We start from the raw sequence: 55,975 nt of genomic DNA, 5'->3' as shown, positions 1-55,975 counted from the left end.
TTGGCTGGTTTTGAAGTCAGAAGTGGCGATCGACGACGAGCCAGAAATTGCCGAGTTGGTGAGCCGCTGCTCGATCGAGTTTGTCAATCAGCCTGATTCCACACGGATTTTGATCAATGGTCAAGATGTCACCGAGGCGATTCGCACTTTGGAAGTGACGGCTCAGGTGTCGGCGATCGCGGCTCAAGCGGCCGTGCGAAAAGTTCTCGTCAGACAACAACAGCAGTTTGGTCAACGGGGCGGCATCGTCGTCGAAGGTCGTGATATTGGCACCAACGTTTTTCCTGACGCAGAACTCAAGATCTTTTTGACCGCCTCAGTGCAAGAACGAGCCAGACGCAGACAGCAAGACCTCAAAAATCAGGGTAAAGAAGCCATCGATCTCAAACAGCTAGAACAACTGATTGCCGAACGCGATCGCAAAGACAGCACCCGCACAATTTCACCTTTGAGAAAAGCAGAGGACGCGATCGAACTGCAAACCGATCATTTAAATATTGATGACGTAGTGAAAACGATCGTGTCTCTTTACCAAGAAAAATGCGATCGAGGCTAACCCAGGACTCGCTTTACATCTAGCACAAAGCCTGGAAGCACGTCTTCGCCAGAGAGTGTGGTGGGAGAAAGCAGGGTTTGTACAGGCTGCCCTGGGCGATAGATTTTTGCCTGGGGCGTTTGGGAGTCGAGTAGCCAACCGAGTCGCACGCCATTGTCGAGGTATTCCTGCATTTTGGCTTCTAGCGTTTCTAAGGAGTCTGTTTGGGAGCGCAATTCGACGACAAAATCGAGGGCGATCGGTGGAAACTTCCCTTTCTGTTCGGGAGTGAGGGCATTCCAGCGATCTTTGAGAATCCAGGCGGCATCGGGAGAGCGGTTTGCGCCATTCGGCAGTTTGAATCCGGTTGAAGAATCAAAGCCTACACCAGAGCCGTCTTGTTCTGTCCAAATTCCAAGCTGGGTGGTCAGGCTAAAGTTTCGTTTTCCGGTTTCTCCACCTGTAGGGGACATGATGATCAGTTCTCCTTTTGCGGTGCGCTCAAAGCGGAGGTCGGGATTGTTTTGACACAGGTGATAGAACTGTTCATCGGTGAGGTCGATCGTCGGACGCAAATTGACAACAAGTGCGGTCATAGTCTGCCTCGATGTGACGCAATGGGTAGCCAAACGTAGCCTAACAAAACGTGAATTCGATAAGAGGTTTTCCGCTTCGCTGTTCACGGCTTCTGCCCCCCAACCCCCCAATTTTGGGGGACTTTCAGGAGGAATTCTGGTTCAAAGTCCCTCACTCGTGGGGGATTTAGGGGGCGTTCCTGGATCTAAAAGCGAAGCGAAGCGTTCATCGAGCTGACGTTAACAAAGTTGTGGGTCGTAGAGCGGGACGATCGCAATCCATCGAATCGAATGCGATCGTCTGCAAAACTTTAGCTCGAAACTCTAACCAAAACAGTTGCGATTCAGGACGGTCACGACTTTACCGGGACGACCGATCACAGGCATGGGCTGGCTCCATTCGTCGGGTTGGGCAAAGCCGTAGGTGTATTGTTGCAGGATGTAGTCTTCTACGTAGTCGGGCAGTCCGATGACGGCGATCGTCAAAAATCGTGGGTTGGTGTTGCCTACAAGCGCAGGAAATTCAGAATGGTTAGACATGGCAGCGTTATCCTCCACTGAGGAGATGGGTGGGTAGTGAACGTCCTCGCGGCAGTCCCTACCCTCAGCGAAGCGGGGTAGGGAAGGATAGCGCGGCAATGACGAACTGTACCCTTCTTACTCAGTCCCCTACGGAGGGAAACCCTCCTCCAGGGCTGAGCGCTTAACCGATGCGAAACGCAGTGAGCAAGGGCTTGGGTACGGTGAGGAATTGCCCCTAATCTTTCGGGTTAGGAAGCCGCTTGATATAGTCCACCAGCATTTCAGAGACACTAACGTTTCGATGCTTGGCAATTTTCTCAGCTTTGATTTTAAGTTCTGGAGCGATTCTGATTTGGATTCGTTCTGTTCTTGCCATGTCAGCACATTTGTAAGTACAATATATTCATGCTAACAAGACGTGTGACATTTCGCCTGTATCCAAAACCTGCTCAAGAAGCCAAACTTTTTGAGTGGAGACGGCTTCATGCGTATTTGTACAACAGCGCCTTAGCAGACCGCAAAGACAGCTACCAGAAGCGCGGTGAGGCGGTTGATTATTTTGATCAACAGAACCGTCTACCTGCCTTTAAGGAAACTTGGCAAGAGTACAAAGAGTTAGGCTCTCATGCTCTGCAAGCAACCTTAAAACGGGTTGATTTTGCGTTTCAACGCTTCTTCAAAGGACTAGGCGGCTACCCTCGCTTTCAGTCTATTCGCAATTATTCGGGGTGGACTTATCCTTGTAAAGCTGGCTGGAAAGCACACACGACGGGTGATAACGGGTATTTGGATCTGTCTAATCTGGGACAGATTCAGATGCGCGGCAAGGCTCGTCAATGGGGCACCCCATCCACCTGCACTATTGTCTACAAACATGGCAAGTGGTTCGCGTCCATTACCGTCAAGTGTGAGCCAGTTCGAGAAACAGGTGAGGGTGCAGTCGGGCTTGATTTTGGGTGTTTAACTGCTGTCGCAATGAGTGATGGCACGTGCCTATCGAATCCTCGATTCCTGGCGAATACCCAGACGAAGATCAAAAAGGTATCGAAGCAGAAACGGAGGAAGCAATCCCCAAACTTCAAACAAAAGATCAAAGCGTCAAAACGCTGGAAGAAGGCGGCTAAAAGAGTTGCTGCACTCCAGCGCAAAGCCGCAAACCAGCGACAAGATTGGGTACACAAACAGGCAGCAGAGATCGTGAGCCGTAATCGCCTCGTTGCCACTGAAAAACTCAATCTTAAGGGAATGACCGCAAAAGCTAAGAAGGGTAAGCGCAAACGTCAAAAATCTGGGCTAAACCGCTCGATTTTAGATGTCGGAATGGGGATGTTTCGCAAGGCATTGGAATACAAGCTGGCTGAGGCAGGCGGTGTGTTTGTCGAAGTGCCGACTATCACCGTTAAACCGTCCCAAACTTGCCCTAGCTGTGGTCATCAAGAAAAGAAAGACTTATCGCAGCGCGTTCATCACTGCTCTCAATGTGGATGCACAGAGGACAGAGATGTGGCGGCGGCAAAAGTCATGCTCAATTGGGCAAAGGGGTTAGGAACTAGCCTCTCAAACGCAGAGTCGCCAAGCGCTACTTTAGAAACTCGTTCCACGGGATCTCTAAAGCAACTTGGGGCGAAGAAGCGTCAGAAGCTTTTGGCTGTAGGCGAAGCGGAAACTCCCCGCTCAGCTTGCGGCGGGGAGTAGTTCATTGACCCAAAACCAAAGCCACCCCGATTGCTTTTTTGCATTGCAAGTCAGGGTGGCTAGTGGAGTGATAAACTGCCTTCTAGCCTCCGGACTGCCTGTTACAGTTGGGGGTTAGTCACTTGTTGCTGTTTCCCGCAGCTTCAGGTGACGCTTTGATCGAGGAATTATTCGGTTATGAGATACGAGACTACTGTATGTCGCGGTTTTTAGCAATAGGCGACCCAGATTGTTTTTGGGGGTTTGTCACAAGCTTTCTATGGTCAGAGGTTAGAATTCAGTTCAGTAGTCTCACGTACGCCAGCTATGACAGATCAGATTGAACTGACGATCGATTTCCAAGATTCTACCAAGGCTGAAAAACAAGAAAAACTGACGCAAACGCTCTGGGAGCAGATGAAAAAAATGCCGGGGGTTAAGGTCGATCGCGTGTCTGATCCCAATCCACCAGAGGGAAGTCGGGCGATCGGGGCGTTTTTGTGGGGCTTGCTTCAGGCTGAGGTGAGTGTCGAGAGTGTCAAGACGCTGTTTGGTTTTTTGGGCGATCGTTTGGGAGACAAGCCGATCAAGGGCAAGGCTAAGTTTCCGGATGGGCGAGAGTTTGAGTTTGAAGCCAGCAGCCGAGCCGAGCTTTTGGCCGCCGAGGAAACGATCCAACGATTGGCGCAGATCAAGTAGGCAGTGGATCGATGGCAAAAGTTGCTTTGTTGATTGGCGTTAGTGAATATGAACCGGGATTGAATCCTTTGCCTGCGGCGGTTAGAGATGTTGAGGCGATGCAGGAGGTTTTGCGGCATCCAGAGTTTGGGATGTTCGACGAGATTATCCTGCTCAAAAATCCCCGATTGCTGGAGATGCGGCAGGCGATCGCAGCGTTGTTTAGCGATCGAGACACGGATGATCTGGTCTTGCTCTACTTTTCGGGTCATGGGGTGACGGATGAATACGGCAAGTTCTTTTTCACTAATCGTGACACTCAAAAAAGAGGCAGACTCGACAAGGCGACGATCGTCGAGGCCAGCTTTGTGCATGGTCTGATGGAAGCTTGCGATTCGGAGCGGCAGGTGATCATTTTAGATTGTTGTCACAGTGGGGCGTTTCCTGAAGACTTGAAGGCGCGGGATGTGGGAGGCACGATCGACCTCAAACAACAGTTGGGCGGTCGTGGGCGGATTGTCTTAACTTCTTCGGCTGCGACGGAATATTCCTTTGAGCGAGACGGGGAAGATCTGGCGATTTACACTCGTTATCTGGTGGAGGGCATTCGCACGGGGGCGGCGGATTTGGATGGCGATGGGGCGGTTTCGGTGAATGAACTGCACGATTATGTCAAGGCAAAGGTCAAGAAAGCGGCTCCCGCGATGCAGCCTGAGCGTTATGTGTTTCAAGATGGCGAAAAGATCTTGTTAGCCAAAGCGCCCATCAGCGACCCAAAACGCAGCTATCGCAAAGAAGTTCAGAAACGCATTAGAAACGGCAAACTCTCTGGTTTAACGCTCAGAACTTTGAGGGAAATTGCTCGTAAAACAGGGGTGTCCATTGCCGATGCAGAAGAAATCGAAGCCTCTGAACTCAAGCCCTATCAAGAACTTCAACAAAAGCTCGACAACTATCGAGAGGCATTTTTTTTAGAAGCAGTTCAACTTGAACATCCCATTAGTGAAGAAACGAGAGCGGAGCTTCAAGACTATCAACAGGTTTTAGGGTTACGGGATGAGGATGTACAGTCGATCGAGTCTGAGGTTTTGACGGAGTTATCGCTCGATGTTGCACTGGAACAGATCGAAGCAGCGATCGAACCATCCGAAGCTTTGTTTCAAACGCCATCCGTCACAGATTCACCGACATTTCTCTTTGAAGTTGTCACGGTTGATGCTGAAGGTCGAGAAGAAAATCGTTCTCTCAGCCAAGCCTTCTTCTTTACAGAAGATCTTGGAAACGACATCCTGTTAGAAATGGTCTTAATTCCAGGTGGTGCGTTTGAGATGGGGTCGGATGAACACGACAGTGAAAAGCCAATTCATTCAGTGACGACCGCTCCTTTTTATATGGGCAAATTTGCTGTCACTCAAGCGCAATGGAAAGCGATCGCCGCTCTGCCCAAAATTAGGCGTGTCCTCAATTCTGATCCTTCACATTTCAAAGGAGCCAATCGACCGGTTGAGCAGATTCCCTGGTTGGAGGCGGTGGAGTTTTGCGCTCGCCTGAATTGCCTTGTAGAAGGTCGCCTTTCCCAAAAAATTGCAGGGCTGTATCGGTTACCTAGCGAAGCCGAATGGGAATATGCCTGTCGCGCAGGAACTACGACTCCTTTTCACTTTGGCGAAACAATCTCGACCGATCTGGCGAATTATGATGGAACCTACAGCTATGGCTCTGGGCAAAAAGGGCAGTATCGGCAACAGACAACTGAGGTAGGCAGCTTTTCACCGAATGAATTTGGTCTGTACGACATGCATGGAAACGTTTGGGAACGGTGCGAGGATCACTGGCATCCCAACTATGAAGGAGCGCCACAAGATGGCAGTGCCTGGATCTCTGAGAGTGAAGACAAAAAGCGCGTGCTGCGTGGCGGTTCGTGGAACTTTTATCCGCGCTATTGTCGCTCGGCTAACCGCTTCATCTTTGCGCCCGACTTCCGCGTCGGCAATTTCGGTTTTCGGGTTGTTTGTTCGGCGTGAGGACTCTTGTATTCCTTTGCCCTCCTACTCTTTTTCTCTTTACCCTTCTTCTCTTTTGCACGCAGCGCATCAAAATTTTTTGCTTTTCTGACCTGACCCAACAACCTTGTTGAAATCAGAATCTCCAACCAGAACGCCCAACGGTATCCCAAAGCACGAATTTCACCCAAAAAAACGTGATAGAAGCTGACAGCAAACCTGAAAGCTGAGGCAAAATCATGAGCGGATTGGGTGGATTAAACAAATCTCCAAACGGCATCGTTGTGGGACTTGTACAGTTACAGCTTCCCACTGTGGTGACTCCTGACGACCTGGCAAAGCAGACCGATCGCATCTGTCATCTCGTCGCCAAAGCTCGTCGTAACCTGCCCACAATGGATCTGGTCATATTTCCAGAATACGCGCTGCACGGGCTGTCGATGGATACCAATCCTGAGATCATGTGTCGGCTAGACGGCCCAGAAGTGCAAGCCTTTCAGCAAGCCTGCCGCGATCACCAAATCTGGGGCTGCTTCTCGATCATGGAATACAATCCCCACGGCAATCCCTACAATAGCGGACTGATCATCGACGACACCGGCGAATTGAAGCTCTATTACCGCAAGCTCCATCCCTGGGTGCCTGTCGAACCGTGGGAACCTGGCAATTTAGGAATTCCCGTCTGTGAAGGGCCGAACGGCAGCACGATCGCCCTGATCATCTGTCATGACGGTATGTTTCCAGAGATGGCCAGAGAATGCGCTTACAAAGGGGCAGAAATCATGATTCGCACCGCAGGCTATACGGCTCCGATTCGGCATAGCTGGCAGGTGACCAACCAAACGAATGCGTTTTGTAATTTGATGTACACCGCTTCGGTCTGCATGTGTGGCACCGACGGCACGTTTGATTCGATGGGCGAAGGCATGTTTGTCAACTTTGACGGAACGCCGATCGTCCTGGGCAGTCACCGTCCCGATGAGATCATTACCGCTGAGGTACGTCCCGATTTGGTGCGCGAAGCTCGTCAACACTGGAGCGTTGAGAATAATATCTATCAGTTTGGTCATCGCGGTTATGTAGCAGTCCAGGGCGGCGCACAGGATTGTCCCTACACTTACATGAAGGATTTGGTCAACGGAACCTATCGCCTGCCCTGGGAAGACAACGTAATTCACAAAGATGGTACGTCCTGCGGGTTTGCGGCACCCACGCGATCGTACCGGGGCGAAGAGTTACCTGATCCATCCCTTGCTAGTCGCTGATTTAACGCGAACCCATGAAACGATGCAAAACGAGACGCTAACCTTTCGATCGACTGTATTGGAGAATACAATCTTGGGCAGAAAAACCGTCTTCAATCACTGAAGCATCCGTAGTGAGGAGAGTATTTTGAGTCACGATTATTTACGTAGCCGTCCGTCTCGTCGTCAGGTGATGAGAGGGCTGTTGGCGATCGGAGCCTTTGGCACCACGTCAAAACTGTGGGGTTGTGCGCCTGCTGCTAACAATACTGCAACCAGTCCATCTCCAGAGGCAAGCCCCGCCGCTAAAGAACTGGTCATGGGCTTCATTTATGTCGGCCCCAAGGATGACTTTGGCTATAACCAGGCCCATTCTCTTGGCAAAGAAGGCTTAAAAAGTCTAAATGTCAAAACCGTCGATCAAGCCAGCGTTCCCGAAACGACCGAAGTCCAGGAAGCGATGCGAAACATGATCGAGCAAGACAAAGCAACGGTTTTGTTTCCCACGTCGTTTGGCTATTTTGACCCTCACATTCTCAAGCTGGCCGCAGACTATCCCGAAGTGCAGTTTTTTCACTGTGGCGGTCTCTACGATGCCAGCAAGCACCCTAAAAATGTCGGCAGTTACTTTGGCTACATTGACGAAGCGCAATATGTCGCGGGTGTCGTTGCAGGTCACATGAGCAAAACGGGCAAATTGGGGTTTGTAGCCGCCAAACCGATTCCCCAGGTGCTTCGCAATATCAATAGTTTTACGTTGGGCGCACGCAGCATCAAGCCGACGATGACGACTCAGGTTGTTTTTACCGGAGATTGGTCACTGCCCGTCAAGGAAGCCGAAGCCACGAATAGTCTCGTCGATCAAGGAGCCGATGTGATCACCTGTCACGTAGACAGCCCCAGAGTCGTGATCGAGACAGCCGAAAGGCGCGGTGTATATACGTCAGGCTATCACGCCAACCAATCTTCTCTGGCTCCCAAGGGCTATCTCACGGGCGCAGAATGGGATTGGACAAAGGTCTACACCAACTATGTGACGATGATTCGAGAAGGCAAAACCTTGATGAGTGGGGGCATTCCTCATCTGCTCAGAGGTGGCTACAAAGATGGCTTTGTAAAAATTTCGCCCTATGGCCCCAGTGTGACTGAGGTGGCCAAAAAAGACGCAGAAGCCGCCAGAGCCAAAATGGAAGCCGGAACGCTGGTGATCTATAAAGGTGGACTCAAGGACAACACAGGTAAACCGATCGTTCCAGAAGGCAAAGATTACGAGACGACGGCGATCGAGCTTGAGTCGATGAATTGGCTCGTCGAAGGCGTAGTCGGCAAAACGTCCTGATCAAACCTTCTCCTGCATTTTGAGTCTCCAACACTTCGAGAATGGGCGATCGTCGATCGGTCAGCGTCGAAACTGAGGGTGAGATGAATTAACCTTGCCCATTCTCCAAAATTTGGTCAAAAAAACCCCCGGATAGACCGAGGATGTGAATGCACTAGCAAAATTTCAAACCGAGGCGAAAATCTAGCCGCCCAGACTTCTCCAATCGACGTTGACATCATTGAGAAGCAGCGACGAGTTATAAACTTGCAGGATGATGAGCAGGAAGACCAAGAATAGCGCCATGAAAATTCCCATTACAGGAGTTGTGCCCCATCCCGGAACAACCTTACCGTATTCAGAGTTTAAGGGCTTTAGAATATCTCCCAACCGAGTCCGCTGTGCCATAGCTCCCCTTACTTAATTGATTGTTTCGATAGAATGTGTAAATTCTTTGTAATAGTATAGAGGAATCCTTCTCATAATTTGAATCTGACTATGGAACCCGCAATAGCTCTTAACATTTCGATCTGTGCTGCGATCGTCAGTCTCACCGGATACGCCATCTACACTGCCTTTGGCCCCCCCGCTAAAGAGTTAGATGACCCGTTTGAGGATCATGAAGACTAATTAAGTTTGATGTCGATCGATCAACGGCTTCTCATTCCCTGTCTCCCTTTTAAGATGTCTTGACTGAGAAGCTTTTGATTTTCCAGGGTTCGATCGCGTTTGAATCGGGTGAAACAAACTCCTCTAAAAGCGTTACTTCGTTAAAGATTGTCAGACCCAAATCACTGTGTAAATTCAGTTCTGCGGGTTGTCCGTGACATTCATAGCACCGGAGGATGTATTCTTCTGGGTTCGCTTCAGACTGCTTGAATGCGCTGAGAATTAGATTTTTGGATTGGAGATTTAGAAGGGACGCGATCGCCGCCAAGGTGCCGTCTGGATTAGAACGATCAAGCTTCAAAACGGTCAACGGTTGGTTGAGTTCTCGGCTTTGGCGATCGGTTTGGGCGATTTGCCAGTTGCCAGCGTGGGGATAGAGGGCGTAGGTGAAGGTGTGCAGTCCCAAGTCGGCTTCTGGATCAGGAAATTCTGAACCGCGCAGCAGCGTCAGGCGAATTTGACCCGGTTGGCAATCGTATCCCTGTTTGCAGTCGCTCAAAACGCTTACGCCGTACTCTGTCTGACTCAAATCAGCCCAGCCGATCGCAGACACTTCCCATTTGGCTTGGTCACGATCGTTCTCTGGTTTCGTCGTCCTTTGAATGGCTCCGCAGGCGATTTCGTAAGTTGCAACGTCAGCGTCCAGATTCAACGGAAAGGCGGCTTTGACTAAGACGTGGCGTTCTTGCCAATCGACCAGCGTAAACATCTTGAGAACAGCAGAATTTGGCTCCAGGCTGTAGCGTTCGTAAAAAACCGATCGCCCGATTTTTCGCTGTAGAGAAATACTGGATTGAAAGCGCTGTTGAGAACCGTTTGTGATCGAAACTAGTTCGGCTGGTAGAAGGGGATGGCTGGCGTAGTTGGGGTCAATATTCCACGCATCCCAGTATTGTCCCTCGTCTCGAAAAGCCTGAAGCTGGTTGCCCTGTCCGTTAAGAACTTCGCGCTGCGCCACTTTGTCAAACACACTCGATAAGTTGCCTGTTTTGGAGTCGATCGCAACTCGCAAAAACGCATTTTCTAAAACGTAGGGTTCTTTAAGCTGATTTGAAGACGCATTTGTTTCGGAGGGACACAGCCAATAACAGCGATAGCCGATCGCAGGCACCTCTGCCAAAAATGAAGTCAGAGAAAACGTCTTTTGAGGCTGAATATAGCAAATCGATTCAGTTGCAATCTCCTGTCCTTCAAGGGTGTAGATTTGCCAATTTTGGTCGCCTTCCTCAAACAGTGTGACGACTTGAGAATGCTGCCAGTTGAGTGAATTGAACACGACGATCGCTTTCGCTTGCGAGTGAGGCGGTGAGGGTAAAGAAATTTGATTAGCGATCGCTTTCAAGGATTGAAGTTTAATCTCTGAAAGAATACGATCGGCTTCTTTCCAGCTTCGGTTAGCATCGACAAAAACTTGGGAAATCGAAGACCCTGGCAAAATGTCGTGAAATTGATTAAATAGAATCTTTTTACAGGCAATTTCTAGTTCAGGTTTTGGATAGAGTTTTTGGGTAGAAATAGTTGCTAAAGATGCCCATAATTCTGTTTGATAAAGTAGCGTTTCACAGTCACGATTTTGTTTCTTTTGGTCAGCATGAGTTGTGTAGCAGCCGCGATGAAACTCTAGATAAAGTTCGTCAGTCCAGGTATTTTGGGGAGACTCTAAACTTTTTAAATACTTGATTGCGGTCGTGAATTCTAATTTGGGAAAGAAGGGCGATCGCTGCCATCGTTGAGCCACTTCCAACATATCGCGAGTCGGGCCACCGCCATGATCGCCCACGCCAAACAGCCAAAGTGAATTCGGTTGTCCCGTTTTCTTGACCCAATTCCAGGTGAAGTTTGCCATTTTGATCGGGTCGATCGCTTCTCCGATCGGTGACGACATCAGACTCTTAACTTGACTTCCATCGGGTGCTTGCCAATTGAACCAATCGTCGGGAAACTGAGTCGTGTCATTCCAGCGAAGTTTTTGTGTGACGAAGTAATCAATTCCGGCTTGTTTTAGAAATTGAGGTGTTTGACTGTTAAATCCAAACGTATCAGGAAGCCAAGCAACTCGACAAATTTCGCCAAACTTTTCTTGACAGTAACGCTGCCCATAAAGCAGATGACGAGCGATCGATTCTCCAGTAATCAAATTCATCTCTGGCTCGACCCACATGCCGCCAACAACTTCCCATTTTCCGGCTTTGACCTGAGTTTGAATTTGAGCAAAGATTTCGGGTCGATGGTGTTCGATCCAGTCGTATAAAGCAGGCGTTGTATGACAAAACGTTAGCTCAGGAAAGTCTCTTTGTAGGTCGAGAACTGAAGTAAAGGTACGTTCTGCGGCTTTCCAGGTTTCTTCTACATCCCAAAGCCATGCCATATCTAAATGAGCGTGACCTAACAAAAAGATTGTGTGCTTTTTAATCTGAAAACTGAATGGTAAAAGAGAGTTGCGAAGTGCTTTCAAAGATTCATTAAACTGAACACGATCTTGAATTTTCCAGTCTAAATTAATCTCAATTTGTTCTAGCTCAAACGCATCGATATAGCTTTGAATGACTTCTAACTCATCGGCGACAAATCCTGGATCAATTTCATCGTAATTAGATTCGTAAATTAGGCGCGATCGCATCAATGCCCCATCATCATGACCCGGACTCACTAACCGAATCGCCACTTCTACCGCCGTTCTTGGCACCACCTGACCCAAAACAACCCGCGCCGAATGGTCAAACAAATCGCCTTCCTGGACAAGCTGACTATTGACATACACCTCCGCAACTTCTGCCCACCAGGTCAACGCCAACCGCCCCGTCAACCCTGCTAGCGGGTAATGCTTCAAATGCTCCGGCCAAACGAACTTCTGATAAAGCCAGACAACTTGGCGACCTTTTGACCACGCAACGTGACCTTTGGCGTTCAGGTCGGCGATCGCTCCACTCATTTCACTTGTCGGCAAACGATCGTCAAAGCAGCAGCGCCACTGAGACTGCACATCTACCTGAGTCAACTGGCGAAGTCGAGAAATCGTATCCAAAATCAGCGCAGAATCAGCCATGACACACTCGAAAGAAACGATCGCTCACAGTAGACTAACAGAGACGGACTTTAGACGATAAACTTGGGACGATCGCCTTTCTCAAAAGGATTGGGTCTAGAGCCACAGAATCGCTACACCGACGTTCATCCGTCCTTCTGAGTCTATGTCTTCCTCCTCTGGTCGCTTTCAAAGTCATCTGTTTAATTTTGTCGCCCGACAGACCCAAAAGCTGGTAGACAAAACCACAACCGCCTTGCGACACACCAAAGTGGCGTTGATTTGGACAACCCAAATCTTGCTCTACCCCGTCTATGCGGTGTTTCAATCGACTCGCCTGCTCGGACAGCAAATCGGGCAAACCGTCCAGCGATCTCTTCGAGTTGCCCGCAAGGGGTCGTTTCTCCAACTCACCCAGACGACAGAAACCGAATCAGAACTGGCCTCAGACACCCCCATTCAGCGAGTTCTCAGCGCAATTCAACTCACCGAAGCTGACAAAGAGCCAGAAACCGAAGCTATCCAACTTAGTTTTTTTCAACGTTTTTTTCAACGTGCGATCTCTTTGAGTTACCCGCAAGGGGTCGCCCGCTTCAAACCCCACCCCGCTTCACGCCTCACGCCTCACGCCTCACGCCTCACGCCTTCTCCTCCCTGTCCCCTCCAAGGCATCGCCTCGCTAATCCCCACTGGCAAGCTAGTTTTGGTGACGACAGACAATCAGATCATGGACATTCTGACGATCGAGCAGCAAGAAAGCCTGCGTCAGCGCATCATCTGGGAAATGGCCAACTATTGGCGTTACTGTCGGCAAAGCGTTTTGAATTCAACCGCTTCGCTGGCGATCGTCGATCGACCCAATTCTCTCCCTCCAGTGCGGATTTTTCATCAGCTAATGAGTTGGGTGCAGCGTAGTCCAGTGGCGATCGCGACCAATCTGTTTCAAGAATCTGCTCTGGTTGAGCAACCTTCGGAGTTAGCCTGGTTTAGTCCAGACGTGAGCCTGACGTTTCACGTTGCCCCGATGCCGCTCATAGTGCCAACGACACAAGATTTCAAAACGCTAATTCGACAACTTCCTACCTTGGGCAATGTAGAAGCATTGATTTGGGCAGCCGTTCACTATTTCTTTGGCAGTCGAGATAATTCTTTGCTCTCTTCGAGATACCCGCAGAGGGTTGCTCCTACCGACGCTGACCCGTGGCTTACCTCGTCTGAAATATTTGGAAACACCACGTCAGCTTTGCAGGGTGAGACGAATTTCCAGAAGCAATCTAGAGAGCAGATGGCTCGCTCTTTCCGTCCGACTGCCCATCTGGGTGCCCAGGTGAGTGCTCAAGAAATTCAGCCGGGTGATTCTGCAACGTTAGCCTTACCCTTTCAGCAAAAAGCTCAGTTTGGGAACGCGCTGCAAAGTTGGATCGATCGCTTTGCCCACAAACCTCCCCGCCACCCCTCAAACCTCGCCAAAACCAAATCCACCCGCCTCACCTCCACCGCGAAGCCTGGAAAAATCACCCGACGGCCCAACGCCAGCCCCCAACCTACAACGCCTGACTCAGATCCCACCCTCAAACACACCTCCGACTGGATCGAAACCAAAGCCACCCCCGTCGGCTACGTCAAATCGCCGTTACAGCGGATTCTCGGCTGGCTCGATCGAGGCATGGTGGCGATCGAGTCCGCCCTGATCGCTTTTTGGAGATGGCTCACCCGTCGCTAAGATTTGCGGCCCAGCATCCAGTAAGATAGAAAAACCATCCCGTCCCAACGGAACTTTTTTAGCCCTTCATAATTCTGGAGATATCAGCATGTTGACGCTGAAAGTGGTTGTTTACATTGTGGTTGCATTTTTCGTAGGCTTGTTTTTCTTTGGATTCCTCTCTAACGACCCGTCTCGGAACCCCAAGCGGAGAGATATGGAATAAATCCAGAGAACTGGCCCGTCAGACAAGGAGGCGGTATGATGCTGTCCTCCTTCTCTGTATACTGACGCGGTGTATCTGTCGGGCGTTTCGATCGAGTAGCTTACTGTATGCCTTATCCGGTTCCCCCACCCGAACCGCCATCTCATGTCGCCCCTTTCAGGCTTGAGCCAGCAGTTCCATCAACCCTTGAGACGGTGCGATCGTTCAAATATCTGCAAAGCAGATCGGGCAACGCGCTCCTCGCTTCGGCCACCGCTCTAGCCAAGCCCTCTCCTCCCGAAACGTCACCTCCAGAGCTTGCAGACCTCCGGGAACCTTCCGATTTGCAGGGTGCCGCTGCGTTGGGTGGAACGGTGACGACTGAAGACCCGCCAATAGATCCGCCAATTCTTGCTCAACCGCCCGCGCTCCCTGACACTCCCGCTCCTCCTACCAGCGCTCCCTCGGCTCCGATCGCGCCTGCTGCCCCTCCACCCGTAGCGCCTCCAACAGTTACTCCTACGCCCGCTCCCATTCCCGTTCAGAAGTTGGGTAGCGAAGGAATTTTAGAACTGAAAGCCGATCGCCAGGACTACGACGTACAGCGACAAATCTTTACCGCAGAAGGCAGGGTGTCTCTCAGGTTTCGAGGCGCGTTGATTACGGGCGATCGCTTTCAGGTGAATTTAGTCAATCGGCTGACCATCGCTGAAGGAAACGTCGTCTTGACCAGAGGCGATCAAACCCTTCGAGGACAACGGTTTCGCTACAACCTGATTCAAGAAGAAGGCACGATCGAGCAGGCGGGTGGAGAGATTTTTCTGCCGACCACTGCGACTGACTTTAATCCCAACTTGCCTACCGACGTGACTTCGGGAACTGTCCCCGGCGGAACGGTGGGCGATCGCGTCCTTGCCAATCAGCCCCAGCAAGTCACCAGTCCCGGAAGTGCCAACCTGGTTCTCGGTTCGAGTAGAAACCCCAGTGGGGCGCAAGTTGTCCCCCGTGTCGGTGGGCAGGTGAGGCGATTGCGCTTTGAGGCGGATCAGATCGAGTTTTATCCCGAAGGATGGCGGGCTAAGAAAGTCAGAATTACCAATGACCCCTTTTCGCCACCAGAGTTAGAGCTAAGAGCAGAAGAAGCCCAACTGAGACGGCTTTCTCCTTTGCGCGATGAAGTGGTGGCTTCTCGTCCTCGTGTGGTCTTCGATCGCGGTTTTTCGCTCCCTCTGTTGCGAAATCGAGTCATTTTAGATCGCAATGAGCGTCAGCCTGCTTTATTTAACTTTGGGTTTGATGCGACCGATCGCGGCGGGTTGTTTATTGAGCGCCAAATCGATGTGCTGCCTCCGGGGGCGGCCCGGTTTACGATTACGCCACAGATTTTGGTGCAGAAGGCGATTACGAATGGGGGCAATCCATTTCGTCCAGAAAACTTTGGCGTAAAGAGCCGATTGACCGTTCCTTTGAGTCCTCGCACGCTGGTTAGAGGCACGGCAGTTCTCACCAGTCTCGATTTGGGCGACGTAGAAGACAATTTGCGGGCAAGTTTGCGGGCCCAACAGCTCGTCGGAACCCACACCCTGAGTTTAGAAGCCAGCTATCGCGATCGCCTGTTTAACAATTCTTTAGGCTTTCAGGATATTCAAAGCAGCATTGGGGCGTTGTTTTTCTCACCCAATATTGTCCTGGGCAACACGGGCATCAATCTCAGCTATCAGGCCGGCTATCAGTTTGTGAATGCAGACACCGATCGCGCCGATCTGTTAGAGCCAGTTCGCAAAAATAATCGCATCAGTCTCGGTCGCTTTCAAGGAAGTGCGGCGATCAATCGAGGATTTATTCTCTGGCAGGGCAAAGCGGCCCCCGCAACTCCAGAAGCAGGCTTGCGCTATTCTCCTACCCCCGTCACGCCTTATCTTTCGTTGGGTCTGGGTCTGACGGGGGTTGGCAACGCCTACAGCAATGGCGATTATCAGCGAAACCTCAATGCCACTGTGGGAATTTCGGGTCAGATTGGCAACTTTACCAAGCCATTTTTGGACTATACCGCGTTCAACATCACCTACACTCAAGTTTTGCGGGATGGGTTGTCGCCCTTTTTGTTCGATCGCGTGGCGGATGATCGGATTCTCTATGCAGGGATTACTCAGCAGATTTACGGCCCGATTCGCTTTGGCTTTCAGACGGCTTACAATATTCAAACAGGTCGCGAAATTAGTACCGACTACGTGTTGGAATATAGCCGTCGCAGCTACAGTGTATCGGTACGCTACAATCCAATTTTGGAACTGGGGTCGATCGGGCTGCGAATCAGCGACTTTAATTGGTCAGGGGGCAGCGAACCCTTTGAGGGCAGTGGTGTGAGTCCGGTTCAAGGTGGCGTTCAGCGTCTGCCCGAATAGACTTGTGCAGTGGATTTAATCTAAACTCGGTACAGCTTCCCCAGAGATTCCTGATTCTAGGGATACCTCCCTGGCTTTCCTGTCCTTGCGAGGAAGCCTTTCTGTGATGAGGGTTGATGACACAATTGGTAAAAGGTCTTCCAGATGATAAAACCGCGATCGCCCATGCAGCAGATCTGTTAACACACTACAGTTTTGATCTGGGTTATCAAACCGTCAGCCAGCTTACGCAGCAGTGGCTGAAGGAGTTTCCTGCGGGTTGGGTGCGCTGGGCTGTGATTGAGGCGCTCTATCAAGGACGCTACAAGGCGATTTCGGTCGATCAAATTCTCCAGCTTTGGAAGCGACGCAACAATCCCTGCTATCACTTTAACTATGAGTTTGAGCGGCTAGTTTGCAATAAATTTCCCAAAAATTTGAATGCCACTGCTTCAGAGCGGCGACAGGTTAAGTCGTCTAGCTTTGTGGTCGAAGTGCCGTCGATCGCTGAAAGTTCCACAGGAGTTGAGGAGCCAGAACCTGCCTGGATTGCGCTAGCCGAACAAATCCAATCTGCTCCCGTCGAGGTCAGTCCAGTTACTTTACAAGTCCCGGAGAAGGCAGTTGAGCCGCTTCCAGACATCGCGACCAGTTCTTTAGCCAAGATGGAGGCCCTGATCGATCGCGCCTGCTTTGAGCCAACTGCCGATGAGTTGACTAATGGTAATGTTCAAGCCGATGAGCCGCTAGAAGATCATCAACCTCCAATCCATCAATTTACGCCAACCAATGCGGGGTCTGATTTTTACGCCAAACTAAAAGCCGTGGCTGACCAAAATGGCGACAAAGCGTGAGGGAAAGGGGTTCGTTTGACTTGAACTGGATGAAGTTTTTTCGCTTCGTTGTTCACGGCTTCTGCCCCCCAACCCCCGATTTTAGGGGACTTTCAGAGAGGAATTCTGGTTCAAAGTCCCTCACTTGTGGGGGATTTAGGGGGCGTTCCTGGATCTAAAAGCGAAGCGAAGCGCTCCTCGAACTGACGTTAATTTTGGGAGATTTAGAGGCTGTCCGAATTGATATTTACAGTCAAGATTTCGCCGAATTCTCCTCTTTTTGAGAGAGGGGTTGGGGGATCTCTAAGATCTTGAACTTTGAGCGAGGAGAATTCAAACAATCAAGACTCAACGATCCCCAGCACGACATCACTTTACGATCGACTGATCCCCCCAATTCTCAAGAAGAACTGGCCGCGGTGTCGGTCTCACTTTCTTGAGGTTTTGCGCCACCCATGCGGACTTCGGAGCAGAAAGAAGCCATGCTAAAGCCGCCAAATCGTTTGAGAATGCTGTGACGCAACCGCACATTGGGACTCTCAAACCAGAGCCGCTCTTTGGAGTACATGGTTTCGTACTCTGTGATCAAAACGAGTTCGTCATTGCTGCCCATCTCATAGCGTCCCGCAACAGGTGCTTTTTCGGCGTAGCCCATTTCTCGAAGTAGACTGCCTTCATTGGGCTTTTCGGGGTCTGCGATCGGCACCAACACCGTCGAACCCTCATGCTTTTCTTCGTCCCACTCCATCGTGCCGTCCCAGGTGACGCGGGCCCCACACAGCGCTGTTTCAGGATCGACCTCGTAGAGCGCACAGAGTTGAATCACTGCCGGATCGGTCTTATCGAGCAGTTCGATTTGAAGTTCTGACTTACCGCCTTCTTGTTGCTTAAAAGCCAGATGGTGGCTGGTTCTCAACGAAGACCATTTACCTGCACTCTGGGCAAAAAACTCCACAATATTCATGAATAAGATCCTGTTTTAGCCGTGATTCTAATCACTTTTATTTTAAAGGCAAATGGGTGAGGAGTGAGGTGGAAGAAGTGAGGAGTGAGGAGTGAGGAGAAGAATTGTTTGGGTCGGTTACAGTTGCTCGATCGTTGCTTTGAGACCCTGATTTAACAAGGATTGTAGAAGCTCGTCGGCTTTGGAGCGATCGCCAAAAGCTCCCGCCTGCATTAACGTCCGACCTCTCAGAGAAACGGGGAAGGCATCGGGAACGATCGCTTTGACCTGAGACTGCTGGCTGTCGCTATCAGCTTCTACAACGACTCGAAAGCGTAAATTTGCGGCTGCACTCAAAGAACTGCCCTGCGATCGCTGTCCAGAGTTGCGCCAAATCGGAACAGACGACATGTTGCCCACATTGCCCAGGGGCGCATCTGCACTCGGCACCGGGAGAATGCTTTGACCCGGAGCGACCGCCAGGGTAGACGGCGGATTCACAGCAGGGTTCACATTTGCAGGCGCGGCACTTGATTCGGGGGCAGGAACGGGGATCTCGATCGCGCCGCTCGTCGCTGTTGGACGGCTAAACAACGCAGGTCGCCGTAAAAGGGGCGCTGGAGCCGTCACAGGCGGCGCAATTTGAATCTGAGGAACCGCTTGGGGAGTCGGAGGCGCAACTTGAATCTGGGGAGTCGTCGCCTTGGGAACAGGAAGCCGCCTTAAACTTGTGGCCGCAGGACGCGAAAAAATGGGCGCTTTGGGAGCCTCTGGCGGACTGACTAAACGCGGTACATTCACCGGAGCGGGCACCGGAATCGCAGCGATCGGAGCAACAGGCGGAGGCGCGCTGACTTTGGATGACGGACGCGCCACTTCTTGCCCAAACGGAACCGTAGACGCAACATTTGTCGGCGCAACGGGGATATCTGCCACATTGACCGTTCCTGAAAAATCGAGTTTGCCGTTGGCTTTGGAGGAGAGTTGATTGCCAAAGGCAGCGATCGTTTCACTACTGGTTTTGGCGTTGATATCAAACTGACCGTTGCTGATAAAAGTGTTGTTGCCGGGGTCAGCCGAGGTGCCGAGATTGGGACGAGACTGAGCGATCGCAACGATGCCGTCTCGACTGTTGCTGTCTACCACATTGCCCCGCAAAATCGGTCTGGCCTTGCCCTGGATCACAATGCCGTCTTTGTTTTGTGTGACGCGATTTCCGGTGAGTCGGGGAGCCGCATTTTGGGCGATATTGATGCCAAAGCCTGTTTTCTCAAAAATATTTTCCTGAAGCTCTGGACGCGACGATCCGTAGATCGTGATGCCGTTTGCCCCATTTTGATAGAAATAATTGTTGCGTAAAATAGGAGCGCTGCTGCCGACGACAGAAGCCCCATCATGACCGCTGCCCGTAAACGTGTTGTCAGAAATCACAGGACTCGTCGATTCGACCCATAGCCCATAGCCTTGAGGGTTGGCGTTGGTTACCGTCACTCCGGTCAGCCCGGCTTGATTTGCGCCAACGATCGCCACATTCTGTCGAGCAAAGGTGCGACTGAGAAAAAATCCGCCTCCCTGAATGATGATGCTTTGACCGCGATCGCGTGGCTCTCCTTTAATCGTGGTGCCCGGTTTGAGATAAAGCGGAAAGGTTTCCCCGGTTTTGGCGCTATAGGTTCCCGGAGCCAGCATAATAATGGTGCCCGGTTGCACAACTCGCAGCGCTTGAGTAATTGTTTTAAGGGGTGCCTGTTCGCTACCGCTACCCCTATCATTGCCAGAGGCAGGATTGACAAACAAAACGCTGGTTTGCTGAGAATTTGAGGGGCTTTGAGCAACCGTGACAACGTTAGGAACTTGAGCGACCCCTTGCGGGTAACTCGAAGCGACCCCTTGCGGGTAACTCGAAGAGATCGCTCCCTGCGCCCCAGCAAGCACCAGTCCCGAAACGCACAATGCAGACAGGGTCAACATTCCCCACTCAGGGACAAAATCTTGGGTCAGGCAAACAGTGCTGCAACGGCCAGCGCGACGAGTGGGAATCGGACTCACAATTTTTCTCCTAGACACGGCTTCAGGATGACAGTTGAAAAGTAAAGGTGACGACGATTGTGAGATAGGTTAGATTTCAGTCAGCAAAGCCTCAAACTCAACTCCACGCCGACTACTCCCTCATTCTTCACAAGCTTGAAAAACAATCCTTCAATTTTGTCTATAGATTTGTTGAACGTGACAAACGTTACAAAATTTCACAAATAGAATTGGAAGTTGAGTCAAGCATGAGGTCACAACTGGACAAGGCCACTCAAAAAAAATCTCCCCGCTCTCCTCTGACTGATACGATTGAAAATTAATGGGTTTGTTCCAATGGGCAATACAGACAGCCGCAGCCAGTTTGCACAACCTGCACTTTATCGGATTCTTGATGCTAACCTCGATCGCGCCCGTGAAGGCCTGCGAGTCATCGAAGAATGGTGTCGATTTGGGTTAAATCATTCGCGCCTGACCGAGCAGTGTAAGCATTTGCGGCAAACGTTAGCTCAGTGGCACACCTCCGAACTTCGCGCCGCCCGCAACACCCCCGACGACCCCGGTACTGACCTCACCCACCCCCAAGAAGCGTCCCGAAACAGCATCGAAGATGTCCTACAGGTAAACTTCTGTCGCGTCGAAGAAGCCCTGCGGGTCTTAGAAGAGTATGGCAAGGTCTACAGCAGCGAGATGGCGACGGCGGTTAAACAAGTGCGCTATCACGTCTATACAATCGAAAGCAGCCTGATGTCTTACCAAAAGCATCAACGCCTACGGCAATCCCTGTTGTATCTGGTGACGGCTCCTTCTGACAATTTGTTTGCGATCGTGGAGGCGGCCCTACAAGGTGGGCTGACCCTCGTTCAATATCGCGATAAGCAAGCGGATGATGAGATACGACTGACCACTGCTCAGAAGCTGTGTCAAATCTGTCATGACTATGGGGCGCTGTTTATCGTCAACGATCGTCCTGATATTGCCCTGGCTGTCAATGCTGATGGCGTTCACCTCGGACAGCAAGACATTCCTACTGAGTTAGCGCGTCAACTGTTGGGGCCGCAGAAAATTATCGGACGATCGACGACCAATCCTGATGAATTGCACCGCGCCATTGCAGAAGGAGCCGACTACATTGGGGTCGGGCCAGTATACGAAACGCCGACCAAAGCAGGAAAGGCCGCCGCTGGCTTAGAGTATGTGCGCTACGCTGCTAATCATTCTCCGGTGCCGTGGTTTGCGATCGGCGGTATCGACAGTACCAATATTCACGACGTTCTCTCAGCCGGGGCACAACGAGCTTCTGTCGTTCGGGCCGTGATGCAAGCCGAGCAGCCAACGCTCGCCACCCAATACTTCTTGGCACAGCTAAATCAGAAAAATCGCAAACCGATCGCCCGCAACGGACAAACCAGCGAAGATCCTTGGGACAATGGACAGTAGAAACTACAGAAACATTGTTAGCCGTCCATGTCTATCACGCTTCAAGTCAACGGGGAGCTTCACACCTGTCCTCCTCACACTCCGCTTCCCAGCCTACTCGAACAACTCGGACTCAACCCCCGTCTGATCGCCATTGAATACAACGGTGAAATTCTCCATCGCCAATTTTGGACAGAAACTGAGATAGCAGAGGGCGATCGGCTAGAAGTCGTGACGATCGTTGGGGGAGGGTAGAAGGAGGGATGAGGGATGGTGTCGGTAGAAGCTTTTCTTAATTGAGATTTTCTGCTTTGTCGAGTTTACAACCTTTCAAACTCCTTGCTTCCCCGACATTCAACGCCCAAACCTAAAAACTTTTTCATCCCTCCTCGCGCAGCAGATTACCCTTAAAGGGGGAACAGATCATCGAAGTTCTCGCTCATCCCTCCTTATCTATACGGTTAACTCCCCCTTCCAGGCATTTCCAACCCCAGAGGAAGGCGATAAAGTAGAAAAGTAAGCAGGCTTTAGAACTCTTAACAGAACGCTCAGAAATCTGCGAACCGCTCAACCAGCCTGTCTGCGTTGAAACAAGCTTGATAGGTACAGAGCTATGAACCAAAAAGTCTCTCCGTTGATTAAAAAACTATTGAAACCCCTGATTGCGATCGCCCTCATTCTTACGATCGCGCTAGGTCATGCCGATGGCGCTCTGGCTGCTAGAAGCGGTGGACGAATCGGGGGTGGCTCATTCCGGGCACCCAGCCGAACTTATGCGCCTCCTAGCCGGACTTATGCCCCTCCAGTCGGAGGTGGTTATGGTGGCGGGTATTATCCCGGTGGCGGTGGATTTGGGCTGCCCTTCGTCTATTTGCCCTTCTTGGGTGGTGGCGGTGGCGGGCTGTTTTCGCTGCTGATCTTCTTTGCGATCGCCAGCTTCCTCGTCCGTAGCTTCCGACAAAATCGTGAAGATGCTGATGAGTTGAACTACACCAATCCTGCGGTGTCGATCGCTCGTGTCCAGGTCGGTCTGCTGTCAGAAGCTCGAAATTTACAAACAGATCTCGATCGCATTGCCCAAAAAGCAAACACCGATTCTTCTGAAGGGTTGGCTCAAGTTTTACAAGAAACCACACTTTCGCTGTTGCGTCACCCTGAATACTGGGCCTACGGCGGCGAAGAGTCTCAACAACTTCGGTTAGAAGCGGCCGAAAATCAGTTCAATCGGCTGGCACTGTCTGAACGCAGCAAATTTACAGCCGAAACCCTGTCTAACGTCAACAATCAGCTTAAGCAAAGTAGCGCGTTGACGGTGGCAGAGAAAGGCGCACTGGCAGAACAAGACCCCGGTGAATACATTGTGGTAACGCTGCTGGTTGCGACTCAGGGCAAATTAGAACTTCCCAAAATCAACAGTTCTGAAGATCTGCGAAAGGCATTGAGTCAGTTAGGGAGTGTGTCGAGCGATCGACTAATGGCTCTCGAAGTGCTATGGGCCCCCCAAGCCGAAGGCGATGTCCTGACTCGCGACGATCTGCTCACCGAATATCCTGATCTCAAAATGGTTTAACCTAATGGTCTAACACATAGACCAGAAAACCGATGACGGGCTGAATGTAGACTAACGAAAGGTCTGCGTTTGGCCCGATTCTTTTTTGGCACGTTATGGAAACCGTAAACTTATTGGCTGTGTTGGGCGTTGTGGCGATCGTGGCTGGTTTTGGCATTGGCTCGATGGTCTGGGCGTATGTCGGGTCAGGCAGTCGTCAAGTGCTGTTTTCGGAACCGATCGCGATCGACTTGTCACCTGAGACAGAAGCCTCAAAAGCATTTCAGCAAGGCTGTTTGAACTATCAGTCGGGACGATATCAGGCAGCGATCGACTCCTTCAGTCAAGCCATCCAACTTAACCCAAGGTTTGCCGAAGCCTTTCACAATCGAGGTCTGACCTGGGCAAATTTGCGACGAGATGATGATGCCACGATCAACTTAGTCAAGGCGAGCGAATTGTATTTGGAGCGCGGCGATCGAGCTTCTGTCATCGTCATCAAACAAAACCTGGAAGCCCTAAAAGCCAGAAAACTAGCGAGAGAGAAAGCCAAGCAGAAGGGTTAATCTCACTTTAATTCGATAAAGTTTCTCGCTGCATTGTTCAGCACTTCTGCCCTCCAAGCTGCCAATTCTGAGAGATCAGACTAGGTTTCTGGTGCAAAAGCTTTCTTCTTGTGGAAAATTTTGGATAGATTACCTCAATGAGATTCAGTTCGATGAACGCTTCGCTTCGCTTTTAGATCCAGGAACGCCCCCTAAATCCCCCACGAGTGAGGGACTTTGAACCAGAATTCCTCTCTTAAAGTCCCCCAAAATTGGCAGCTTGGGGAGCAGGAGCCGTGAACAACGAAGCGGAAAAACTCTCATCGAATTCACGTTAATGAGATCCAGTAAATTCACGTCACATTAATCCTGTTTGACAGACTTCGGCTGCCTACGTGGCAGAGACTTTAAGCTTTAGACCTTAGACTTAAAATGCTTCCCTGTCTGAAGTTTAGAGTCCAAAGTCCCATTCAGATCGGCAGCGATCGTAAAGGAGTCTCAATGGCTGGAGAGTTAACGCTCGTTACTGACCTGGTGACAGTACTTGGAGCCGCCACAACTGGAGGATATATTGCTAGTCGCTTGGGACAGCCTGTGTTGTTGGGCTATCTACTCAGCGGCATGTTGGTTGGCCCGACAGGGTTGAAATTGATCACAACAGAAAGTGATATTCAGGTACTTTCGACGGTTGGAGTCGCCCTGCTGCTCTTTGCGTTAGGAGTGGAGTTTTCCTTAAAGGAACTTCTGCGAGTTCGAGCAATCGCTCTCGGTGGAGGAACCCTACAAATCTTGCTGACGATGGCGATCGGGGGAGGCGTTGCCTATCTCACGGGTTGGGTTGATACGATGCCCAAAGCGGTGTTTCTGGGTGCGGTGCTGTCACTCTCTTCGACTGCCGTTGTTCTTAAAAGTTTGATTGAGCGCAATGAGGTGCAGACGGCTCACGGGCAGATCATGCTGGCCATCCTGGTCGTACAAGACCTTGGGCTGGGACTCATGCTCGCCGTTTTGCCTGCCTTAACTCAACCAGGAAACGCGATCGGACTTGCTGTTCTCAGTGCGATCGTCAAAGCCTTGCTATTTATGGGCGGCGCAGTTCTGGCTGGGATTTGGGTGATTCCATTTTTGATCAAACTGCTGGTTCAGACGCGATCGCAGGAGTTATTTCTGTTAGGAATCTTAGTGATCTGCCTGGGAATTGCCCTCCTCACTTCCAGGATTGGGTTGAGTATCGAGATGGGTGCATTTGTCGCAGGATTAATGATTTCTAACGTCGATTATGCTGACCATGCCCTCGATCGCGTTTTGCCAATGCGGGATGTGTTTGCGACTGTTTTCTTTGCGTCGATCGGGCTGCTGATTGATCCAGGCTTTCTCATCGCTAATGTTTGGATTGTGATTGGACTGGTGGCGATCGCAATGGTCGGCAAAGCGGTGGTTGTGACAGCGATCGTGGCGCTATTTCGCTATCCGCTCAAGACTGCCTTGACAGTGGGGCTTGGGATTAATCAAATTGGAGAATTCTCTTTTGTGTTGGCGGGCGTGGCTCAAAGTCAAGGGCTTTTTTCATCAAGGCTCTACGGACTCACCGTTGGCACAACCGCAGTCACGCTACTCATCACGCCCTTTTTGCTCAAGACAACACCCGCCTTGCTGCTTGCATTAGAACGAATTCCAGGCATTGGGGCGAAGATCCGATCGGGTAAGCCCGCGCACATCGTCGGACTTGAGGAAGACCTCAGCGATCACGTTGTCGTAGCGGGATACGGCAGAGTCGGCCAAACGCTCGTGCGGATGCTCTACTTTCAAGGACACAAAATTCTAGTCTTAGACAACAACGAAGCTTCTCTACAAACCCTGCGGGAGCAGGGCATTCCTTATTTATTTGGAGATGCATCCAGTCCGTTAGTGTTAGAAAAAGCCAATTTATCTCGTGCAAAATCGATGGCGATCGCGCTTCCTGACCCAATGGCGACTCGCTTAACCTTGCAGCGGGCCCTCAGCCTTGCACCAGACCTCGATATTACGGTTCGTGCCCATGTCAACGATGAATTTGATGTTCTCTATCAACTCGGCGCTCAAGAAGTCGTGCAACCCGAATTTGAAGCCGCCCTCGAATTAGGTGCACACATGCTGTTGAAGTTAGGAAATTCTGCCTATGCTGTCCAGCAAGTTGTCAACCGCTATCGCTCCGGCCGCTATCGTGACATTTTGCCAGAACGAGCCGAGTATTGGGGCGGCGGTGATTTTGACGCAGCGATCGAAGGTTTAGAAAAGCACTGGTACACGCTACCAACAGACTCGCCCTTAGTCGGACTTAGTTTAGCCAAAGCCAACATCCGCCGCCTCACCGGAGTCACGATCATGGCGATCGAGCGTCACAATCAACTCAACCGCTACCCATTAGGCGAAACGATTTTAGAAGCCAGCGATCGATTTTTAGTCGTAGGAGCCACCGAGGAGCATCGAGCCTTCAAAGCGCTTTTGAAGAAGTGAGATGTGAGGTGTAAGGAGTGAGGTGTGAAAAAAAGTAAAGGGAATTTGATACACATCTCATCCCTCCTCGCGAAGCGGATTACCCCCAAATGGGAACAGATCATCGAAGTTCTCCCTCATCCTCATGTGAGTTCGATGAAATCTTTCACTGCGGTTGTTAATCTAACGTGAATTCGATGAAATCCCTCGCTGTGGCGATCACTCCAGGCCGCCCCCTAAATCCCCCAAGTTTGGGGGACTTTGAGCAAGAAATCTTGTCCGAAAGTCCCCCAGATTTGGGGGGTTGGGGGGCAGAAGCGTTAAATACCGAAGCGAAAAAACTCTATCGAATTCACGTTAATCCAGGCATCCCCTAAATCCCCTACGAGCCGGGGACTTTGAACCAGAATTCTTTTCTTAAAGTCCCCTAGAATTGGCAGTTTGAGAGGCAGAAGCCGTGAACAACGAAGCAAAAAACTCTCATCGAATTCACGTTAAACCTCAGACTTGACCATCGTCTGACGAGTCACTTCTGGCAAACTGATCTGCTCAACGATCGGCGTACAGCCCAACCACTGACGAGAAATTTCCACAAAAGGCTTGGGCGAACCGCTGACGCAAAACTGAGTGGGCATCGCAGGGCGAGTGTGTTTCAGTCCTAATAAATCTAATTCTTGGGCTGCCGCAGCGATGACGTGAACCGCCGGATCAATTAACTGAATCGATCGCGGCAAAATAGCCTTCAACACGGGAGCCAAATGCGGATAGTGGGTGCAGCCATAAATCAGCGTATCGATTTGCTGTTCGAGTAATGGCGCTAGATAGGTTTGAGCAATGTGATAGGTGTAGGGTTCGTCAATCCGATTTTGTTCGATCAAGGGCACAAATTCGGGACAGCCCACTTGCCAAACTTCTGCGGTCGGATCGACTTCTAAAATTGCTTGACGATAAGCATTACTGGCTGCCGTCGCAGGCGTTGCAATCACCCCAATTCGCTTCCCAACTTGAACCGCCGCTCTTGCCCCCGGCAAAATCAAACAAACGATCGGTAAATCTGGAAACTCAGAGCGCACTTGCTCGATCGCCAACGCAGAACTGGTATTGCAAGCCACGATCACTATTTTTACGCCTTTGTGCGTCATCCAGGTGAGAATCTCCCGCACATACTGCACGATTTGACTGGGAGATTTTGTCCCGTAGGGCAACCGCGCCGTATCGCCAAAATAAAGCACCGACTCAAGAGGCAACTGACGGTAAAGCTCTCTCAATACAGTTAAGCCCCCGACACCGCTATCAAAGATGCCAATGGGGGCGTTACTAGAAGGTTTTGGGTCTAAATTAAAATTAGCTGGTCTGCTTGAATTTGAATCTTTGTTTGAATGACCGGACTGTCCCATTGTTGAATTTTGACTCCTCACACACACACTCCTTAATCTATCGCCAAGCAAATTAACGCATGTACTGTAGGATACCGCGAGCGATCGCTTCTGCCATCTGTCTGCGATAACTTGCTGTCGATAATTTAGCAGCATCGTCGCGTCCTGTCACAAATCCGACTTCAACCAGCACCGACGGCATCGAGGTTTTTCTCAACACATAAAATCGAGCCTTGCGAACGCCGCGATCTCGGACACCTGTACCCTGCAACACGCTACTGTGAATCGATTGGGCCAGCCCCAACCCGCTATCAAAGTAGTAGGTTTCGAGTCCGTTGATGTCAGGGCGGCTCATGCTGATCGCGTTGGCGTGAATGCTGACAAATAGAGTGGCGTTAACTCTTTCGGCTAGGGCGACGCGAGGTTCTAGATCAAGATCAATGTCGTTCGATCGCGTCAAAACTGCCTGCACGCCCTGCTGTTCTAAAATCGCGGCGACTTGTCTGCTGATGTCCGTAACGATTTCTTTTTCCTGCAAGCCTCCAATTCCGACGGCTCCCGGATCAGGGCCGCCATGGCCTGGATCGATCACCACAACCCGCCGTCCGTTGGGCACTCGTGGCACCGTTGGAATCGGATTGGTCGCAGGCGGCACAGGAATCGTAGAACCCGGTGAACTGCTCGGAGGTGAAACCGCAAATAGCCCCGATCGCCGTAGTTGTAGGGCAAGCAGTTGCCGACTCGGTTGATTGATATCGCCAATTTGTACCCCGGCCGCTGGAGACAGCAAAATCGCCACCGTACGAGCATCTTCTTGTCTCAGCCGCACCTGTAATAACGGACTGTTGGCAGAAAGGCTCGGCCCGCGCACCGATCGATCCAACTGAGCCGACGGAACGGTGATGCGATAAGAACTAGAAGCCCGATCCCATCCAGCGGTATAGGTGATGGGACGATCAGCCCGAATCAAAAGTTGGCGACTGCCCTCATCCAATTCGACCGCTTGAATGGTAGCCACGCCGCCCTGATTTTGAGCGATGGGTGGCGGATTGTTTGGCGGATTGCTCGGTTGAGGCGTGGAGGCCGTCCCCAACTGGGGCAACAACACTAAGCCATTTGTCCCGCTGGGAGTCGCCTGCCAATCAGCGCTATTGGGCGAAACGGTCAGCGTCAAACGCACCACAGAAGCCTGAAGCTGAGACACCTGAAGCCGACTTGCCCCATTGCGATCGCTGATAAAGTTGCGAGAAGTCAGATTCGGCGAAAGGGCTGACCCGTATAGATCAATAAACATCTGTCGCCGATCGCTGCTTCTGATCGATCGCACTTGTGGAGTGCCCCCCGTCATGCGGATAAAAAACCCATCCGGGGTCGGCTGCACGTTTTGAATAAACGATCGGGTGCTAACACCGGGACTAGAAGAAATAGGCGACTGAGTAGGAACCGTCACAGAATTGTCAGGCGCGCTGGCAGTCCTGTCTACTTGCGGCGTGGGTAACTGGACGCTCCACTGTTGAGGTGTGGCCCCGCGAAATTTGACCTGGCTGGGGTCGATCGTATAGCCCGATGCCATCTCAACGACAATCCGCGTCGTGCCGCGATCAAACTGACCCACCCGCACCGACTTGATCGCCCCACTGTAAGATTCTGTGACGGCGGGGCGACCCAGTATAACCCCTGGTAAATCAATCACCAATCGAGTCGGATTTGCAATCAGTTGGGCCCTGGGCTGCACCCCATTATCAGTTGTAAACTCTAAGCGATTTTGACTCGAATCAAACCGCCAAAACTGTAACCTTGCGGCCTCAGCAGCCGAAGGAAATAGAAATAGAACAAAAGGCAAAAGGTAGAAAAAAAAGTAGAAATTTAGCCTTCCTTTTTTTAGGTTCCTATTTTCTATTTCCTGTTCAAATACGTTGCGTTTCAAAGTCATCGCTCCTTGTTTGCCGCGCATCGCGATCGGGTTAGAAAATCACCACAGTTCCTATGATTAAGCACATTTTCAAGCAGACAAGAAAGGGCCGGGTCAGAAAAAACCTTAACCCCGCCGTTAAATTGAATCACCATCAGACGCAGACTATTAAACATTAGACACTGGACTTTAGACCAACCGCTTGAGGTTTTGGATCATTTCGCAAAGAAGTTCGATAGTAAACATCCAATCAGATCTAAAGCCCAATCTTTTTGACTTCTATTTTGCCGTCGTTGCCTATTTAGTCTTCTCCGATCGTCCCCTCTTTTCTGGAAAATTCTGCTTTATTCAGTAGAATCTTTTGCACCCTTGAATTTGGCAGACGCAGATCTCCGTTCTCAAGTTTCGGAAAGTATTTATAGAATTTTGAGCAGAGTAACCCTTCAGCATGAAATTTTTAAACGCCTGCCAGTTAGTATGACCGCCTATCTATCTCGTTTGTAAACTTAGATTTAGGCTACAGCATTCTAATATAGTTGCCTTCTTTGGAATATATTTTTTCGGCGATCGCCTGTCCGTATCTTTACGCAAGCGATCGCCGACTAGTTTCACATATCAGGACTGTGGACGATCACCCACCGCGTCTTCGATCAGCCCTTCAACCGCCGAAACTTCGCCCGTCAAGCCTTCTGAAGACGCTTCTTTAGAAAACACGACGCGCAGCAGGGGAGGTGCAATAAATGTGGTGAAAATCACCATGACCACGATCGCCGCCTGCAATGACTCCGACAACACGCCGCTAGTCGCCCCAATCGCCGCAAACACTAGCCCCACTTCGCCTCGCGGAATCATCCCCACGCCGATCGCCAGTTTGTTTAAGTCTGGCTGACCCCACAGCGTAAAGCCCGTCACGACCTTGCCTGCGATCGCCACGATGATGAGAAAGGTCGCCATGATCAAGCCTTCCCGATTGCTGGCGACAAACGGATTCAAGACGCTCACATCCGTGCGGGCACCGACGACAACAAAGAAGATTGGCACCAACATATCGGCGATCGGCTCGATCTGTTCTCTCAGTTCTTTACGCTTCTCGGTATCGGCTAAGATTAGCCCCGCCGCAAATGCGCCCAAAATCGCCTCAAGCTGAATCACGACTGCAATGTAAGACAGCAAAAACGCAAAAACCAGGGAGACAATCAGCAACTGTCCACGAGTCCTCAATCCGTTGACCAGCGAGATCAAAAACGGATTGAGCAACAGTCCCAGCCAGAGACTCCCGACCAAAAAGACTGCTGCACTGATAATCAGATAGACAATGTTGCCTACCTGCACTTCGCCTGTTTTAGCTAATCCTGCAACCACCGCCAGCACAATGATCCCTAGCACATCGTCTAAGACAGCCGCCCCAACAATGATTTGACCTTCTTTAGAACTGAGCCGCTGAAGCTCGGACAAGACTCTCGCTGTAATGCCAATGCTGGTCGCCGTCAGAGCCGCCCCCGCAAAAATCGCTGGAACTGCTGGAACCGCAAAAATCGTCATCAATCCCGCTGTCCCCATCGCAAACGGCAGCGCCACCCCAACGCAGGCCACGATCGCCGCCTGTGGGCCCACTCTCAGCAATTCTTTGAGATCTGACTCTAGCCCAATCTCAAACAGCAAAATCACAACGCCAATCTCTGCCAACACCGAAATTACTTCACTCTGGGCAGCAAAGGTAGCATTTAACTCAGCAGGACTGACGTGAGCCGACATCTGAAGCATTTGCATGATCAGAGATCCACTCGCGTCGCTTCCTCCGGTTGAAAACACTAAAAGATGGAGGGCAGAAACCCCGATCGCGACTCCTCCGACCAACTCTCCCAACACCGGAGGCAGATCAATGCGGGCGCAAATTTCTCCCCCAAGTTTGCTGGCTAGATAGACAGCGACCAAACTCAACAGCACGCCTGCCAGCACGAGAGAAGGATTTTCAGTCTCGGCGGCAGTCGCCAAAATCGGAGGGATGACAAAAACAGAATCGTAAATAGAAGCCGTTATCCAGGCGAAGGGATCGATCATGGTTCACTCAAAATCGTCCCTTCCAATGGTACAAGCTTCTTTACATTGTGGAGTGAGGAGTGAGGACTGAGGACTGAGGACTGAGGACTGAGGACTGAGGACTGAGGACTGAGTGAGACAAGTCAAAACCCATTCAGAACTCATTCAAAAGTCCGGCGTTGCATAATGGAGGGATGAATGAGGGTATTGTACTATGCAGTGTCGATACTGTGGGTCTACTGAGGTTCGCCAGAACGGGAAACGACGAGGCAAGCAAAATCATATCTGTCGCGCCTGCGGTCGCCAATTTATTGAAGGCTATGACCCACCCAAAGGCTACAGCGAGGAAACCAAGCAGGACTGCTTGATGCGTTACGTCAACGGCATGGGATTTCGCGCGATTGAGCGCTGTACTGGCGTGCATCACACAACGGTGATTTATTGGGTCAAGCAACTCGGACAGCAACTGCCGGATGCCCCACAGGAGTCGGAGATTCCAGAGGTGGGAGAACTCGACGAACTAGAAACCTTTGTCGGGTCAAAAAAAACAAAATTTGGATCTGGACAGCCGTGAACCATTTCCGGGCGGGCATTCTCGCTTGGGTGGTGGGAGATCACAGCGCAGAGACGTTCAAACCCTTGTGGCAGATTGTCTGTTGCTGGCATTGCTACTTCTATGTCACCGATGGCTGGAAGGTTTATCCCGGTTTTATTGAGGAAGGCGACCACCTTGTGAGCAAGACGTATATGACGAGAGTCGAAGGCGAGAATACCCGATTACGTCACTACTTAGCTCGATTGCATCGCAAGACCTTGTGTTACTCCAAGTCGGTCGAAATGCTAAAGCATTCGCTGCGATTGCTCCTCCATTACCTAAAGTATTGGTCAATACCCGTACTCACTTGATTCATCCCTTTGTTCAGCAACGCCCAAAAGTCCTTACTGCTTTAGACAAAGACTCGGTGTTGGAGAGAGGGCATTTGGCGGCGGACTTGTTCGAGACGGGCGGGTTCGATCGCCGCGATCGCTACTCCTGGTGTGTCGCCTGCATCTGCCAAAATCACGCCCCAGGGGTCAACAATCATGGCGTGACCGTGGGATTGACGCAGCGTATTGTGTCGTCCGGTTTGAGCGGGGGCAATCACATAACAGGTATTCTCGATCGCTCTCGCCTGTAGCAAAACCTGCCAATGATCTTTGCCCGTGTGTGCCGTAAACGCTGCGGGGACAAACAACACCTCTGCTCCCATCTGTGATAGTTGACGATATATTTCTGGAAACCGCACGTCATAGCAGACTGACAGCCCCAGGTTGCCTAGTTCTTTGGTCGGGTAGACGGGCGGCATTCTCAAGCCAGCAACGACCATCGACGATTCGCGGTACGTGTTGCCGTCGGGCAAATTGACATCAAAAAGATGTACTTTTTCATAGCGAGCAATTTCCTGACCATTGGGGGCGACCAGCAAGGCGGTGTTGTAGACTTTACCGTTGCCAACCGGGACAGGGTAACCGCCGCCCAAAATCGTGACTTGAAAACGCTGCGCCATTGTTTTGAGAAACTTTTCGCTCTCTTGAGCAATTTCCTCAGACTGGGCTAGTTTTGCCTGCTCGTCTCCCAAAAAAGAAAAGTTTTCTGGCAACCCAACCAGTTCCGCTCCTCGACGCACCGCGAGATCGATTAGTTCTTCTGCCTGCGCCAGATTCTTGTGTAAATCGGGCAGACTATTCATTTGAATTGCAGCAGCCAGGTAAGACTTCATGGGTTTAGCTCAAAATAGCGGGTAGGTAGAAAAAGCATTTTAAATCTTGAGCCGTCCCCTAATTGCAAGAAAATTTTGCAGATGTTATCTAACAAAAGCATCAGGCGATCGAGACTCTCGACCTATTCATACTTTAAAGCCACAGAAAACCCATTGATCCCTGCTTTTTGTTTTGAGTTAAGCGTCTCCTTTGACCAACGTCCGGATTAGCTGCCAACCTGTCCAGCCGATCGCTGAAACCAACACTACCAGCATCACCAGAGACAGCGCTGAAAAAGGAGCAATCAGCATCATCAGCAGCAGCCCCAAGAGTAAAATCATCACGATCGAATTGTTCACAACGAGCGTCTCCCAAATTAGAATCAGGCTCAGTCTAATCAAGAGAGCTAACTCAATGCCTCTAGCGATAGCAGCATTTCTGTCGCATAATTGTTGTGAATATATGAAGAAACTTTTTGATTTATAGTCTTTTGCAAATCTTCTGAAATCACTGAATCTTCTCAATGCGTTTGGGCTAGTGAGAATCGCAAAATCAGAAAGCGATCGCCTTCTTTTTGACCAGATTGAACCATAAAAGTTTGCGCTATGATAGCGAAGCTATTCCCTTGGATAGAACCCTTTGATGGTAGGAATCTTTAGCCATCTAGCGCAGCCTCACACAAGGGAATCAACGCTCAATCATCCATCCCTTTTGGAACGCAACCCCGGTGAGAACCCTATGGAAGAGTGGCAAAAAGATTTTTCTGAACTGTTAGAAACGATCGCGGATCACATCGAAGGCTTCTTTGTTGAAGTGTCGAGAGAAGTGACAGAAGTGGTCAACGTGTTTGTAGAGCTTTCTGACGAGCTTTCGGCACAGGCACAAAATACCTTTACAGATGAGATTGACCAATACATTAATGAGCTAGTCAACCCCGTCTTAGAAGCCTATTTTGGGTTTGAAGGCATGGTCGGAGAAGCTGCCCAACCGATGATGCAAACTGTAGAACCGCTGCTCAACCAACACCCCATCTGTGTCGGCTGTCGTCACTATCATGGGCAAGCCTACAACGGCAACGTGCTAGTCTGCGGAATGCACCCCTACGGCGTGGGAGAAGGACTAGACATCTGCCCTGATAAAGAATTGACCCGCTGGAAGTCACCCTACCTCAATTCAGAAGGTCAGTTTCTATTTAGAGAAGACGATTGGTAATAGGCGAGGTGTGAAGCCTGAAATTTGTACGCCTTCAGGCTTCGCCGACTGGCTAGCGATCAGGTAAACTGCTGACTCAAGGTGACTGGATTGTGGACAGTGATCTTCTTTTTGTGAATAGAGATCATTTTGTCCTGTCGCAAGTCTCCCAGCAGACGAGTCACGGTCACCCGCGTTGAGCCGATCGCTTCTGCAATGGCTTGATGAGACAGCTTGAGGTCGATCGTGATCCCTTCTTGACTGGGCAGGCCAAAATCGCGACAGAGAATCAGCAAGAAACTCACCAGACGCGACCCCATATCTCGATGCGCCAGCGTTTCGATCATCATTTCGGTTTGTAGAATTCGAGACGATAGCCCTCGCAGCATCAGCAGACAGAGTTCGGGGTTGTCTTTGAGTGCTTTTTCAACCTGCTCAATTTGAACAGACAGCAACTCAACCGATGTGAACGCAACCGCATGATAAAAGCGATCGGCGCGTTGCCCGGTGATCAGTGACAGCACCCCAAACACGCTGTTTTCTCGCAGTAAGGCAACCGTAATCTCCTCACCCGCCTCATAGACTCTCGAAAGCTTGACGGCACCTTTGACTAAAAAATAAACTCGCTCTGCGGGGTCGCCTGGAAAGAAGATCGTTTTGCCTCGCTCAAACGTCTCAACGACAGGTGGAAAGGCACCGCCCCCAATCTGGCGAAATAATGCTGCAAGTGGTCGCTCTTTGGTCACTACCATGTTCCTTGTCGAACTCGTGCTCTTGAACTCTCTTGATTGACCTGGCAACAGTTTTTACTTAGCTGTCAGCTGATCTGTAAGAGATTGATGACTTTAGAACACTTAAACTTACTCTTCAAGCAGTTTTTGTGCTCGATACTACACTATTCTGCCAGGTAGTTGAATTTTTGCAGGAATTGAGCTAAGTCTCTAACAATTGCTTAAGGTTTGAGCTTAAATTCGTCGTTCATCCGAAGATTTTTAAGATCTGTCACCTATTTTAATCAGGCTGGAAGTCAATAGATTAATCAATAGATCGATTCAAAGATCAATTCAGTAATAAGTTTGTCAAAAAGTACGTTGTGAGTTGAAGATTTCAGAACGATGACCGTGTTGAAGAGCGGTATTACCCAGCGTCAAGGAGCTTAATTTACCGAAAGCTCTAAAGACTTTTAGGGTGCTGCCCTTTAGTCGAAGACATTCAACTCTTACATTGAGAATTCGTCAGTCTGAGATTAAAAAACTTTAGTTAAAAAGCGGGTAACGCGATTCGAACGCGCGACATTCACCTTGGCAAGGTGACGCTCTACCACTGAGCTATACCCGCAAAATTCGGATAAGTTCTACTATTGCAGATACTCATAGAGATGTCAAGCCTGAAAAACCAAAAAGCCGGAAATCAGGAAATCGCATCGCTTCTCAGCATATAGGATGTAGAAGGATGAAAAAAGAACATCCATACTCCTTACTTCCTACTTTTTATGGTTCAATACACGCTTGCTCAAAGTCCCGAAGTCATTCTCACGGTCTCTGGTAAGGATTCTGCCAAAGCTCGCGAGAAGGCAATGGATCAACTGATGGAACTAATGGATGACGGCAAACTGCCCACCGAGCTAACGGATGGCTTTGGGCCGCAGCACTTTATCGAAATTAAAGATCAAGGCGCGATCGCTTCCAGTGATGAAGATGCCCTCAATCAAGCCGTTCAGGTTCTTAGCAGTCTGGCAACCCTCAAACTCAAGGCTCAAGAATCACGCTCTGAAGCGCTGCAAGTTCGCGAACAAATCGACATTCTCTTTACGGATGAGCTAGTCAGCGAAGAAGAAATCAACAGCCTCAAAGAAGGCTTCAAGGTTCTCAAAACCTATGCTCAGACCAACATGCGCTACCGAGAAGCCCGTTCTCAAGCCGAGACCGCTCGCGTTGTTCTTGACCAGGCGCTCCAGTCGCCATCAGAGCCAAAGAAATCAGGAAAGTAGGTGGCTTTAACTCAGAACGCGCTGGACGCTGAAAATTTAGACGTGAAATATTATGATGGAGAAGTCTTAAGAAAACTTCACAAAACGAACCGTGACAGTAGAGCAACTTCCGACTCCAGCAACTTTTGAGCGACAAACTTGGGAATGGCAAGGGCATCAGATTCGCTATGTATCTATGGGGACAGGCCAGCCTTTGGTATTAATTCATGGATTTGGGGCCTCAATCGGACACTGGCGCAAAAATATTCCCGTTCTCGCTGAGGCTGGCTACCAGGTGTTTGCTCTCGATCTGCTGGGGTTTGGCGGTTCCTCAAAGCCTGAATTGGACTATAACCTGGAGATCTGGGTCGAGTTGATCCGCGACTTTTGGGCCGCCAAGATTCAGCAGCCTACCGTGTTTGTCGGTAACTCGATCGGCGGTTTGCTCTGTCTGATGCTGTTAGCCGAACATCCCGAAATCTCGGCTGGGGGCGTGTTGCTCAATCCTGCTGGAGGACTCAATCATCGACCTGAAGAGTTAAATCTGCCATTGCGGATGATCATGGGTACTTTCTCAAAAGTTGTGAGTTCTCAAGCGTTTGGGCCGTGGCTCTTCGATCGCGTCCGTCAAAAAGCTCGAATTCGCAACAGTCTCAAGCAGGTTTATCGCGATCCTGATGCAATCACAGATGAGTTAGTCGATCTGCTGCACGAGCCGTCTTGTGATCCGGGTGCCCAAAAAGTGTTTGCGTCGATTCTCTCGGCTCCGGCTGGCCCTCGACCAACGGAATTGTTTCCTAAAATTAAGGTGCCGCTGTTGGTGCTGTGGGGCGAAGCTGATCCCTGGACACCGATCGCAGGCGCTGAGATTTATCGATCGCTCACTGACACCCATGATGTGCAATTTGTCGGCATCCCAGATACGGGGCACTGTCCCCATGACGAACGCCCCGAAGTCGTGAATGCCCAAGTGTTGGAATGGTTGGCCCAGAAAAAACTCTGAGGACGACACTGAGAACTTTATAAAGACGGATGCGGGAGGTGAGCGTATTTACGGATTAGCCTTGTCAGAAAAAAAGTTAGCCTCGGAACCAATAGGCTGATCAGATTTGAGATTGCAGGCTGGGGCAGACAAAACGCATCTCTAACCCTGCAACATTCGATCTGCTGAACCCTCAGTCTTGTTGGAAGAATTCAGCAAAGCGAGTTTAGAGGCGTGTATTATGAGTGACCGGAATCAAGCACACGGTCAAATGGAGAATGTGGGAGACGATCGCGAAACCATTTCTCCAGACATTCAGCCTTGCGATGCGACCCTGATTCAATCAGCAGACTTTCGTAAATCAGAGGCCGATCGCTTGCTCAGAGAGGGCATCGAGCAGCATCAAGCGGGACAGTTTCAACTCGCGCTTCAGCGACTCCAGCAGGCCCAAGCGATTTATTTGGAGATTGATGATCAGCAGGGCGTTGAGAAGGCTTTGGGCAGTTTGGGAATGGCTTGCTATAGCGTGGGAGACTATGCTGAGGCGATCGATTATTCTCAACGCAGTCTGGGCTTGGCTCAAAAAATCAAAAGCTACCTCAGTAGCGTCAAAGTGTTGGGTACGCTGGGCAATGCCTATCGTCACCTGGCAGACCACCCCAAGGCGGTTGAATATCAGCAGCAAAGTCTGACCCTGGCGCGAGAAATTCACGATCGACGCGGAGAGATGGCTGCGCTCAACAATTTGGGGCTGGCTTACAAAGCATCTGGTGATCATCAAGGTGCGATCGACTGTGAGCAGCAAGCATTACTGATCGCTCAAGAACTTGCAGATCGGCACGTCGAAGGGCAAATTCTCAAAAATCTGGGAAATGCCCACTATGCGCTGGGAAATTATGACCAGGCGATCGACTACTACAAACAGCGATTGAGACTGGCCCAAGAGATTGACGATCGTCGTCTAGAAGGTCAGGTTCTCAGAAATTTGGGCAACGCCTTTTATGCAGCAGGCGATCACAAAAACGCAATTTTTTACAATCAACAGCGGCTCTGTCTGGCACAAGAAGTGGGCGATCTCCGAGCAGAAGAGCAAGCTTTGGGAAGTTTGGGCGTTTCTTGGGATGCGCTGGGTGAAAGCACTCAAGCCGTCACCTATCACGAACAGCGGCTGACGATCGCTCGCAAGCTTCAAGACCCTCGCCTCCAAGAACAGATCTTAGGAACGCTGAAGGTGGCTTACTATGCTCAGGGCGACTATGCAAAAGCGAATCAGTACACCGAAGAGCGATCGGCGCTGCTAGTTCTTCGTCAGAGTGAAGAGAGATGAAAGAATTTCAGGAGTGACCATCCTCAGCACAGTTTTCTTGACGGTGTTCTTGACGTTTAAAAGACGAATTTATTGACCGACGAGCAATTGGACTTCTGATGGCGCAACTTTTGTGTAGGCCTCCGCTGTCGGAATCAACGCCCAACCTGCCTGTCTTAGCTTTTGGTAAGTTGTCCAACCTTTTGACGCACCAGGGACTTGTAGATCTGGGACGCGGTATTGCGGAAAAGCGGTGTAAGGCATCCAGGGCTTGAGGGGCTGTTCTCTCAGATGTAAGATTTTGTTTCCTGACCCAAAGCCTGCCAGCCAGCACATTTGTCCAGTCATATTAGTTTCTCCTTACAGGTATATTTGTCATCTCACGCTGTCGGTTCGTCAGAGCGTCTGGGCTTTAGTAGCAGCCAGCTTGTGAGAAAGAACGCCGCCGTCAAAATCTGGAGCAGATCCAGAGGGGTCACCCAGGGATGAGAGAAAGCGGTTGCGCCTCGCTCGATCGCGCCAAACAACCAAGCAGGAATACACAAAATCCAGATCCACCGCTTTAAGCTGGTCAGCAATTCACTCACTTCAGGTGTGGGTTGATTGTTCATGGGGGTCACCAATTTCGTCAGACTAGAGGAAACTGTCTGCTGTCCATAGCCGTCTATAGAAGGTTGAGTTTCGTCCAAGTTGGGTCTAACGGGAGCGCTGAGAAGAACTTCACAGGTTTGCTATCCCGTTACGCCTAGAGTATGTAACTCTTTATTAAAGCTCATTGATAGATAGGCAGACTTATGCAGATATCTTCATTCTTCTGAAGAGAGAGGCGCTCTTTTCGAGTTACCCGCAAGCGTCTTGGATCGGACGGTGTGAGCAATCCGTCAACCAGGCAAGCGGCTTTATCTCAACGGGTAACGGTTGACTTTCTGAAATTTTCTTCATCATGAGCCGATCCCCGAAAAAGCGCTGAGGGAATTTACCAAAAATGTTAATTTTGCGTTGGTCATCAGGGTAACCTCTAGACATAGGAATCCCTCCCTACTTAAATCGAGACTGCCTCGATCGCTGACCTCATTTCTTCTATTACGTAGTTTTACCCTTGTCTCAGGGATGTTACGGAAAAACGTTCAGAAACTAGCAATTTTGGCAGATTGCAGCTAGATATAAGGGGTCAGATCGCCATCAATGGCTGCCGAATCACAGTAGTCAATTTTACCGATTCAATACCGATTCTTCTCCCAAATGTCCCTATGACCTCCTTCGTGACTCCAGAGATTTCCCTTTACGAATTGGCAGCCAGTTCTGAGCAAACGCCGTTTGTGCTACAGACCAGCCCGGTCACCTTTAAGTCATTGGTGAGCAGCCTGATTGATTTGCTAGTCGAGCAGCAGATTTCGGCTTCAATTTGGGCAAAGATGCCTCGTGGGGAAGCCTGGCAAGCTGAAATCGATCGCTATCGTGAATCTGCAACGCCACCCGAAGCTGTTTACTTATTTAGAAATCAAAAAGAAGACGCTGCTGAAGAAATTGCGGATAGCCCTATGGCAGACGATGCGGGCCATGTGACTCACGAGCATCCGGCGCTGTGGCGATCGCTTTCTGAGAGTCAGCTTAAGCGAGATTATTTTTTACTGATCTGGTCAAAACAGTTTTGTGGTCTGCTGGTGGCTTATCGCTCAAGACCTCAATTCATTCGAGTGGAGGGCGTTGAGGCAGGTTTGTTTGACACGGCGCAAGAAGAACCGACGGAGAAAAAGCAGTCGTTGTCTGTGTTGCTGTCGATGGAGCCACAGACGATTCGCGAGTTTCTCGATCGCCTGACTCAGTTTGTAGACAGTTCGGATGCGGCAGTCTGGGAAACGCTAATCGCAACGTCTCAGCCTTCTAGCTTGAATCCGGGTCTGGTCGGGCAATTATTCACGAAGCAAATTCAGCGTCAAGAAGACCTCTGGCAGCGGGCGACCACTTATCGCAAACAGGCCGAAATGGCGCACCTGCTGCAATTGCAAAATGAGGAGCTTTTGAATGCAATTCGACTGAAGGATGAGTTTCTCAACAATGTGGGGCAAGAGTTGAGAACGCCGCTCACCAACATGAAAACTGCTCTGACGCTCCTCAATTCGCCCAGTCTCAAACCGCCCCAAAAGCAGCGATATATGGATCTGCTGGTGAAGGAGTGCGATCGCCAAAGTTCTCTGATTACCAGCCTGCTCGATCTGGTGAGTCTGGATCAAATGGCAGAACAAACCACCATTCAAGCGCTTCGACTCAGCGATGTGGTGCCAGGAGTGGTCAGCACTTATCAACCATTGGCAGAAGAAAAGGGCGTTCGGCTGGCTTACACCGTGCCCGAAGAGTTGCCGCCTGTCTCTTGTCTGAATACGTGGCTCAAGCAGATTGTGATCAATTTGTTGCACAACGGCATCAAATTTACGCCGAGAGGCGGCCAGGTTTGGGTACGGGCCAAGCAGCAGGGTGACTATGTGCAGCTTGAGTTTCGCGATACGGGCATTGGGATTGCGCCGAGTGAGATTCCCAAGATCTTCGATCGCTTTTATCGAGCCAGACAAGCGGTAGAAGAAGATTCGGGGGGAGCGGGGTTGGGGCTGACGATCGTTCAACAACTCTTGCTGCACTGTGGCGGTTCGATTTCGGTTAAGAGCAGACTGAGTGAGGGTTCGACGTTTAATGTGTTGTTGCCAATTTTTCGCCCACAGTCCGAGGTTGAGGAGTTTTGAGTCGTCTAGAACGGATGTCCCGTAGGATAATGGGTTAAGTTGTCTGGCTGCAAAACGTTTTTATGCCTGTTATTCATCTCAATGCTGATCAGATTAATACGATCGATCTTTCTCCTGCAATTCACGCGATCGAGCCGATGTTGTCTGAGGTGAGCGCTCATGAGCAGACGGTGCAGTTTGCGATCGACTACCCGCTAGAAGCGGGAGATCCTAGAGAGCTACCCGAAGTGCCCGAAATTCGTCTCTGGTTTATTGGGTTGGATGCGCTTTATCCGTGGTTGCCGTTTTTGTTGGACTGGAAGGCGGGTGAGTTTGTTCGCTACACTGCCATGCTGGTGCCACATCAGTTTCATCCCAAAGATGGCATTCAATACAATCCGGAAGCACTGGAAATCTATGTGATGCACAAGACATTCGTGCTGATCAATTGGCTCAAACAGCAGGGCATTGAGGGCAATTCTCGACTCAAGGCGATGACTCAAATGTTGGGCTATGACATTGACGACGGCTTTTTTGATCTTCTATCTGGTCAGTAGAAACATTTGTGGGGGTCAGCATTAGCTGGGTTTGATAGCTTGATACCTGGATAGATTGTGGCTTGCTGACCCCAACCGCATAGGTTATTTTCTTCGACGCGACTCTTGTGGTGTCTGCTTGGCAGCACGCTGAGTTTTAGCGATCGTGACTCGAAGTGCTGCGATCGCACGAATCAGACTCGCGGTAGCGTTGATGGGCTTCTCGGTGGTGCCGAGAAACAGAGTCAGGACAAGCACCCAAGAGAGCGGATTGGTTGGATCAATAGGAATTTGAGGTAAAGACGTGGGGAGTTGAGGCTCGATCGATTGGATGGGCTGGGTGGCTTGAAGATTCATCATGGCTGAGTTGCCTCGTATTGGGTTGATGAATCCAGTAAAAGATTTGGGGGATCTCCCAAGGCAAGAGCAAAAAATAATCCTCGAAAGCGACTGAAATGATTAGGGTTGGTTACATTGGGGGAGTGAAATTTGCTTGCTATCTCCCAAACTTCCCCCAAACTTTTTGATGTTTGAAGACTGCCCTAACTATGCCTAGCTCTCAGAAAAAATCCTATGGTTCAATTGTGCAAACTCGCGCCTGCCGAGTGTTGAAAGGGATTTTGGAAGCAACAAAAGCAGGGGAAAGTAGTGATCCAAAAAAGTTGCAGTTTCGCTGGCAGGAAGAAGCAGGAAGCCAGAAAGTGACGATCGAGACGACGTTGCAAACTTTGATGCACGCTACCAATCAAGATGGGCAAACAAAAGTGACGACTCCACATGTGCGAGAAGCATTGGAGGCGATGCGGGATTTTCTAGAGATTATGCAAGACCATCGCGTGAAAACGAAGGGTGAGGCGCAGTGGAATTTTACGCTCTCGCTTTGGAGTCAAGATATTCAGCGCAATCTGAACGAGTTTGACGAGCTTTGGGAAAGTAAGCGATCGCTCAAGTCGAAATTGCAGGCTGTACCAGAGCAAACTCTGAAATCTGGGTTGAAGGCGGGTGCGCCATTTCCGGGGGTGCGGTTGCCAGAGAACTTTGTGCCACGTCCTGAAGCGTTTGATCCGGTGAAACAGAGGCTATTGGCAGCAGACGATCGAGCGTTGGTTGTCAGTGCGATCGCGGGCTTGGGCGGATTGGGCAAATCGGTCTTGGCGGCAGCGCTGGTGCTAGATGCTGAGGTGCAAATGAGATTTGCGGATGGGGTTTTGTGGGTAACGTTGGGGCAGAATCCTGATCTTCAGAATTTGCTGGGAGATTGGATTTGCACGTTGGATAAGTCGCGGGAGAGCTATTCGGCAACAACGTTGGAATCGGCTTCGAGTTATTTGCAGACTTTGCTGATTGATAAACGAATGTTGCTCGTAGTCGATGATGCGTGGAATGGGGCGCATGTGGAGCATTTTCGGGTGGGCGGTGCGGCGTGTCGGGTGTTGGTGACGACGCGGGAGGCGCAGATTGAGGAGGCAGAGGTTCATTCGTTGGGTTTGATGACGGAAGCGGAAGCGATCGCGCTAGTTCGTCAGAAACTCGATCGACAGTGGCAGCCGGAGCAGGAACCGGAGGTAAAGGCGTTTGCAAAGTCGCTGGGGTATTTGCCGCTGGCGTTGGACTTGGCGACGAATCAGGTGCGGGATGGGCTGAGTTGGGCAGACCTGCGATCGGAGTTTGAGACAGAGCGGCGATCAGTGGCGTTAGAGGTATTGGATTCGTCGGAGGCATGGGATTGTCTGGATGAAAATCAGCAGCGCAAGTATAGTTTGCGGGCTTGTTTTAATTTGAGTTTGAGGCGATTAAATGCAGAACAGTTGCGGCAGTTTGCTTGGCTTGGGGTGTTGCCGGAGGATGTAAGTCTGGATGCGCGGATGGCAGTGACGCTGTGGGAGTTGTCGCCCCTGAAAGCGAAGAAGGCATTAATTGATCTGCGGAATCGATCGTTTCTCACCAGTGGGACGGAGACATTGGAAGGGGAGGTAACGTATCGAGTGCATGATTTGATGCACGATACGGCGCGGGGATTGATCGAACAAGCAACTCTCAGCCCTCCAATCCGAACGCTTGCGGATGCTCATGCTCAATTGTTGGATCGCTATCGCCAAAAGTGCGATCGCTGGGATCGGTTGCCGAATGATGGGTATATTCATCGCCATTTGACCTGGCATTTCCAGCAGGCGGGGCGAGAGGATGAGATTCACGCGCTGATGGCGATGAGTGATGAGCAGGGGCGGAATGCTTGGTTTGAGGCGTGCGATCGCCTTGGGCAACCTGCAATTTTTGTGCAAGATGTGAAGCGAGGGTGGGCGATCGCGGAGCAGAGTTATGAGGAGGATAATACGAGGTCGATCGTGTTGCAGTGTCAATATGCGCTGATCATGGCGACGCTGAATAGTTTGGTGGCGAATCTTCCAAGCGAGTTACTTGCTGTTGCCGTCAAACATGAATACTGAACACCTGAACACGCTTGGGCATATACAGAGCAAATTCAAGAGGAATACAGGCAAGCTCAAGCAATTCAAGAATTAGTTTCATACCTGCCAGCGGAGTTTCTAGAGAAGGCTTCTTTTTGTGCTTCAAGCATGACAAACAGTTATCACAGAGCTTTAAGCCTGAGTTGTCTTGCAAGAGCTAACTCCAATTTCTGCTCTGATGCGATATCAGCAGTTCAAGAATTAGAAGATGAAAATAGTAAAGCTGAAGTTTTGTGTCACCTTTGTACTCACCTACCAAGTGCTGTGCTATTTCAAATTGAATCGATTATTAAAACATTAAAATTTCTGGATAATCGCTTGATAGTTTTGGCAGAACTAATCAAGCAAAAACCAACACAAATACAAGCAGTTTTAACTGATCTTGAGAGAGTCGAAGATCAGGCAAGAAAAGCAGAAATTCTCATTAAGTTGGTACCACATCAACCTAATCTATTTCTTGATGCGCTGGAAGTAATTAAAAAGGTTCCAGAGAAGTACAAACATCCAGCTCTCTTGATTCAGCTATTTCAATGTTGTTCCTTAGAAAATTTGAACATTGCCAGGAAAAGTATAGGAGGAGTCTCACTGAGATACGAACAAGAGAAAATCATGCTAGGAGCTGCACATCTGCTATCCGATCAGGAAGCCATCAAACTAACTCTAACGGTACTAGGTAGCAGCAGAACCATTGACGCAAGCAGATCAGAACTTATTCAAAGGTTAGTGCGTCAAAAGCCTGCGACTTTTGAACTATGCTTTTCATTGGCACTTAAAATTGAAGACAAGCACGAAAAACTAAGGATTCTTACTGTCCTAAGTGACTATAGATCGGATAAAATAGCGCAAACAGTAAGTTTTGCACGCCAGATTCAAGATACTTCAAGCAAGCTGAAATCGCTTGGTAGAATAGGATGTCTAGACTCAAAAATTTATGTCAGTACACTTAAGGAATTAGCTAAGACTAAAGATATCAAAGCTTGTTGTGAAACGTTAGAGATATTGACAGAAACGCATCCGAATTTAGTTCATAGACTCTTAAAAGAAGTTTTGGGTCTCCAGGAGGGCTACGAACAGGCAGATATTCTGGTAAGAATCGGTCAAGGCAAGCCAGAAAACAGATTGAATGTTTTACAAGTAGTGCACAAAATCCACGACATAACAACTCGAACTAAGGTGCTGGTTAATTTAGTAGAACATGATGAAGAAATATATTTTCAAGCCATAGAAAATCTAGATGATATTCAAATAGCGCACTCTAGAACAGAGATTCTAGAAGAATTAGGAAAAATTAATCCTAAACATTGGATCGAAGCACTAGACATTTTAGATAAGATGCATGAGCGGCAAGAGTACAATCTAAAGCTGCCAAGAATGCGTAGAATTGCCGAAAAGATTCCTAAGACTCTTTTCCCAAGACTGCTTCAATCAGTAGAGAGATTGAGCAAACCCTATAATAAAGCACAAGTTTTATGCAGCGCGATGAAACAAGACAAGGAGCTACTCTCTCAAGTTCTAGAGCTTACTGGGAAAATAGAAGAAGAGTTTTCCTACGCATCGATTTTCATACAGGTCGCTGATCAATTCCCAGATTTTTTTCAAACAGCATTAGATGCAACCAGGAAAGTTTCGTTTGAACATAATCGAGCTGTAAACTTCACTCGACTAGCAATAGTTACACCTATCGGTCAATTTAGTGATCTTTTAGCAGCAGTGAGTGAAATGACCGAGGGAGACAGTATGGCTGCGTTCTTTCATGATGCAGAAAACTATATTCCTAGTCGGCATCTTGAAGAAGTCCTCAATATCGTTGAGCAAATCCCGATAAATCAACTTAAGGCTTATGCTCTCAGCGCATACCTTTCCCGTCTCCTCCTCTCTACCCACTTCGACTGGAATATCCATCTTCGCCTCCTGGCCCACCGAGATCGTGCCAATCTCATGCAAGACCTCGCTACGCTGTATCCTGCGATCGCTCATCTCGGCGGAACCGCAGCCATCCGAGGCATGGTCGATGCAATGCGAGAAGTGTGCAGTCAATGGAAATAATTGTGGATCGGGCAAATCCGTTAAACTGAAATCAACCCATCTCGATCGCTCCAACCATGCCACTCGAAGAACTCGAAAAACAACTTCTTAACCTGACTCCTGACGAAAAGCGCCGTTTAATTCGGCTTCTTACACAAAGCTTATCTTTAGAATCTCCGCTAGAGACTCATGCACCCGAAACCTCTCTAGTAGAATTCTTCCGCAATTCACCACTCTGCGAAGTTGCAGAAGCATTGGATCTGAGTCGTGATCAAAGTCCAATTCTCGATCGGATCAGCTTGTGAAATACCTACTCGACACCTGTATTGTCTCAGAACTAATTGCAAAACAGCCTAATCTATCTGTTCTACATTGGCTAGATACTCAACCTCCAGAAACACTCTATCTAAGCGTTGTAACGCTAGGAGAAATTGCAAAAGGCATTTGTAAACTGCCAGAATCTCAACGTAAATCAACGCTTACCCAATGGCTAAACCAAGATCTCCTAGAGCGTTTCTCAGGTAGAATTCAAACTCTAGATATCGAAACGATGCTGGTGTGGGGAGGACTCGTTGGAAGTTTAGAGCAACAAGCACGATCTCTCCCTGTTTTAGATTCTCTGATTGCAGCAATTGCCCTTCGACACTCTTCTCATCTTGTAACTCGCAATGTAAGAGACTTTGACCAACTCGGAGTTGAGATTTTCAATCCCTTCACGCTGAAAATCGAGTAGTTTGCGACCCTTGCGGTATCTGCGAAGCAGCGCGTTCATCTCGGCGGAAAATAAGCTGTCCGAGGCATGGTCGATGCAATGCGAGAAGTGTGCAGTCAATGGAAATAATTCCAGATAGAATCATGCTCTAGGCAGCTTCAGATGAATCATACAGCATTTTTCAAGTAGATGTAGTACGATTAGCTAGTCAGTGTCAGTAGAAAAAATGCAGCCATACCCCACTAGCTTTCGAGAAAAAGTCGTGCAAGCCTATCAAGCCGGGAACACCTCAATTCGGAAGGTAGCGGCTCGGTTTGATGTGAGCAAAGCCTTCGTGCAAAAGATGCTAAAGCAACAGGAAGTCGCAGGACATCTTAAGCCAGGCAAACAGGGCGGCGGCATGAAGGGTGAGCTAGCCGGGCGTGAGGCTCAGTTAGTTGAGATGGTCGAGCAACACCCCGATGCGACGCTGGTAGAATACTGTGAATACTGGGGAGACACCTACCAGCAGTGGGTCAGCGCTAGTACGATGTGCCGAGCATTGCAAAAGGCAGCGTTGACGCGAAAAAAAAGACTTTACGCAGCACACAAGCCGCCACTGAGCGAGTCCAGAAGTTACGGAGCGAGTACTGGGAACACGTGAGTCAAGTTGCCCCTGAGCATCTGGTGTTTCTCGATGAGATGGGGGTTTTACTCGGGTTAACGCGAACCCATGCGCGCAGCCGTGAGGGCACCAGAGTCTATGACCTCAAGCCGTTTTACCGAGGGGCAAAAGTCACGGTGATTGGGGCGATTTCGCTCAACCGAGTGTTAGCGGTCATGACCTTAAATGATTCAATGGACGGCAGGGCGTTTGAAGTCTTCATCCAACATTGCTTAGTTCCTCAGCTTTGGGCAGGCGCGATCGTGGTCATGGATAACTTACCTGCTCATCAGATCGCGTCCATCAAGCCGTTGATTGAGTCAGCCGGAGCCAGCGTCCTGAATTTGTCGCCCTATTCCCCGGAGTTTAATCCGATTGAACGGTGGTGGTCACAACTCAAAGCGTTCTTACGACAATTCTCTCCGACTACAACCAAGATGGTAGACACCTTGATTGCAACGGCTCTGCATTTGGTGAATCCTGAGCATCTACGCAACTGGTTTGCTGACTGTTGTTACTGTACTCCATAAACCTGAAATGTGCTGTATTGCGATCGCAGCAGTAGAATGAGATATCCCTTGCAAGGAGCGCACAATGAAGCTACCCGTTACCGAATCAGGTATTTTAATCCCGAAAGAATGGTTAGAAGGTGTGCAAGAAGTAGCGGTTTCTAGAGAAGGCGATCGCATTGTTTTAATTCCAATTATCGCATCCTCAAATTATCGCCCCAGAACTCGTGCAGAAATTGATGCAGATCTAGCAGAAATGGCAAACGATCCAGAATACCTAGCAGAAGCGCGTCAAATTGAAGCAGAATTCTCGATCGCGCAGTGGGAAGCATTTCAGCAGGCAGAATCAGAAGAATGAGACGAGGAGAAATTTATGATGCTCGTCTTGATCCAACCGAAGGATCAGAACAAGCAGGCATTCGTCCAGTTATTATTGTGAGTCGCAATGCTATCAATGCATCCAGTGGTGACATTCTAGCCATTCCCTGCACTACTTATCGAGAAGGTCGTCGAATTTATGTCACACAGGTTTTGATCCAAGCCCCAGAAGGAGGATTTACTCGGAAGTCGATCGCATAGGAGATCAAGTTCGAGTCCTTTCCAAATCTCGATTGCTGCGCTTACGAGGAACGCTCTCTGAAGAGGTGATGACTCAAGTGGATCAGGCATTATTGATTGCATTTGACCTTCCAGGACAATCAGAAGACATTACAGAATAAAGCAACATGAACGAAAGCCCGAATAATTCAGTAAAAGTCTTGCAGTTTGAGATCGCTCATCTCGGCGGAACCGCATCCATCCGAGGCATGGTCGATGCTACGCGCGAAGTCTGCAACCAGTGGAAGTAATGATGGAGCGTTTAAGCAAGCTAAAATACAAACACTTTTCGAGGTGAATCATGATTGAAATCACGATTGAGGAAATCTCAGAAGATCTGTCTGCCTATCTACAGCGCGTTCAGGCGGGAGAAAGCTTTGTCGTGTTGCAAGCAGGAACACCCGTTGCCCAAGTTGTACCACCGCAGCCGGAAGTGAGATCGGATCGGGGAAAAGATTTTCTGGAATCTCTAGCCAAATTTCGAGAAGAGATGCTTGCTGAAGGGGTTGACCTTGACCCTGACGAGATTTTTAGGGATGTCAGAGATCGCACGCCTGCTCCTAAAAATCCGAGGTGGTAGACTTGCGCTTTCTACTTGACACCAACACGATCTCAGAACTGTTCAGGCTCCAGCCCAACTCATCCATTGCGACAAAATACGCACAAAATATCGATGACATTGCGATCGCATCTGTGACATGGCATGAGCTACTTTACGGCTTTCATCGTTTACCGACTTCTCGAAAAAAGAAGAATTGGGCTTTTTCTTGCGTCAAATCATCCGCCCCAACGTTTCAATCCTGGACTATAGTGAGGTTGAAGCAGAGTGGTTTGCAATTGAGCGGGCAAGGCTAGCTGGAACAGGACGAATGCCTTCGTATGCAGACGGACAAATTGCAGCAGTCGCCGCTGTTCACAATCTTATTCTCGTTACTAGAAATATTTCTGATTATTCTAATTTCTCAGGGTTAGCGATCGAGAACTGGTTTGAATGATTTTGCAGTGGTCGCTGGATGACACAAGACATTTTTTGCGATCGCAGTAGCCCCGATCAGGTTAACTTGGTTTGCTTAGCACTCATTCTACGTGATAATCAAAATGCCCGGTTTTGCAGCCACATCTTGGAGTGTTTGACATGGTTTCTAAATGGTGGATCGCGCTGGTCGGAGTGACGATTTTCTCAACGCAAGGGCTGCACCCTAGTCAAGTATCGGCTCGATCGTGCGCCAGTAATTGCCCGCCCCCTGTTCTGCAATTTACACCAGGGCAAAAGATTCGAGTACAGGTGATCAATCGATCGGAGAATCCCGTCCAGATCGAGAAAGTGTTTGGCACCGATCCTGCACTGATTAATCAGGGACAACAGATCGAATTTGCGCGAGGCGGCAGTAGCGAACCCAATCTGTCAGTCGTTTTTTGGGATGTGACTTCTCTGGCGCTAAAATCCCGTGTCTCAAAACCCAAACCCGATCTTCTATTGATCGAATTGAAATCCGAAAAACGATATCCGCCAGGCGATCGCTCCGTCTACATTCGCAACGATGGACGAGTTGAAGTGTTTTGAATCTCCCAACTCTCTTGTAAGATGAGCTAATCTTTTTGAGCGATCGCCTGTGTTAGAGTTGCCGACTTCCCAATCGATACGCACCAAAATTCCTGATCAACGCTGGAATATTTTTCCGGCTCAGGTCGAACAAGCCAAACAGCTTGCACAAAGGACAAGTCTTTCTCCTTTATTGGCGCAAGTCTTGCTCAATCGCGGGCTTTCGACCCCCGAAGAGATTCAAGGATTTATCGACCCTGACAAGCTGGATTTGCCTTCGCCGATGGAGGACTTTCCAGATTTGCCGATCAGTCTAGAACTGCTAATCAATGCCATTAATCAAAACCAGCGAATTGCAATCTGTGGAGACTACGACGCAGACGGCATGACGAGTACGGCTCTGTTGCTGCGATCGCTGCGTTTTTTGGGTGCCAGAGTCGATTACGCGATTCCCAGCCGCATGAATGAAGGCTACGGCATCAATGAGCGCATTGTCGAAGACTTTCACGAAGATGGCGTGTCGGTGATTCTCACGGTCGATAACGGAATTGCCGCCCACAAGCCGATCGCCAGAGCCAGAGAACTCGGTCTTGTGATTATCGTGACGGATCACCATGATCTGCCGCCGACTCTTCCCGATGCCAATGCGATTCTCAATCCCAAGTTAATTGATGAAGCGTCGCCCTATCGCACGATGGCAGGGGTGGGAGTCGCTTATATTTTGGCGCTGTCGTTGGCCAAAAGTTTTGGTAAAGCGAGAGAACTGCGGGACGTGTTGTTAGAGCTTTTTACGCTGGGCACGATCGCTGACCTCGCCCCGCTCACCGGAGTCAATCGTCGCTGGGTGAAACGTGGCTTACAACTGTTGCCCAAATCCAGGCTAGAAGGCGTTCAGGCGCTGATCCAGGTGGCGGGCTTGAGCGGGGGAAAAAATCTCAAACCAGAAGCGATCGGGTTCCGCTTGGGGCCTCGGATCAATGCAGTAGGACGATTGGCAGATCCCCAAATTGTGATTGAGTTGTTGATCACCGATGATCCTGGAGTCGCCTTAGAGCAGGCAATGAAATGCGAACAGATCAATCAACAGCGTCAGCAACTCTGCGAACAAATTGAACGAGACGCCATTGAAGCTTACGAACAAGGATCAGTGAATGCGAAGGACGATCGCGTGATGTTGCTGGTACAACCGGATTGGCATCATGGTGTGATTGGCATTGTCGCATCTCGATTAGTCGAACGATACGGCGTTCCGGTATTCATCGGCACATACGAAGATGAATTGAAACAACACATTCGCGGATCGGCGCGGAGTATTCCAGAGTTTCATGTGTTTGAAGCGTTGGAATGCTGTAAAGATCTGATGCTTAAATGTGGTGGACACAAGGCGGCAGGCGGATTTTCGTTTGAGGCAAATCAATTAGAAGCCATTCGATCGCGCCTTCGCACGTTTGCCCACAGTTCGCTCAAACCCGAACACCTCAAACCGCTGGTCACCGTCGATGCTCAAGCAAGTTTGAGTCAAATTGATCTGAGCTTTTATCAACAAATTGATGCCCTTCAGCCCTGCGGCATGGAAAATCCTGATCCGGTTTTTTGGACACCCAATGTCCGAATTAGCGACCAAAAACTGATCGGCAAAGGTCATCTAAAAATGATGGTGAGCCAGGAAGATTTGGATGCAGAAGTCTTGATGCCGAGTCAAAAGTTGACGGCGATCGCGTGGCGGTGGGGCGAATATTATCCCTTGCCAAAATATCTGGATATTGCCTATCGCGTCAGAACTAATGAATGGAATGATGAGGTTTCAGTTCAGCTAGAAGTGGTGGGCGTGCGGTTGCCCAGTGCAAAGTCGGCGGTTGAGTTTTCTTACAGTCAGCGTCATTACACCTGCACATTATTGGAGCGAGGCGACACCAAAGAGTTGAGAATTCGCAATTTCAAAGGTGAAATTCTCTCGATTCAAAAAGGGCAGCGCATCGGAACTCTGGGCAAAACACAGCAAGCCGCCAAACAAGTCGATGTGTCTCAACCGCAGTATTACCATCTGATCAAAGCCGCACTTCAAGCATTAGAAAGTCCCAAGGATTGATCTTCTACAGGCGATCGCACCATGACTAAAAGAACGCTAAATCGCTTGCTATGGGGAGATTTTACACTGGGACGACTGGCGCGATCGCTGCTCTTTATCTACCTGGCGCTGGGCATCTTTGCTTACTTTTTCTCAGAACGTCTAATTTTTCAACCTCAGCCCACCAGCTATCAAGACAGTCCCGACATTCTCAAGCTAGAAACGCCCGATCGCATCCAGCTTTCGGCCCTTCATCTGCCCAACCCCAGGGCAACTTACACACTGCTCTACAGTCACGGTAACGCCGAGGATCTGGGTGACATTCGCCCCACTTTAGAAGACCTTCGTACGGTTGGATTTTCGGTGTTTGCCTATGATTATCGGGGCTACGGGACGAGTCAGGGCAAACCTTCAGAGCAAAAATCCTATCGCGATATTGAAACGGCTTACTCTTATCTGACGACAAAACTGGGCGTGAGGAGCGATCGCATCATTGCCTTTGGGCGATCAGTGGGCAACGGGCCGACCATCCATCTCGCGACCCAAAAGTCGATCGCCGCACTGATCATCGAAAGTGGATTCACTAGTGCATTTCGCGTCGTGTTGCCGATTCCGATTTTTCCGTTTGACAAATTCCCCAATCGCGATCGTCTCAAACTAGTGCGCTGTCCCGTTTTGGTGATTCACGGTGAGAACGATCAGGTCATTCCTTTTTGGCATGGTCAGGCTCTTTACGATGCAGCCAATCAACCCAAACAATTTTTTGCGGTCTCAGGAGCCGATCACAATGATGTGGCAGAAGTCGCGGGCGAATCCTACTCCAAAGCGCTGCAAAATTTCGTCACTCTGATTCAAAAGAGACCTGAGACAGAAGACTAGAAGCCTGCTGAGTCCAAAATCCAAAAAGACACGAAAAAGCCCGATCGTAATAACCGGGCTGTAGAGCTACTCTCTCTTAAAACTAAAAACTTATTGCTAACCTGTCTGAAACACTCATCAGGCTGTAGATATGACTGAAATCTCTTTAGAGATCACCTTTAGAGATCACCGCCACGAAACGCCAACACAAAAATCACGACTGGCCCCGCAATTACAATCGCCGCTAACAAACTCAACTGAGCGATCGCCTCAAAGTTGATGTTACTTAAAAACTCCATCTGCCCTCCCAACAAGCCTGATAACGTCTAATTGAATCCTGCAATAGTTGATATTCTATCGGTCGATCGTATCCTTTTTAAGGAAATTTACAGAACTTAAAGAAACTCAAACGATGAGCAAAATGATTCTTTATGACAGCCAATCAAGGTGCGATCTCGCTTCCAATGATGGTTAATCGTTCTTCAAAGGCTCTAACCTATTGCGATACTTCGCGCCACGTCCGCGCCTATCAACCGTGCCAGCGTTGCCGAAGCTTCAGCCAATTCTAGGGCTAAACTCGCTCGGCGCTCAGTTCGTTGTTCTTGCCAGAGCTGCCTTGTTAAGGCTGTTATTCTGTCTCTATAAGCTTCTGAAGATCTGCCTACTTGAGAAACTTGATTGTGAAATTGTGGGGGAAGTCCTAAAGCAGCAGCGGCTTCTACCTCTTTCATTGCCAATATTGCGGTTGCTTCAGCTAGTTGAAGCGTGCTGTTCATCAACCAGATAGCGCTCTCTTGATGCCAATCATGTTCTAAAAACTTGGTTAAGCTAACCACCCGGACTTGGCAAGCTCGTAAAGAGCGAGGATCACCAACCTGGATTGACTGATTATTCATTCACTCTAAACTCCCTTAATTCAACCCTCAAAAGCTGCCGTTCTGGTTCGCTGTAGATAAATCTTACGCCTATTACAGCAGTTTGTGGCTCAATCTGAACAGGTTGTTGAGCCTGAGTAGGATTCACTAACGGATGCCTTGCCATCACCTGATATCTGCCAATGGGTAAATTGAAGAAGAGGACTTCTGCCAGGAATAAATCAACAGGTTGAATGTGCAGGAGAATCTCATCTTGAAGCAAAAAGACCGTGAGTAATTCTCCTTCAATAGAGGACATAGCAACATCATCTTGATTGCGAATCACCACGTACAGATCCGGCATTAGTCTTTTCAGAGTCTTTTATCGTAGCAAGGCATCTCAATTTACCCGAATTGCGAAATGATTGAGCGATCGCACTGTGAAAGAATAGGGAAACAAGATCGCCCCTCAGCAGCCAAGAGATGTAGAGCGCTCAATGACCAACAATGAGAAAGCGATCGCGCCTTTATGTTTCAATAGGTGTGGAGCGATCGCCCAGTCAAGATTGGGAGAGCGATCGTCGTTCATTACATAAAAACCATCTCAATGACAAAGACGATCGTTGTTTCTGTTACGCTTGGAATAATCTCTCTAACCTTCTATGGCAACGCTTGATCCAAATGCTGTGGTTGCAAAAGCAAAGCTGACGGAGTATCTATTGGTTCCATTAGCTAAGGATGATAAGTCACAGTTTTTAGCTCAAGCTGGCTATACCATCAAGAACTAGCAACAGCTTGAACGAGATTTGAGAGAGCAGATTCTTTCACTGGAAGCAATACCAACCGTTCAAACTCGATATGGACAGAAGTATGCAATTACTGGAGAGTTGAGTAGCCATAATGGGGTTACGATTCGAGTTAAAACAATCTGGATTGATACAGGTGAAGTGACTCAATTTGTGACGTTGTTCCCGGCATAGGAGGTTCGGTATGAAATTTCAATTTTTTTCTCAGGTTGCTTTGCGGGAAGATATTCCTGCACTGAGTTTGATGAAGGGGAGTATTGGAACGATCGTGGAATGCTATTCAGACTCAGATAAACAAGAAAATGGATACAGTTTGGAAGGTTTAATTCCTCAAGATACGGTTGAGGTTTCTGAGTCTCAAATTGAAGCGATCACATCCTCGATTTCAACCGTTCGTGCCGCGAAATAAACCGCGATCGCTCAATTCAACAATGAAAAACGATCGTGCCTTGGTGTTTCAAAAGGTGTGGAGCGATCGCTAATACACATCATCATGGTCACCAAGATTTAGCAACAAAATTCCATCTTCCTCGCTTTCTCCTGGGTTTGCTACAAACTCAAAGAGGATGCGATAGCTATAGTCGATCGAGCAAGCCCAAATTCCAGCAAACTCACCCGACAGCTTATGAGTTTTTAATGTGGGATGGAAGGGATCGTCAGCAAGTTGTTCCAGGGTTTCTTCAATCATGGGGCGCAGTTGAGGATTTTGGCGCACCATACGCTTAAACGCACGTAGAGATTTTGGGGATTGTAAAATAAATTGTGTCAAAGGTCAGAAGTTGAGATCTAATGAACTA

General features: G+C 49.5%; 61 protein-coding genes, 1 tRNA gene and 1 pseudogene (1 of these 63 cut by a window edge). 43 read left to right on the top strand and 20 right to left on the bottom strand.

All coding sequences use genetic code 11. From position 1 onward, the window contains the following. A protein-coding gene (locus ACKFKH_RS17615; RefSeq protein WP_446859627.1) for a bifunctional pantoate--beta-alanine ligase/(d)CMP kinase crosses the window boundary here: on the top strand, positions 1-556 show its end. Its footprint begins 1,016 nt before the window's first position; the window shows 556 of its 1,572 coding nt (coding positions 1,017-1,572); the start codon falls outside the window, past its left edge; its stop codon occupies positions 554-556. Here the strand turns inward: ACKFKH_RS17615 and ACKFKH_RS17610 are convergent. Both ACKFKH_RS17610 and ACKFKH_RS17605 read right to left on the bottom strand, forming a co-directional pair. Further along, the gene (locus ACKFKH_RS17610) at positions 553-1,131 is read right to left on the bottom strand and encodes a Uma2 family endonuclease (RefSeq protein ID WP_446859626.1); all 579 of its coding nucleotides are present in this window, start codon (positions 1,129-1,131) and stop codon (positions 553-555) included. The two genes, ACKFKH_RS17615 and ACKFKH_RS17610, sit on opposite strands and share 4 nt — an antisense overlap. A 303-nt stretch (positions 1,132-1,434) precedes the next feature. After that, positions 1,435-1,650 (bottom strand): hypothetical protein, encoded by a 216-nt coding sequence (locus ACKFKH_RS17605; protein ID WP_446859625.1) that lies wholly within the window; start codon positions 1,648-1,650, stop codon positions 1,435-1,437. 387 nt (positions 1,651-2,037) lie between these two features. Between ACKFKH_RS17605 and ACKFKH_RS17600 the strand changes: the two genes are divergently transcribed. The 5 genes from ACKFKH_RS17600 (at position 2,038) to ACKFKH_RS17580 (ending at position 8,570) form a co-directional block, all read left to right on the top strand. Next, positions 2,038-3,327: an RNA-guided endonuclease InsQ/TnpB family protein gene (locus ACKFKH_RS17600; protein ID WP_446859624.1), complete on the top strand. Its 1,290-nt coding sequence runs from the start codon at positions 2,038-2,040 to the stop codon at positions 3,325-3,327. Between the two features lie 306 nt (positions 3,328-3,633). Further along, positions 3,634-4,005 (top strand): hypothetical protein, encoded by a 372-nt coding sequence (locus ACKFKH_RS17595; RefSeq protein WP_446859623.1) that lies wholly within the window; start codon positions 3,634-3,636, stop codon positions 4,003-4,005. A gap of 11 nt (positions 4,006-4,016) precedes the next feature. After that, positions 4,017-6,008 carry a caspase, EACC1-associated type gene (locus tag ACKFKH_RS17590; protein ID WP_446859622.1) on the top strand — a complete coding sequence of 664 codons (1,992 nt, stop codon included), beginning with the start codon at positions 4,017-4,019 and terminating at the stop codon, positions 6,006-6,008. Between the two features lie 218 nt (positions 6,009-6,226). Continuing rightward, a complete protein-coding gene (locus ACKFKH_RS17585; RefSeq protein ID WP_446859621.1) occupies positions 6,227-7,252 on the top strand; it encodes a formamidase in 1,026 nt (341 codons plus the stop codon). Positions 7,253-7,379: 127 nt separating this feature from the next. After that, positions 7,380-8,570: a BMP family ABC transporter substrate-binding protein gene (locus tag ACKFKH_RS17580; RefSeq protein WP_446859620.1), complete on the top strand. Its 1,191-nt coding sequence runs from the start codon at positions 7,380-7,382 to the stop codon at positions 8,568-8,570. A gap of 183 nt (positions 8,571-8,753) precedes the next feature. On the opposite strand, the gene psbH is transcribed toward ACKFKH_RS17580, so the two are convergent. Continuing rightward, positions 8,754-8,957, bottom strand: a complete 204-nt coding sequence (gene psbH, locus ACKFKH_RS17575; RefSeq protein ID WP_446859619.1) for a photosystem II reaction center phosphoprotein PsbH — start codon at positions 8,955-8,957, stop codon at positions 8,754-8,756. 90 nt (positions 8,958-9,047) lie between these two features. Here psbH and psbN point away from each other — a divergent pair, with 90 nt between their 5' ends. After that, complete coding sequence (psbN, locus tag ACKFKH_RS17570; protein ID WP_446859618.1) at positions 9,048-9,179, top strand: photosystem II reaction center protein PsbN; 132 nt, start codon at positions 9,048-9,050, stop codon at positions 9,177-9,179. A 49-nt stretch (positions 9,180-9,228) separates the two neighbouring features. Here the strand turns inward: psbN and ACKFKH_RS17565 are convergent, their stop codons facing one another. After that, entirely contained in the window at positions 9,229-12,264 is a 3,036-nt protein-coding gene (locus tag ACKFKH_RS17565; RefSeq protein WP_446859617.1) for an alpha-mannosidase, read from the bottom strand. A 145-nt stretch (positions 12,265-12,409) separates the two neighbouring features. Between ACKFKH_RS17565 and ACKFKH_RS17560 the strand changes: the two genes are divergently transcribed. From ACKFKH_RS17560 to ACKFKH_RS17545, 4 genes are all read left to right on the top strand, one after another. Further along, the gene (locus tag ACKFKH_RS17560) at positions 12,410-13,966 is read left to right on the top strand and encodes a hypothetical protein (protein ID WP_446859616.1); all 1,557 of its coding nucleotides are present in this window, start codon (positions 12,410-12,412) and stop codon (positions 13,964-13,966) included. A gap of 88 nt (positions 13,967-14,054) precedes the next feature. Continuing rightward, a complete protein-coding gene (locus tag ACKFKH_RS17555; protein WP_446859615.1) occupies positions 14,055-14,171 on the top strand; it encodes a photosystem II reaction center protein I in 117 nt (38 codons plus the stop codon). A 107-nt stretch (positions 14,172-14,278) separates the two neighbouring features. Next, complete coding sequence (locus tag ACKFKH_RS17550) at positions 14,279-16,555, top strand: DUF3769 domain-containing protein (RefSeq protein ID WP_446859614.1); 2,277 nt, start codon at positions 14,279-14,281, stop codon at positions 16,553-16,555. Positions 16,556-16,671: 116 nt separating this feature from the next. Beyond that, positions 16,672-17,388: a hypothetical protein gene (locus ACKFKH_RS17545; protein ID WP_446859613.1), complete on the top strand. Its 717-nt coding sequence runs from the start codon at positions 16,672-16,674 to the stop codon at positions 17,386-17,388. 379 nt (positions 17,389-17,767) lie between these two features. Here the strand turns inward: ACKFKH_RS17545 and ACKFKH_RS17540 are convergent, their stop codons facing one another. Further along, positions 17,768-18,331 (bottom strand): phycobiliprotein lyase, encoded by a 564-nt coding sequence (locus ACKFKH_RS17540; protein WP_446859612.1) that lies wholly within the window; start codon positions 18,329-18,331, stop codon positions 17,768-17,770. 117 nt (positions 18,332-18,448) lie between these two features. Further along, the gene (locus ACKFKH_RS17535) at positions 18,449-20,359 is read right to left on the bottom strand and encodes a DUF1565 domain-containing protein (RefSeq protein ID WP_446859611.1); all 1,911 of its coding nucleotides are present in this window, start codon (positions 20,357-20,359) and stop codon (positions 18,449-18,451) included. A gap of 315 nt (positions 20,360-20,674) precedes the next feature. Here ACKFKH_RS17535 and ACKFKH_RS17530 point away from each other — a divergent pair, with 315 nt between their 5' ends. From ACKFKH_RS17530 to ACKFKH_RS17505, 6 genes are all read left to right on the top strand, one after another. Continuing rightward, positions 20,675-21,778, top strand: a complete 1,104-nt coding sequence (locus ACKFKH_RS17530) for a thiamine phosphate synthase (RefSeq protein ID WP_446859610.1) — start codon at positions 20,675-20,677, stop codon at positions 21,776-21,778. 27 nt (positions 21,779-21,805) lie between these two features. Beyond that, complete coding sequence (gene thiS / locus ACKFKH_RS17525) at positions 21,806-22,012, top strand: sulfur carrier protein ThiS (RefSeq protein WP_446859609.1); 207 nt, start codon at positions 21,806-21,808, stop codon at positions 22,010-22,012. 358 nt (positions 22,013-22,370) lie between these two features. Then, complete coding sequence (locus tag ACKFKH_RS17520; protein WP_446859608.1) at positions 22,371-23,327, top strand: DUF1517 domain-containing protein; 957 nt, start codon at positions 22,371-22,373, stop codon at positions 23,325-23,327. A 95-nt stretch (positions 23,328-23,422) separates the two neighbouring features. After that, positions 23,423-23,872, top strand: coding sequence for a tetratricopeptide repeat protein (locus ACKFKH_RS17515; RefSeq protein WP_446859607.1), 450 nt, complete (start codon positions 23,423-23,425; stop codon positions 23,870-23,872). Between the two features lie 411 nt (positions 23,873-24,283). Continuing rightward, positions 24,284-26,347, top strand: a complete 2,064-nt coding sequence (locus ACKFKH_RS17510; RefSeq protein ID WP_446859606.1) for a cation:proton antiporter domain-containing protein — start codon at positions 24,284-24,286, stop codon at positions 26,345-26,347. Between the two features lie 176 nt (positions 26,348-26,523). Beyond that, positions 26,524-26,703 (top strand): hypothetical protein, encoded by a 180-nt coding sequence (locus ACKFKH_RS17505; RefSeq protein ID WP_446859605.1) that lies wholly within the window; start codon positions 26,524-26,526, stop codon positions 26,701-26,703. A gap of 117 nt (positions 26,704-26,820) precedes the next feature. On the opposite strand, the gene murI is transcribed toward ACKFKH_RS17505, so the two are convergent. The 3 genes from murI to ACKFKH_RS17490 form a co-directional block, all read right to left on the bottom strand. Further along, the gene (murI, locus tag ACKFKH_RS17500) at positions 26,821-27,744 is read right to left on the bottom strand and encodes a glutamate racemase (RefSeq protein ID WP_446859604.1); all 924 of its coding nucleotides are present in this window, start codon (positions 27,742-27,744) and stop codon (positions 26,821-26,823) included. Between the two features lie 31 nt (positions 27,745-27,775). Next, complete coding sequence (locus tag ACKFKH_RS17495; protein WP_446859603.1) at positions 27,776-29,545, bottom strand: N-acetylmuramoyl-L-alanine amidase; 1,770 nt, start codon at positions 29,543-29,545, stop codon at positions 27,776-27,778. Positions 29,546-30,229: 684 nt separating this feature from the next. Then, positions 30,230-31,675, bottom strand: a complete 1,446-nt coding sequence (locus tag ACKFKH_RS17490; protein ID WP_446859602.1) for a cation:proton antiporter — start codon at positions 31,673-31,675, stop codon at positions 30,230-30,232. Positions 31,676-31,868: 193 nt separating this feature from the next. On the opposite strand from ACKFKH_RS17490, the gene ACKFKH_RS17485 reads away from it, so the two are divergent. Next, positions 31,869-32,560 (top strand): IS1 family transposase gene (locus ACKFKH_RS17485; protein WP_446857380.1). Its coding sequence is split into 2 segments (ribosomal slippage): positions 31,869-32,193 and positions 32,193-32,560, totalling 693 coding nucleotides; the frame shifts between segments, so codons are not numbered across the junction. A 41-nt stretch (positions 32,561-32,601) separates the two neighbouring features. On the opposite strand, the gene ACKFKH_RS17480 is transcribed toward ACKFKH_RS17485, so the two are convergent. Beyond that, on the bottom strand, positions 32,602-33,414 hold the full coding sequence (locus ACKFKH_RS17480; protein WP_446859601.1) for a carbon-nitrogen hydrolase family protein: 813 nt from the start codon (positions 33,412-33,414) through the stop codon (positions 32,602-32,604). Between the two features lie 177 nt (positions 33,415-33,591). Further along, complete coding sequence (locus ACKFKH_RS17475) at positions 33,592-33,753, bottom strand: hypothetical protein (protein ID WP_446859600.1); 162 nt, start codon at positions 33,751-33,753, stop codon at positions 33,592-33,594. Between the two features lie 379 nt (positions 33,754-34,132). On the opposite strand from ACKFKH_RS17475, the gene ACKFKH_RS17470 reads away from it, so the two are divergent. Then, entirely contained in the window at positions 34,133-34,606 is a 474-nt protein-coding gene (locus ACKFKH_RS17470) for a hypothetical protein (protein WP_446859599.1), read from the top strand. Positions 34,607-34,665: 59 nt separating this feature from the next. Here the strand turns inward: ACKFKH_RS17470 and ntcA are convergent, their stop codons facing one another. Both ntcA and ACKFKH_RS17460 read right to left on the bottom strand, forming a co-directional pair. Continuing rightward, a complete protein-coding gene (ntcA, locus tag ACKFKH_RS17465; protein WP_446859598.1) occupies positions 34,666-35,337 on the bottom strand; it encodes a global nitrogen regulator NtcA in 672 nt (223 codons plus the stop codon). 514 nt (positions 35,338-35,851) lie between these two features. Next, a tRNA-Gly gene (locus ACKFKH_RS17460) sits at positions 35,852-35,923 on the bottom strand. Between the two features lie 154 nt (positions 35,924-36,077). Here ACKFKH_RS17460 and ACKFKH_RS17455 point away from each other — a divergent pair. The 3 genes from ACKFKH_RS17455 (at position 36,078) to ACKFKH_RS17445 (ending at position 38,863) form a co-directional block, all read left to right on the top strand. Beyond that, positions 36,078-36,575 carry a hypothetical protein gene (locus tag ACKFKH_RS17455; protein WP_446859597.1) on the top strand — a complete coding sequence of 166 codons (498 nt, stop codon included), beginning with the start codon at positions 36,078-36,080 and terminating at the stop codon, positions 36,573-36,575. 91 nt (positions 36,576-36,666) lie between these two features. Next, complete coding sequence (locus tag ACKFKH_RS17450) at positions 36,667-37,557, top strand: alpha/beta fold hydrolase (protein WP_446859596.1); 891 nt, start codon at positions 36,667-36,669, stop codon at positions 37,555-37,557. Positions 37,558-37,777: 220 nt separating this feature from the next. Then, positions 37,778-38,863: a tetratricopeptide repeat protein gene (locus ACKFKH_RS17445; protein ID WP_446859595.1), complete on the top strand. Its 1,086-nt coding sequence runs from the start codon at positions 37,778-37,780 to the stop codon at positions 38,861-38,863. Positions 38,864-38,932: 69 nt separating this feature from the next. Here the strand turns inward: ACKFKH_RS17445 and ACKFKH_RS17440 are convergent, their stop codons facing one another. Both ACKFKH_RS17440 and ACKFKH_RS17435 read right to left on the bottom strand, forming a co-directional pair. Then, entirely contained in the window at positions 38,933-39,190 is a 258-nt protein-coding gene (locus tag ACKFKH_RS17440; protein ID WP_446859594.1) for a hypothetical protein, read from the bottom strand. A gap of 32 nt (positions 39,191-39,222) precedes the next feature. Beyond that, positions 39,223-39,453 (bottom strand): hypothetical protein, encoded by a 231-nt coding sequence (locus tag ACKFKH_RS17435; RefSeq protein WP_446859593.1) that lies wholly within the window; start codon positions 39,451-39,453, stop codon positions 39,223-39,225. A 639-nt stretch (positions 39,454-40,092) separates the two neighbouring features. Here ACKFKH_RS17435 and ACKFKH_RS17430 point away from each other — a divergent pair. Beyond that, positions 40,093-41,580 carry an ATP-binding protein gene (locus ACKFKH_RS17430; protein ID WP_446859592.1) on the top strand — a complete coding sequence of 496 codons (1,488 nt, stop codon included), beginning with the start codon at positions 40,093-40,095 and terminating at the stop codon, positions 41,578-41,580. 62 nt (positions 41,581-41,642) lie between these two features. Then, positions 41,643-42,116, top strand: a complete 474-nt coding sequence (locus tag ACKFKH_RS17425) for a CRR6 family NdhI maturation factor (RefSeq protein ID WP_446859591.1) — start codon at positions 41,643-41,645, stop codon at positions 42,114-42,116. A gap of 84 nt (positions 42,117-42,200) precedes the next feature. On the opposite strand, the gene ACKFKH_RS17420 is transcribed toward ACKFKH_RS17425, so the two are convergent. Continuing rightward, positions 42,201-42,455, bottom strand: coding sequence for a hypothetical protein (locus ACKFKH_RS17420; protein WP_446859590.1), 255 nt, complete (start codon positions 42,453-42,455; stop codon positions 42,201-42,203). Positions 42,456-42,643: 188 nt separating this feature from the next. On the opposite strand from ACKFKH_RS17420, the gene ACKFKH_RS17415 reads away from it, so the two are divergent. The 16 genes from ACKFKH_RS17415 to ACKFKH_RS17340 all read left to right on the top strand — a co-directional run bounded on the left by ACKFKH_RS17415 (position 42,644) and on the right by ACKFKH_RS17340 (position 53,539). Then, positions 42,644-44,542, top strand: coding sequence for an NB-ARC domain-containing protein (locus tag ACKFKH_RS17415; protein WP_446859589.1), 1,899 nt, complete (start codon positions 42,644-42,646; stop codon positions 44,540-44,542). A gap of 129 nt (positions 44,543-44,671) precedes the next feature. Further along, complete coding sequence (locus tag ACKFKH_RS17410) at positions 44,672-46,609, top strand: hypothetical protein (protein ID WP_446859588.1); 1,938 nt, start codon at positions 44,672-44,674, stop codon at positions 46,607-46,609. Between the two features lie 56 nt (positions 46,610-46,665). Beyond that, a complete protein-coding gene (locus ACKFKH_RS17405) occupies positions 46,666-46,893 on the top strand; it encodes a hypothetical protein (RefSeq protein ID WP_446859587.1) in 228 nt (75 codons plus the stop codon). Next, positions 46,890-47,321: a PIN domain-containing protein gene (locus tag ACKFKH_RS17400; RefSeq protein ID WP_446859586.1), complete on the top strand. Its 432-nt coding sequence runs from the start codon at positions 46,890-46,892 to the stop codon at positions 47,319-47,321. The genes ACKFKH_RS17405 and ACKFKH_RS17400 overlap by 4 nt, the downstream gene beginning before the upstream one ends. 205 nt (positions 47,322-47,526) lie before the next feature. Continuing rightward, on the top strand, positions 47,527-47,943 hold the full coding sequence (locus ACKFKH_RS17395; protein WP_446857059.1) for a helix-turn-helix domain-containing protein: 417 nt from the start codon (positions 47,527-47,529) through the stop codon (positions 47,941-47,943). Next, the gene (locus ACKFKH_RS17390) at positions 47,832-48,473 is read left to right on the top strand and encodes an IS630 family transposase (protein ID WP_446857058.1); all 642 of its coding nucleotides are present in this window, start codon (positions 47,832-47,834) and stop codon (positions 48,471-48,473) included. Before ACKFKH_RS17395 ends, ACKFKH_RS17390 begins: the two co-directional genes overlap by 112 nt. Before the next feature lie 64 nt (positions 48,474-48,537). After that, positions 48,538-48,810 (top strand): AbrB/MazE/SpoVT family DNA-binding domain-containing protein, encoded by a 273-nt coding sequence (locus tag ACKFKH_RS17385; protein ID WP_446859585.1) that lies wholly within the window; start codon positions 48,538-48,540, stop codon positions 48,808-48,810. Continuing rightward, positions 48,807-49,031 (top strand): type II toxin-antitoxin system PemK/MazF family toxin, encoded by a 225-nt coding sequence (locus ACKFKH_RS17380; RefSeq protein WP_446859584.1) that lies wholly within the window; start codon positions 48,807-48,809, stop codon positions 49,029-49,031. The genes ACKFKH_RS17385 and ACKFKH_RS17380 overlap by 4 nt, the downstream gene beginning before the upstream one ends. Next, positions 48,938-49,171 (top strand): type II toxin-antitoxin system PemK/MazF family toxin, encoded by a 234-nt coding sequence (locus ACKFKH_RS17375; protein ID WP_446859671.1) that lies wholly within the window; start codon positions 48,938-48,940, stop codon positions 49,169-49,171. Before ACKFKH_RS17380 ends, ACKFKH_RS17375 begins: the two co-directional genes overlap by 94 nt. Before the next feature lie 6 nt (positions 49,172-49,177). Beyond that, positions 49,178-49,300 (top strand): hypothetical protein, encoded by a 123-nt coding sequence (locus ACKFKH_RS17370; RefSeq protein ID WP_446859583.1) that lies wholly within the window; start codon positions 49,178-49,180, stop codon positions 49,298-49,300. Between the two features lie 50 nt (positions 49,301-49,350). Then, positions 49,351-49,629 (top strand): hypothetical protein, encoded by a 279-nt coding sequence (locus ACKFKH_RS17365; protein ID WP_446859582.1) that lies wholly within the window; start codon positions 49,351-49,353, stop codon positions 49,627-49,629. Next, positions 49,623-49,904 (top strand): PIN domain-containing protein, encoded by a 282-nt coding sequence (locus ACKFKH_RS17360; RefSeq protein ID WP_446859581.1) that lies wholly within the window; start codon positions 49,623-49,625, stop codon positions 49,902-49,904. The genes ACKFKH_RS17365 and ACKFKH_RS17360 overlap by 7 nt, the downstream gene beginning before the upstream one ends. After that, positions 49,817-50,044: a hypothetical protein gene (locus ACKFKH_RS17355; protein ID WP_446859673.1), complete on the top strand. Its 228-nt coding sequence runs from the start codon at positions 49,817-49,819 to the stop codon at positions 50,042-50,044. Before ACKFKH_RS17360 ends, ACKFKH_RS17355 begins: the two co-directional genes overlap by 88 nt. 140 nt (positions 50,045-50,184) lie before the next feature. Next, the gene (locus ACKFKH_RS17350) at positions 50,185-50,613 is read left to right on the top strand and encodes a hypothetical protein (protein WP_446859580.1); all 429 of its coding nucleotides are present in this window, start codon (positions 50,185-50,187) and stop codon (positions 50,611-50,613) included. A 49-nt stretch (positions 50,614-50,662) separates the two neighbouring features. Beyond that, positions 50,663-52,681 (top strand): single-stranded-DNA-specific exonuclease RecJ, encoded by a 2,019-nt coding sequence (gene recJ, locus ACKFKH_RS17345; RefSeq protein ID WP_446859579.1) that lies wholly within the window; start codon positions 50,663-50,665, stop codon positions 52,679-52,681. Positions 52,682-52,702: 21 nt separating this feature from the next. After that, positions 52,703-53,539, top strand: a complete 837-nt coding sequence (locus ACKFKH_RS17340; RefSeq protein ID WP_446859578.1) for an alpha/beta hydrolase — start codon at positions 52,703-52,705, stop codon at positions 53,537-53,539. 158 nt (positions 53,540-53,697) lie between these two features. Here the strand turns inward: ACKFKH_RS17340 and psb30 are convergent, their stop codons facing one another. The 3 genes from psb30 to ACKFKH_RS17325 all read right to left on the bottom strand — a co-directional run bounded on the left by psb30 (position 53,698) and on the right by ACKFKH_RS17325 (position 54,736). Then, entirely contained in the window at positions 53,698-53,817 is a 120-nt protein-coding gene (gene psb30 / locus ACKFKH_RS17335; RefSeq protein WP_446859577.1) for a photosystem II reaction center protein Ycf12/Psb30, read from the bottom strand. Positions 53,818-54,009: 192 nt separating this feature from the next. Beyond that, entirely contained in the window at positions 54,010-54,414 is a 405-nt protein-coding gene (locus ACKFKH_RS17330; protein ID WP_446859576.1) for a hypothetical protein, read from the bottom strand. Next, entirely contained in the window at positions 54,407-54,736 is a 330-nt protein-coding gene (locus tag ACKFKH_RS17325; protein WP_446859575.1) for a hypothetical protein, read from the bottom strand. Before ACKFKH_RS17325 ends, ACKFKH_RS17330 begins: the two co-directional genes overlap by 8 nt. A 298-nt stretch (positions 54,737-55,034) precedes the next feature. On the opposite strand from ACKFKH_RS17325, the gene ACKFKH_RS17320 reads away from it, so the two are divergent. The 3 genes and pseudogenes from ACKFKH_RS17320 to ACKFKH_RS17310 all read left to right on the top strand — a co-directional run bounded on the left by ACKFKH_RS17320 (position 55,035) and on the right by ACKFKH_RS17310 (position 55,587). Continuing rightward, positions 55,035-55,160, top strand: a complete 126-nt coding sequence (locus ACKFKH_RS17320) for a hypothetical protein (RefSeq protein WP_446859574.1) — start codon at positions 55,035-55,037, stop codon at positions 55,158-55,160. Between the two features lie 15 nt (positions 55,161-55,175). After that, a pseudogene (locus ACKFKH_RS17315) lies at positions 55,176-55,352 on the top strand (DUF6883 domain-containing protein); the annotation flags it as partial. A gap of 10 nt (positions 55,353-55,362) precedes the next feature. Further along, complete coding sequence (locus ACKFKH_RS17310; RefSeq protein WP_446859573.1) at positions 55,363-55,587, top strand: DUF4926 domain-containing protein; 225 nt, start codon at positions 55,363-55,365, stop codon at positions 55,585-55,587. Positions 55,588-55,656: 69 nt separating this feature from the next. Here ACKFKH_RS17310 and ACKFKH_RS17305 read toward each other — a convergent pair whose 3' ends face one another. After that, positions 55,657-55,947 carry a type II toxin-antitoxin system RelE/ParE family toxin gene (locus tag ACKFKH_RS17305; RefSeq protein WP_446859572.1) on the bottom strand — a complete coding sequence of 97 codons (291 nt, stop codon included), beginning with the start codon at positions 55,945-55,947 and terminating at the stop codon, positions 55,657-55,659. Positions 55,948-55,975: the final 28 nt, after the last annotated feature.

This window comes from Phormidesmis sp. 146-20, assembly GCF_052939475.1.
Note: the sequence above shows the minus strand (reverse complement) of the source record. Positions and strands in the feature narration are given on the sequence as shown.

Coding starts and splice junctions, on each gene's coding strand:
- ACKFKH_RS17610 (WP_446859626.1), bottom strand. CDS start 1,131: ATGACCGCACTTGTTGTCAATTTGCGTCCGACGATCGACCTCACCGAT.
- ACKFKH_RS17605 (WP_446859625.1), bottom strand. CDS start 1,650: ATGTCTAACCATTCTGAATTTCCTGCGCTTGTAGGCAACACCAACCCA.
- ACKFKH_RS17600 (WP_446859624.1), top strand. CDS start 2,038: ATGCTAACAAGACGTGTGACATTTCGCCTGTATCCAAAACCTGCTCAA.
- ACKFKH_RS17595 (WP_446859623.1), top strand. CDS start 3,634: ATGACAGATCAGATTGAACTGACGATCGATTTCCAAGATTCTACCAAG.
- ACKFKH_RS17590 (WP_446859622.1), top strand. CDS start 4,017: ATGGCAAAAGTTGCTTTGTTGATTGGCGTTAGTGAATATGAACCGGGA.
- ACKFKH_RS17585 (WP_446859621.1), top strand. CDS start 6,227: ATGAGCGGATTGGGTGGATTAAACAAATCTCCAAACGGCATCGTTGTG.
- psbH (WP_446859619.1), bottom strand. CDS start 8,957: ATGGCACAGCGGACTCGGTTGGGAGATATTCTAAAGCCCTTAAACTCT.
- psbN (WP_446859618.1), top strand. CDS start 9,048: ATGGAACCCGCAATAGCTCTTAACATTTCGATCTGTGCTGCGATCGTC.
- ACKFKH_RS17565 (WP_446859617.1), bottom strand. CDS start 12,264: ATGGCTGATTCTGCGCTGATTTTGGATACGATTTCTCGACTTCGCCAG.
- ACKFKH_RS17560 (WP_446859616.1), top strand. CDS start 12,410: ATGTCTTCCTCCTCTGGTCGCTTTCAAAGTCATCTGTTTAATTTTGTC.
- ACKFKH_RS17555 (WP_446859615.1), top strand. CDS start 14,055: ATGTTGACGCTGAAAGTGGTTGTTTACATTGTGGTTGCATTTTTCGTA.
- ACKFKH_RS17550 (WP_446859614.1), top strand. CDS start 14,279: ATGCCTTATCCGGTTCCCCCACCCGAACCGCCATCTCATGTCGCCCCT.
- ACKFKH_RS17545 (WP_446859613.1), top strand. CDS start 16,672: ATGACACAATTGGTAAAAGGTCTTCCAGATGATAAAACCGCGATCGCC.
- ACKFKH_RS17540 (WP_446859612.1), bottom strand. CDS start 18,331: ATGAATATTGTGGAGTTTTTTGCCCAGAGTGCAGGTAAATGGTCTTCG.
- ACKFKH_RS17530 (WP_446859610.1), top strand. CDS start 20,675: ATGGGCAATACAGACAGCCGCAGCCAGTTTGCACAACCTGCACTTTAT.
- thiS (WP_446859609.1), top strand. CDS start 21,806: ATGTCTATCACGCTTCAAGTCAACGGGGAGCTTCACACCTGTCCTCCT.
- ACKFKH_RS17520 (WP_446859608.1), top strand. CDS start 22,371: ATGAACCAAAAAGTCTCTCCGTTGATTAAAAAACTATTGAAACCCCTG.
- ACKFKH_RS17515 (WP_446859607.1), top strand. CDS start 23,423: ATGGAAACCGTAAACTTATTGGCTGTGTTGGGCGTTGTGGCGATCGTG.
- ACKFKH_RS17510 (WP_446859606.1), top strand. CDS start 24,284: ATGCTTCCCTGTCTGAAGTTTAGAGTCCAAAGTCCCATTCAGATCGGC.
- ACKFKH_RS17505 (WP_446859605.1), top strand. CDS start 26,524: ATGAAATCCCTCGCTGTGGCGATCACTCCAGGCCGCCCCCTAAATCCC.
- ACKFKH_RS17490 (WP_446859602.1), bottom strand. CDS start 31,675: ATGATCGATCCCTTCGCCTGGATAACGGCTTCTATTTACGATTCTGTT.
- ACKFKH_RS17480 (WP_446859601.1), bottom strand. CDS start 33,414: ATGAAGTCTTACCTGGCTGCTGCAATTCAAATGAATAGTCTGCCCGAT.
- ACKFKH_RS17470 (WP_446859599.1), top strand. CDS start 34,133: ATGGAAGAGTGGCAAAAAGATTTTTCTGAACTGTTAGAAACGATCGCG.
- ntcA (WP_446859598.1), bottom strand. CDS start 35,337: ATGGTAGTGACCAAAGAGCGACCACTTGCAGCATTATTTCGCCAGATT.
- ACKFKH_RS17455 (WP_446859597.1), top strand. CDS start 36,078: ATGGTTCAATACACGCTTGCTCAAAGTCCCGAAGTCATTCTCACGGTC.
- ACKFKH_RS17445 (WP_446859595.1), top strand. CDS start 37,778: ATGAGTGACCGGAATCAAGCACACGGTCAAATGGAGAATGTGGGAGAC.
- ACKFKH_RS17440 (WP_446859594.1), bottom strand. CDS start 39,190: ATGACTGGACAAATGTGCTGGCTGGCAGGCTTTGGGTCAGGAAACAAA.
- ACKFKH_RS17435 (WP_446859593.1), bottom strand. CDS start 39,453: ATGAACAATCAACCCACACCTGAAGTGAGTGAATTGCTGACCAGCTTA.
- ACKFKH_RS17430 (WP_446859592.1), top strand. CDS start 40,093: ATGACCTCCTTCGTGACTCCAGAGATTTCCCTTTACGAATTGGCAGCC.
- ACKFKH_RS17425 (WP_446859591.1), top strand. CDS start 41,643: ATGCCTGTTATTCATCTCAATGCTGATCAGATTAATACGATCGATCTT.
- ACKFKH_RS17420 (WP_446859590.1), bottom strand. CDS start 42,455: ATGATGAATCTTCAAGCCACCCAGCCCATCCAATCGATCGAGCCTCAA.
- ACKFKH_RS17415 (WP_446859589.1), top strand. CDS start 42,644: ATGCCTAGCTCTCAGAAAAAATCCTATGGTTCAATTGTGCAAACTCGC.
- ACKFKH_RS17410 (WP_446859588.1), top strand. CDS start 44,672: ATGACAAACAGTTATCACAGAGCTTTAAGCCTGAGTTGTCTTGCAAGA.
- ACKFKH_RS17405 (WP_446859587.1), top strand. CDS start 46,666: ATGCCACTCGAAGAACTCGAAAAACAACTTCTTAACCTGACTCCTGAC.
- ACKFKH_RS17395 (WP_446857059.1), top strand. CDS start 47,527: ATGCAGCCATACCCCACTAGCTTTCGAGAAAAAGTCGTGCAAGCCTAT.
- ACKFKH_RS17385 (WP_446859585.1), top strand. CDS start 48,538: ATGAAGCTACCCGTTACCGAATCAGGTATTTTAATCCCGAAAGAATGG.
- ACKFKH_RS17380 (WP_446859584.1), top strand. CDS start 48,807: ATGAGACGAGGAGAAATTTATGATGCTCGTCTTGATCCAACCGAAGGA.
- ACKFKH_RS17370 (WP_446859583.1), top strand. CDS start 49,178: ATGAACGAAAGCCCGAATAATTCAGTAAAAGTCTTGCAGTTTGAGATC.
- ACKFKH_RS17365 (WP_446859582.1), top strand. CDS start 49,351: ATGATTGAAATCACGATTGAGGAAATCTCAGAAGATCTGTCTGCCTAT.
- ACKFKH_RS17350 (WP_446859580.1), top strand. CDS start 50,185: ATGGTTTCTAAATGGTGGATCGCGCTGGTCGGAGTGACGATTTTCTCA.
- ACKFKH_RS17340 (WP_446859578.1), top strand. CDS start 52,703: ATGACTAAAAGAACGCTAAATCGCTTGCTATGGGGAGATTTTACACTG.
- psb30 (WP_446859577.1), bottom strand. CDS start 53,817: ATGGAGTTTTTAAGTAACATCAACTTTGAGGCGATCGCTCAGTTGAGT.
- ACKFKH_RS17330 (WP_446859576.1), bottom strand. CDS start 54,414: ATGAATAATCAGTCAATCCAGGTTGGTGATCCTCGCTCTTTACGAGCT.
- ACKFKH_RS17325 (WP_446859575.1), bottom strand. CDS start 54,736: ATGCCGGATCTGTACGTGGTGATTCGCAATCAAGATGATGTTGCTATG.
- ACKFKH_RS17320 (WP_446859574.1), top strand. CDS start 55,035: ATGGCAACGCTTGATCCAAATGCTGTGGTTGCAAAAGCAAAGCTGACG.
- ACKFKH_RS17310 (WP_446859573.1), top strand. CDS start 55,363: ATGAAATTTCAATTTTTTTCTCAGGTTGCTTTGCGGGAAGATATTCCT.